Source organism: Hymenobacter profundi, from assembly GCF_019334315.1.
Lineage (GTDB): Bacteria > Bacteroidota > Bacteroidia > Cytophagales > Hymenobacteraceae > Hymenobacter > Hymenobacter profundi.
In genome coordinates, this window is record NZ_JAHWGL010000024.1 from 1 (window position 1) to 52139 (window position 52139).

Annotated in this window: 40 protein-coding genes and 1 pseudogene; 26 read left to right on the forward strand and 15 right to left on the reverse strand. The window is 54.2% G+C overall.

Features of this window, described 5'->3' with window-relative positions:
* The first annotated feature begins 1628 nt into the window (after window positions 1–1628).
* The 5 genes and pseudogenes from KYK14_RS08260 to KYK14_RS08280 all read left to right on the forward strand — a co-directional run bounded on the left by KYK14_RS08260 (window position 1629) and on the right by KYK14_RS08280 (window position 5978).
* Window positions 1629–2090, forward strand: a complete 462-nt coding sequence (locus tag KYK14_RS08260) for a lipocalin family protein (protein ID WP_208307247.1) — start codon at window positions 1629–1631, stop codon at window positions 2088–2090.
* 88 nt (window positions 2091–2178) lie between these two features.
* Window positions 2179–2646 (forward strand): hypothetical protein, encoded by a 468-nt coding sequence (locus tag KYK14_RS08265; RefSeq protein ID WP_219158384.1) that lies wholly within the window; start codon window positions 2179–2181, stop codon window positions 2644–2646.
* Between the two features lie 84 nt (window positions 2647–2730).
* Window positions 2731–3588: a hypothetical protein gene (locus KYK14_RS08270; RefSeq protein ID WP_219158386.1), complete on the forward strand. Its 858-nt coding sequence runs from the start codon at window positions 2731–2733 to the stop codon at window positions 3586–3588.
* Window positions 3589–3984: 396 nt separating this feature from the next.
* Window positions 3985–4518: pseudogene (locus KYK14_RS08275) on the forward strand (DUF2806 domain-containing protein); the annotation flags it as partial.
* 65 nt (window positions 4519–4583) lie between these two features.
* Complete coding sequence (locus tag KYK14_RS08280) at window positions 4584–5978, forward strand: CBS domain-containing protein (protein ID WP_219158391.1); 1395 nt, start codon at window positions 4584–4586, stop codon at window positions 5976–5978.
* Window positions 5979–6226: 248 nt separating this feature from the next.
* Here KYK14_RS08280 and KYK14_RS08285 read toward each other — a convergent pair whose 3' ends face one another.
* On the reverse strand, window positions 6227–6637 hold the full coding sequence (locus tag KYK14_RS08285; protein WP_219158393.1) for a response regulator: 411 nt from the start codon (window positions 6635–6637) through the stop codon (window positions 6227–6229).
* Window positions 6638–6655: 18 nt separating this feature from the next.
* Window positions 6656–8761, reverse strand: coding sequence for a PAS domain-containing sensor histidine kinase (locus KYK14_RS08290; protein ID WP_219158395.1), 2106 nt, complete (start codon window positions 8759–8761; stop codon window positions 6656–6658).
* A gap of 145 nt (window positions 8762–8906) precedes the next feature.
* Here KYK14_RS08290 and KYK14_RS22655 point away from each other — a divergent pair, with 145 nt between their 5' ends.
* The 3 genes from KYK14_RS22655 to KYK14_RS08300 all read left to right on the forward strand — a co-directional run bounded on the left by KYK14_RS22655 (window position 8907) and on the right by KYK14_RS08300 (window position 10105).
* Window positions 8907–9167, forward strand: coding sequence for an Arm DNA-binding domain-containing protein (locus KYK14_RS22655; protein WP_484825366.1), 261 nt, complete (start codon window positions 8907–8909; stop codon window positions 9165–9167).
* Window positions 9168–9269: 102 nt separating this feature from the next.
* The gene (locus tag KYK14_RS08295) at window positions 9270–9812 is read left to right on the forward strand and encodes a phage integrase SAM-like domain-containing protein (protein ID WP_219158397.1); all 543 of its coding nucleotides are present in this window, start codon (window positions 9270–9272) and stop codon (window positions 9810–9812) included.
* Entirely contained in the window at window positions 9797–10105 is a 309-nt protein-coding gene (locus KYK14_RS08300) for a site-specific integrase (protein ID WP_219158398.1), read from the forward strand. The genes KYK14_RS08295 and KYK14_RS08300 overlap by 16 nt, the downstream gene beginning before the upstream one ends.
* 235 nt (window positions 10106–10340) lie before the next feature.
* Here the strand turns inward: KYK14_RS08300 and KYK14_RS08305 are convergent, their stop codons facing one another.
* Window positions 10341–12530, reverse strand: coding sequence for a glutamine synthetase III family protein (locus KYK14_RS08305; RefSeq protein WP_219158399.1), 2190 nt, complete (start codon window positions 12528–12530; stop codon window positions 10341–10343).
* Between the two features lie 390 nt (window positions 12531–12920).
* Between KYK14_RS08305 and KYK14_RS22445 the strand changes: the two genes are divergently transcribed.
* The 3 genes from KYK14_RS22445 (at window position 12921) to KYK14_RS08320 (ending at window position 17423) form a co-directional block, all read left to right on the forward strand.
* On the forward strand, window positions 12921–14777 hold the full coding sequence (locus KYK14_RS22445) for an LTA synthase family protein (RefSeq protein ID WP_219158400.1): 1857 nt from the start codon (window positions 12921–12923) through the stop codon (window positions 14775–14777).
* A 73-nt stretch (window positions 14778–14850) separates the two neighbouring features.
* Window positions 14851–16188 (forward strand): tRNA (N(6)-L-threonylcarbamoyladenosine(37)-C(2))-methylthiotransferase MtaB, encoded by a 1338-nt coding sequence (mtaB, locus tag KYK14_RS08315; protein ID WP_219158402.1) that lies wholly within the window; start codon window positions 14851–14853, stop codon window positions 16186–16188.
* Window positions 16189–16373: 185 nt separating this feature from the next.
* Entirely contained in the window at window positions 16374–17423 is a 1050-nt protein-coding gene (locus tag KYK14_RS08320; protein WP_219158404.1) for an aldo/keto reductase, read from the forward strand.
* A 192-nt stretch (window positions 17424–17615) separates the two neighbouring features.
* On the opposite strand, the gene KYK14_RS08325 is transcribed toward KYK14_RS08320, so the two are convergent.
* The 4 genes from KYK14_RS08325 to KYK14_RS08340 form a co-directional block, all read right to left on the reverse strand.
* Window positions 17616–18533 carry a helix-turn-helix domain-containing protein gene (locus KYK14_RS08325; RefSeq protein ID WP_219158406.1) on the reverse strand — a complete coding sequence of 306 codons (918 nt, stop codon included), beginning with the start codon at window positions 18531–18533 and terminating at the stop codon, window positions 17616–17618.
* A 189-nt stretch (window positions 18534–18722) separates the two neighbouring features.
* On the reverse strand, window positions 18723–19718 hold the full coding sequence (locus KYK14_RS08330) for an aldo/keto reductase (protein WP_208307311.1): 996 nt from the start codon (window positions 19716–19718) through the stop codon (window positions 18723–18725).
* 177 nt (window positions 19719–19895) lie between these two features.
* Window positions 19896–20333 carry a hypothetical protein gene (locus KYK14_RS08335; protein ID WP_208307312.1) on the reverse strand — a complete coding sequence of 146 codons (438 nt, stop codon included), beginning with the start codon at window positions 20331–20333 and terminating at the stop codon, window positions 19896–19898.
* 414 nt (window positions 20334–20747) lie between these two features.
* Window positions 20748–21986, reverse strand: coding sequence for an ABC transporter permease (locus tag KYK14_RS08340; RefSeq protein ID WP_219158408.1), 1239 nt, complete (start codon window positions 21984–21986; stop codon window positions 20748–20750).
* A 223-nt stretch (window positions 21987–22209) separates the two neighbouring features.
* On the opposite strand from KYK14_RS08340, the gene KYK14_RS08345 reads away from it, so the two are divergent.
* The gene (locus KYK14_RS08345) at window positions 22210–23487 is read left to right on the forward strand and encodes an asparagine synthetase B (RefSeq protein WP_219158410.1); all 1278 of its coding nucleotides are present in this window, start codon (window positions 22210–22212) and stop codon (window positions 23485–23487) included.
* A 93-nt stretch (window positions 23488–23580) separates the two neighbouring features.
* Window positions 23581–24678 (forward strand): glycoside hydrolase family protein, encoded by a 1098-nt coding sequence (locus KYK14_RS08350; protein WP_219158412.1) that lies wholly within the window; start codon window positions 23581–23583, stop codon window positions 24676–24678.
* Between the two features lie 128 nt (window positions 24679–24806).
* Here KYK14_RS08350 and KYK14_RS08355 read toward each other — a convergent pair whose 3' ends face one another.
* The 4 genes from KYK14_RS08355 to lpxK form a co-directional block, all read right to left on the reverse strand.
* Window positions 24807–26768 (reverse strand): glycoside hydrolase family 2 protein, encoded by a 1962-nt coding sequence (locus tag KYK14_RS08355; RefSeq protein WP_246601743.1) that lies wholly within the window; start codon window positions 26766–26768, stop codon window positions 24807–24809.
* A gap of 208 nt (window positions 26769–26976) precedes the next feature.
* Complete coding sequence (locus KYK14_RS08360) at window positions 26977–27573, reverse strand: MiaE family protein (RefSeq protein WP_208307314.1); 597 nt, start codon at window positions 27571–27573, stop codon at window positions 26977–26979.
* A 78-nt stretch (window positions 27574–27651) separates the two neighbouring features.
* Complete coding sequence (locus tag KYK14_RS08365; RefSeq protein ID WP_219158414.1) at window positions 27652–29754, reverse strand: putative porin; 2103 nt, start codon at window positions 29752–29754, stop codon at window positions 27652–27654.
* Window positions 29747–30802 (reverse strand): tetraacyldisaccharide 4'-kinase, encoded by a 1056-nt coding sequence (gene lpxK / locus KYK14_RS08370; RefSeq protein ID WP_219158416.1) that lies wholly within the window; start codon window positions 30800–30802, stop codon window positions 29747–29749. The genes KYK14_RS08365 and lpxK overlap by 8 nt, the downstream gene beginning before the upstream one ends.
* Before the next feature lie 105 nt (window positions 30803–30907).
* Between lpxK and KYK14_RS08375 the strand changes: the two genes are divergently transcribed.
* Window positions 30908–31588, forward strand: a complete 681-nt coding sequence (locus KYK14_RS08375; RefSeq protein ID WP_219158418.1) for a uracil-DNA glycosylase family protein — start codon at window positions 30908–30910, stop codon at window positions 31586–31588.
* Between the two features lie 63 nt (window positions 31589–31651).
* Here KYK14_RS08375 and KYK14_RS08380 read toward each other — a convergent pair whose 3' ends face one another.
* From KYK14_RS08380 to KYK14_RS08390, 3 genes are read right to left on the reverse strand one after another with little or no spacing between them, the layout of a single operon-like run.
* Window positions 31652–32338, reverse strand: coding sequence for a DUF3823 domain-containing protein (locus tag KYK14_RS08380; protein WP_219158420.1), 687 nt, complete (start codon window positions 32336–32338; stop codon window positions 31652–31654).
* Between the two features lie 9 nt (window positions 32339–32347).
* Window positions 32348–34210, reverse strand: coding sequence for a RagB/SusD family nutrient uptake outer membrane protein (locus tag KYK14_RS08385; protein ID WP_219158422.1), 1863 nt, complete (start codon window positions 34208–34210; stop codon window positions 32348–32350).
* A 15-nt stretch (window positions 34211–34225) separates the two neighbouring features.
* The gene (locus KYK14_RS08390; RefSeq protein ID WP_219158424.1) at window positions 34226–37453 is read right to left on the reverse strand and encodes a SusC/RagA family TonB-linked outer membrane protein; all 3228 of its coding nucleotides are present in this window, start codon (window positions 37451–37453) and stop codon (window positions 34226–34228) included.
* A 497-nt stretch (window positions 37454–37950) separates the two neighbouring features.
* Here KYK14_RS08390 and KYK14_RS08395 point away from each other — a divergent pair, with 497 nt between their 5' ends.
* The 4 genes from KYK14_RS08395 to KYK14_RS08410 are packed head-to-tail and all read left to right on the forward strand — an operon-like array spanning window position 37951 to window position 42673.
* Complete coding sequence (locus KYK14_RS08395) at window positions 37951–39051, forward strand: Nif3-like dinuclear metal center hexameric protein (protein WP_246601744.1); 1101 nt, start codon at window positions 37951–37953, stop codon at window positions 39049–39051.
* Window positions 39041–39790 carry a zinc ribbon domain-containing protein gene (locus KYK14_RS08400; protein WP_185283841.1) on the forward strand — a complete coding sequence of 250 codons (750 nt, stop codon included), beginning with the start codon at window positions 39041–39043 and terminating at the stop codon, window positions 39788–39790. Before KYK14_RS08395 ends, KYK14_RS08400 begins: the two co-directional genes overlap by 11 nt.
* 55 nt (window positions 39791–39845) lie before the next feature.
* Window positions 39846–41351 carry a tetratricopeptide repeat protein gene (locus KYK14_RS08405; RefSeq protein WP_219158426.1) on the forward strand — a complete coding sequence of 502 codons (1506 nt, stop codon included), beginning with the start codon at window positions 39846–39848 and terminating at the stop codon, window positions 41349–41351.
* Between the two features lie 44 nt (window positions 41352–41395).
* Complete coding sequence (locus KYK14_RS08410; protein WP_219158428.1) at window positions 41396–42673, forward strand: anthranilate synthase component I family protein; 1278 nt, start codon at window positions 41396–41398, stop codon at window positions 42671–42673.
* A 147-nt stretch (window positions 42674–42820) separates the two neighbouring features.
* On the opposite strand, the gene KYK14_RS08415 is transcribed toward KYK14_RS08410, so the two are convergent.
* Window positions 42821–43459, reverse strand: coding sequence for a chloramphenicol acetyltransferase (locus KYK14_RS08415; protein ID WP_219158430.1), 639 nt, complete (start codon window positions 43457–43459; stop codon window positions 42821–42823).
* 53 nt (window positions 43460–43512) lie between these two features.
* Here KYK14_RS08415 and KYK14_RS08420 point away from each other — a divergent pair, with 53 nt between their 5' ends.
* The 8 genes from KYK14_RS08420 to groL all read left to right on the forward strand — a co-directional run bounded on the left by KYK14_RS08420 (window position 43513) and on the right by groL (window position 51973).
* Window positions 43513–44208 carry an HAD family hydrolase gene (locus KYK14_RS08420; protein ID WP_219158432.1) on the forward strand — a complete coding sequence of 232 codons (696 nt, stop codon included), beginning with the start codon at window positions 43513–43515 and terminating at the stop codon, window positions 44206–44208.
* A gap of 238 nt (window positions 44209–44446) precedes the next feature.
* Entirely contained in the window at window positions 44447–45907 is a 1461-nt protein-coding gene (gene miaB, locus KYK14_RS08425) for a tRNA (N6-isopentenyl adenosine(37)-C2)-methylthiotransferase MiaB (RefSeq protein ID WP_219158434.1), read from the forward strand.
* 108 nt (window positions 45908–46015) lie between these two features.
* Entirely contained in the window at window positions 46016–47329 is a 1314-nt protein-coding gene (locus KYK14_RS08430; protein WP_185283846.1) for a sigma-54 interaction domain-containing protein, read from the forward strand.
* A gap of 94 nt (window positions 47330–47423) precedes the next feature.
* Window positions 47424–47909 (forward strand): LptE family protein, encoded by a 486-nt coding sequence (locus KYK14_RS08435; protein WP_208307325.1) that lies wholly within the window; start codon window positions 47424–47426, stop codon window positions 47907–47909.
* A 161-nt stretch (window positions 47910–48070) separates the two neighbouring features.
* Entirely contained in the window at window positions 48071–49309 is a 1239-nt protein-coding gene (locus KYK14_RS08440) for a hypothetical protein (protein WP_219158436.1), read from the forward strand.
* Between the two features lies 1 nt (window position 49310).
* On the forward strand, window positions 49311–49715 hold the full coding sequence (gene secG, locus KYK14_RS08445; RefSeq protein WP_185283849.1) for a preprotein translocase subunit SecG: 405 nt from the start codon (window positions 49311–49313) through the stop codon (window positions 49713–49715).
* A gap of 269 nt (window positions 49716–49984) precedes the next feature.
* The gene (gene groES, locus KYK14_RS08450) at window positions 49985–50275 is read left to right on the forward strand and encodes a co-chaperone GroES (protein WP_185283850.1); all 291 of its coding nucleotides are present in this window, start codon (window positions 49985–49987) and stop codon (window positions 50273–50275) included.
* 51 nt (window positions 50276–50326) lie between these two features.
* Window positions 50327–51973 (forward strand): chaperonin GroEL, encoded by a 1647-nt coding sequence (groL, locus tag KYK14_RS08455; RefSeq protein ID WP_185283851.1) that lies wholly within the window; start codon window positions 50327–50329, stop codon window positions 51971–51973.
* Window positions 51974–52139: the final 166 nt, after the last annotated feature.

Below are 52139 nucleotides of genomic sequence, written 5' to 3' on the forward strand. Positions count from 1 at the left end.
TCATGTCTCAGTTGTCAGGTAGTGAAAATACGCTTTTCTCTGCTCACAACTGGCTCCCTAAATGGGGAAGCCTACAATACAACATGCCTATTCTCGCTATTACAATACCGATGGCACCCTTGCCAATGAAGCACCCGTTTATCTGGGGAAACGCTGACGCTAATGAAGGATACTCTCACTCTATCAAAAAGTCTTTTCGGTCTGCTGCGTACCTATCATACTTTCATCGAAGTCACATCCGACACGGCCCCTTATACTCGCCACGATCAGAGACTTACTATTAATGTGCCCTACCACTTCTGACCGCTCACTATTGTGAAGTTGACCAGTGGCGCTCTGGGAATACAATAGGAAGAACTTCGTCCGGCACCTACTAGACCTTTTCGCTTGGTTACTGGAGGCGTGTACACTCGGTAACAAGTAGTCCCAAGAAGTCGCCGATACTTAGGCTACTATCTATGCAAGTTACCTAGCACTTATACATTTGATTCCTATTCTGCTTTCAACCTGATTTCCACCTTCTTCTATATATGGGCAATCATCATTATAGCGAAAGACCTGTTGACACAAACGCCTCCTTCACAGGACGATACCGTGCAGCGGGCATAACCAACTGAACTAATGAAGCAACTACTCCTACTTACAGTTTGGCTAGTACCAACAACTGTCTGGGCTCAAGACAGCCTACGGCTGCCACCTCAACCAGTCAGTGTCGAACAAGCCTTAAAGAATAGTGTAAAGCCGCGTGGGTTACAGCTTGCTATTGAAACCGTGCTATACCGTGAACTACGAGATACGTTAACCGGCCGCTCAGCTATGCGCTTACGCCCAGGCGACGCAGTAATTATTTTAAAAGAGTATCCACACTGGATCAAGGTAGTACGTGGTACAAGAGACTGTATCAACTTTTCCTCTGATCCTACGACCTACTACATGCCAAAAGCTGGGGCACTTAAAGCTAAAACATTCATTCTCATTTGAACCTACCTACTAACTATTTGCCCAAGAAGCAGCCGATGCTAGTGCTTCTGCGCGGCGGGCATAATCGACCAAATTAATCTACTCATCTGCTTGATCTTATTCCTATGCTACGTCTTCTCTCTGCTTTTCTGTTTAGCCTTGCGCTATTCACTACCGCTTGCTCCGATTCCAAGAACAAAGAAGAGGATCCAGCACCCGCACCCACGCTGCAAGGCCGGTGGCTATTAAGAAGCCAGACCTACGCTATGTATGACAGCATTGGCACGCTAGCTTACCCTATTGAATTACATAACATACAGGATAAGGATACGCTCACCACTCGATATCTGGCTGTTAAGGGCAACACGCTTCAATTCTTCTACAAAACGGGCTGGCCTATATATGGCAGGAGCCCCTTTCAATTTACACAGCAGGATAGTTTGCTCGTAGCTACGCCTACCATAGAATTCTATACCCGCATTACGGTGGTAGAGCTGACTGCTACCTCTCTGAAAATCCGCTATAGAAGAAAGGAGATGTTTTCGCCCTATATATATAACCCTAAAGGCGTTACCTATTCAATTTCGACGGAGCGTTACGCGCGTATCCAATAAGCACACGTCACAGAGTCAAAAACCAGCCTGCATCACTTACTCAACCTTATCTCTATGCTGCGCATTCTCTCCCTCCTACTCCTGAGCCTCGTACTGCTCACCACCGCCTGCTCCAAGGATGACCCACAACCCGAGCCTACCCTCGAAGGCACTTGGAAGCTGCAACGTGCTTACTATCGTTACTATAATGCGGATGGCACAATTGCCAAAGATTTCGACATTCCGCCCACCTTTACCGACGAAACGCTCACGCTGAAGCGTGACAGTATCGGATTTTCCAGAAGCCTGTTCGGCCAAGAAAGAGCATGGGCCAATCCTCTCAAAACTATATCCTACACGGCACCATATACTCGGCAAGACCAAACGCTTACTATTGATTTATCAACGAGCAACATCTACTTCACCATTCTAGAGCTAGATGGCAATAGCCTAGAGATAGAACAGTCCTCACCAATAGTTACATCTTATGTTGGAGGGCCTACACGCTTTGCCACCGGGGGTATATACACGCGCTAACGCGTAGCCCCAAGAAGCCGCCGATGCTGGTGTTGCTGCGCGGCGGGCATAACCGACCGAATTAATTTACTCACTTAATCTTATTACTATGTTGCGCATTCTCTCCCTGCTACTGCTGAGCATCGTGCTGCTCACCACCGCCTGCTCCAGAGACAACCCAGAGCCCGAGCCTACCCTGGAAGGCACCTGGAAGCTGCAACGGGCTTACTCCCGCACTTATAATACGAATGGCACACTTACCAACGAATCAACTATTCCTCCTGCCGTAGCTGACGAAACGCTGACGCTGACGAAGGACAGTCTCACTCTATCAAAAAGCCTTTTCGGTTTACTACGCTTCTCTACTACTTCCATTGAAGCTACACCCTACACGGCACATTATACTCGCCAGGATCAGACGCTTACGATTGATCTTCCGCTAACAAGCAGCTACCGCTTCTGGCCTTTCACTATCGTGAAGCTAACAAGCAATACCCTGCAAATAGAACAGGAAGAAATTCGCTCGTCGTCCACGGGCCCTTTTCGCTTAGTTACTGGAGGCGAGTATACACGCTAACGTGTAGCCTTAAGAATCCCCCGATGCGGGAGTTGCTGCGCGGCGGGCATAACTGACCGAACTAAAACCTAAAAAGTATACACTATGGCAGACGCTACTAATTCTGAGCAAACTACCAAACAGCCGAAAGAAAAGCCTGAATTACCTCATTGTGGGGTTATTATGCCTATCAGCGGTACAACAGATTACCCTGCCAATCATTGGAGCGAGATGCTACAACTCGTCCGCGAAGCCGCTCAGGATGCAAAATTCACTTGTGAGCTTGTTAGTGCTACTGGCCGTGATGATATCATCCATTCAAGTATTGTAACTAATATCTACGAGAATGAGATTGTAGTCTGTGATGTAAGTAGCCGCAACCCCAATGTGATGCTTGAGCTTGGTTTACGCCTTGCTTCAAAACTACCTGTTGTCGTAATATTCGATGAGCAAGGAAATTATCCTTTTGATATCAATGCTATTCGTTATATAGACTATAGGAAGGATATGCGCTATTATGATACTCAAACCTTTAAAAAGAAACTCAGCACTAAATTATCGGATGTATACAAAACATACAAAGATGGGAAATATAAAACTTTTTTAAGTCAGTTTAAAAATATTGATTTTAATTTAGATAATATCTCTACAGAAACACAGACATTAAAACAATTTATGAAAAGCATTAATAATCGACTAGATAAAATTGAAAGAAACGGCAATAAACAAATAGATATTGATTACAAAGAAAAGTTGAGTAGTAAGGAAGAAAACGAAATATATAAAGCTATACATGATTTAGAACGTTTAGGAGTTTTCAAAATAAAAGGTCAATATCCAGACAAAAGTGAAATAGATACAATAATACTTCATCTTGTAAATAAAATACCAGATTTAAGAGCAAAAACAACTATAAATTATTTAATAAATATTGTGTCGAAGTATGATAGTATGCCCTTCTAGTTTGATATATATTATTACAGCATACATAAACCATACACCCAAAATATTAGATTTACCATTATGATCCTGGGGACAGCTCCAATTCTGAGCACAGCAGCTCTTAGTTCTAACAAGACCAGAATTACTCTTATAGAAAAATGCTCAGAAGCATTATGAGGAGCATTTAAGCCTTGGCAAATACGACGTGAGGCACAAGCCAAAGCTGATGCACGTGTTATTGATGCGAAAGCTGACCAGGAGATAGCAAGTTTAGCGCAACGTGCTGAAGACCGGCTTTTAGGACAAGCAATGCGTGAGCAGCGCAATATCGATTCTATAGTAGCTGGAGCATTACCAAATCTCAGAGAAGACGCTACTCCGGAAAATATTGAGGAAGATTAGCTAGCAAATTTCTTCAAAAAAAATCGTCTCATCTCTAATGAACAAATGCAGCAATTATGGTCACAAATTCTAGCTGGTGAAGTCAATAAACAAGGCTCTTTTTCTATCAGAACGATAAATTTATTATCTTCTTTGTCTATAAAAGATGCATTATTATTTCGAAAATTATGCACTTTTATATTATCCATCACTATAATTGACAATAATAGCACTGATTCATACGTATTATTAGATATTAGAGATATAAATAAACCGCCATTTAATATAAGTTTTTCCGAAATCATTCATTTAGAAAGTATTTATTTTATTTCACTAAATATTTCAACCGGATATATTCTAAGAAAGCATGAAATAAAAATAAACTATAATGGACAAGTACTAAATATTAGAACGAGGCTTAACAATGAGCCAAGTATTAGCATTGGAGATGTTGCATTAACTTCGATAGGTAAAGAATTATCATTAATAGTTAAACCCGAAATTGATTATAATATTCTTAATTATTGGGAGAAATATTATATAGATAAAGATTATGATGTGAGCAAATAACACTAAATATCTCTTAAACAAACTAGCTAACAATATTATCAACACAAATATCTGAAAATTTAAAAATGTCGATTCAGGCAGGTCATTTAGTTCACGATCAAATAATAGTTTCTACTAATCTCAACAAAAGCTTAGCAGAAACACTTGCGCTGATGATCGAACACGACTTCAGTCAATTACCGGTTGTGGATGATCAACATAAGCCATTGGGCATGGTAACTAGCGATTCTATCGCGCGTGCCTTACTGCATTTTGGTGCTAAGCTTCAGGAGTTGCGCGTACAGGATGCACTTGTAAAGGTGCATGCCTTTCAGTCAGACGAAAATCTACTGTACGTACTCAACTATCTACTCACGGCTTCCGCAGCCTTCATTATCAATACTGATAACAAACTTATTGGTATCATTACTAACTACGATACCACGCAATATTTTCGGCAGCGTACAGAGGACTTAGTACTGATTGGTGATATAGAGAGTACACTCAGAGCACATTTGCTCCGAGCGTATAACGTCACAGAGGAGGAAAGTCCAGAGATACGAGAGGCCATTGATAGTCTGAGTAATTCTTGGGATGGGGTCCGAAAAAAAGCACAAGCTTCTCTGAAAGCTTTTTGTCAAACTAATAATTACCCTATTGTACAGGCCGATATCGAAACTAATGTCGACCGTCATTTCGCCTTAAAAACCGACCCAAAAGGGTTTCAAGATTTAACCCTCAGCGAATTCATTCAGTTAGCGCAGAAAGCCTGGGATAAATTAGAACCCACTTTCTGTATAGCTAGTACCGCTTGGTGCAAGATGATGAATGATGTACGAGAACTACGCAATAAGCTAGTACACCTACGGGGTGACTTAACCCCAGTCGAACGCCATCGACTTCGCTTCTGTGCCGAATGGTTTGAGATGCATCAGGTTTCGACTGAAAACAATTCTTTACCTGTACCAACTGTGGACGTTGTAGACAACTCTACTTCCGTAGCGATTGACACACAAGAGACGCCTGAAGTAGCTGTTATTGTAGCTACTACACCTCTAGAATCCAAAAGCCCTCTAGCTACCAAGTATGCTCCTCTTCTTGAGTATTTGAAGGTGGTACCTGGCTCTATAGAATCCTTTGGTATTTCCATTACGAAAATCATGGATATACTCCAGCAACCTCTACCTAGCGCAGCTCTTGATCACAACAGCTGGTGGATTGAGGATTCAGAGCAAGTACAGCTCTGGTTGAATATCGGCTGGCGAGTACAAGTAGCCAATGTTACTTCGCGGCATATAGTATTTCTCCGATGGAGGCCGACAAAAGTTTCGCTACGAGAGAAGTGGAAGATAACCTACTGGTGTAACAAACTAGGCTGCGATGAAAACCAGCTTAGAGCAGCCACACGTATCGTAGGATTTATTCCTGAGGATATCCGCTCTATCATCGAGACATTTAACGGCTTACCTTATTCAGCTTGAGAAGCTATACTTTCGTAGTTAGATTTACTTAAAGATACGAGAGGAAGATATAGAACTAGTTATCGTAAATGCGCCTCTTACTCAGGAGCTACCAAGTGTTTACGCTGCTCGCCTAGCTACTGAATACGCAGCAGCCAGCGAAACCCACAAAAATAGTACGGGCAGTTCTTCACTCCTGCCGAGATAGGAACATACCTAGCAAGCCTTACTACTTTCACAGGGAAAGGGATTCAACTACTAGAACCCACCTATTCCACTGGCAGCTGCCGCTGAAAATGGAGCCGCAGCAACGTATCAATCTTCTCGCGATTAAGCGGTTTGCTAGCGAGTCCGGCAATCGGTAGCTCATCGATGCGCTCTAAATCGCGCGAATCCATCGACGTGGTGAGCACGATAACTTTGGTGGCGTCCTGTTGCGCTTGCGGCAGGCGCTGGTAGGCTTCCAAAAACGCAATGCCCCCCATCCCCGGCATTGCCAAGTCGAGCAGCAGCAAGGTGGGCACGTAGGGCAGTGGCTGAGTAAGTAGCTCAAGAGCCTGCTCCCCGCTCGTGGCCACGCGGATATCGTGGCTTACCTGCAACTTGGTAAGCAGCGTCTCGTGAATGAAATTGGTGGTATCGTCGTCATCAACGAGCAGAATATGCGGAAGTTTTTCCATAAGTACAGAGTGGCAACGTTACGCGCGGCGCGGCAACGTCACCGTAAAGGTTGAGCCAACGCCGAGCTGGCTGTGCACCGTGATGGTACCGCCTGCGTTTTCGACTGTTCGCTTAATTAAATAAAGGCCTACGCCCGAGCCCTCCACGTGCGTGTGCAGGCGCCTGAACATGGTAAACAATTGGGCTTGCTGCGCTTCGCTTAGGCCCAACCCATTGTCTTGCACTTCGACTACCAGGCGCGTCGGCAGGCACTGGGCGCGCACCTGCACGCGTAGCTCGCGGTCGGGAGCACGGTACTTCACGGCATTGCTCAGCAGGTTGAAGAACACACTGCGCATACTCTTCACCGGGAAATGAATGCTGGGGCAGTCTTCTACCGCAATGTGAAGGTCGGCGTGGCTGCTTTCCAGTAGCGGCAGCAAGTCCAGACGAACCTCTTCCAGAATACTAGCCAAGTGCAGCGTCTCCGGCGTCTGTAGCTGCCGAGTAGCTTGCAGCCGCGACACCTCCGTTAGGTGCTCTACGGTCTTTTGAAAGCGCGCGATGGAATTGTCTATCATGCCAACCAGGCGCGGCACCATGGGCTCCTGCGCTTCGGTGGGCAAGTACTCCCGCAGAGCGTCAATCAGCCCCTCAATGTTGGCAATGGGCGATTTCAAATCGTGCGAGGCCGCGTAGACAAACGTGTCCAGGTCCGTGTTGATGTGCTGCAGCTGCGTATTCGACCCGAGCAGTTCTTCATTCGTCGCCTGCAGTTCCTCATTGATGGCCGCTAGCTCCTCGTTGAGTTGCTGTACCCGCACCTGCGCTGCTTCCGTTTGCTGGCGCGCGAGCATCTGCTCCGTCACATCCACGGCAAATACCAAGATGCTTACCGTACTCCCCTGCTTGTCCGTGAGCGGTTCGTAGACAAAGTTCAGATACTGCAACTCTTGCTGCCCAGTAGCTGCGTTATAGAGATAGATGGGCACTTCCTGCCCAATGTAGGGCATACCAGTGGCGTATACTTGATCCAGTATGCTGATAAACCCCTGCTTTACTGCTTCGGGCAACACCTCCTCCACAGGCAAATTCAGCTCGACGCGGCCGGCGGAAAGCTGGTGGAATAGCTCGTTGAAGAACGTGAAGCGGTGCTCCGGGCCCGTGAGGGTCGCGATGTAGGCCGGTACATTGCTCAGAATCTGGCTTAGGAGCGCCTGTTGCTCAGTCAGCTGACGCGTGCGCTCCCCCACGCGGGCTTCCAACTCGTAGTTGAGCTGTTCGACCTGCTGACGCGCGCGCACCTGCTGCGTCACTTCATTAGCTACCACCATCGCCCCATTGATGCTACCATCGGCGGCGTACATGGGTACGTACACAAAGTCCCAGTACACAGTCTCCCGTTGACCGTTCCGATCGTGCTGCGCTTCCATGGCGCGGGCCACGTGGGGCACGCCGGTCGCCATCACGCCGTCGAGTAGCTCTTCATAACCCATACCGGCTACCTCCGGCAGGGCTTCAAATAAGCCCTTGCCGAGGAGCTGGTCCTGAGTGCGCCCCCAGAGCCGGGCCACCGTGGAATTGGCCAGCTCAATGATATAATTCGGTCCCCGGTACACGGCAATGGCTATTGGGGCTTGTTCAAACACGCGCTCCAGCTCGCCGCGTTGACGCTCCGCCTCGGCACGGGCGGCCTTTTCCCGAGTCTGACTTTCACGCAGGGCATCTTCTATGGCCGTGCGGGGCCGGTCATTGTTATCGGTAAAGTTGACGACCAACACCTGCTCGTAGCGCTGTGCAGCAAGCATGAAATAGCCATCCAGCCCGTCGTGCTGGTATATATGTTGCCAACGCATGACCTCGCCCGAGAGAAAGGCCTCGCAGTAGAACTTAAACACGCCCTCCTCTTTAGTCGCAGGAAAAAGCGTCAGCAATGACTCACGCGGGTGCTCAGGTAGGCGTAACTGCTGTCGCGCCAACGAATTGAGTGCTACATAGGCAAAGTCAACAATGGTGTCGCTGTCTGCAGCGTAGCAGGGGCGCAGCAGCATAACACCGGTTTGTGCTGTTTCCATCAGCACCCGTGATAAGCCTTCTAGGTGAGCACTATCGTTTGGCAGAGCCGACGCAGATAAATCAGACATAGTAGGGGGAGCATACACGACGAGGCGTACGAAGGTAACATATGCTTCTTTTTGTATGTGCAGAATTGCGCACAATCTGTTGCCCACTGCTATGGGAAGGCTCGTGTTTTATAAGTAGAGGCCGCTTCTGCTTATACTTGCCCCCATGGAAGTTACCCGCGAGTTACGGAAGGACAAACTCAACAAAAAGGGCCTCGCTTCTATTCAGCTTACCTTTTACTGGGAAGGCAAGCGCCTGCGCCTGGCCTCGGGCGAAAGCCCGGCGCCTACGCCGAGCAGCGCAACCTCGTGCTCCAGCACTGGACTGAGGCCGCCCACAACGCCCACCGCGACGCGGCCGTGCGTGGCCAGCGCCTCACCGCCCCGCAGATGGAGGCCGAGATTCGCCGGCGCTACCTACTGCTAGCCGGCGACACCGACAAGCAACCCGACGCCCCCGGCCTACCCCTACTCGATCCACCGGCTCCCCCGCTACTCGACACCATGCAGCAGTGGATTCAGCCAGCAGGTGCGCTACCCGCTCACCTTCGCGGGCATGAACCACGAGTTCTACGCCAAATTTCAGCGCTACGTGTTCACCACGCGCGGGCACAGCATCAACACCCTGAGCGCGCACGTGAAGCGCCTGAAGGCGTTTCTGCACTGGAGCGAGCGGCAGGACATTCCCGTCAACCGCCGCTACCAGGACTTCGAGGCGCCCGAGCGCTACCGCGGCGTGGATGCCCTCACCGAGAACGAGCTGCTACGCCTGGCCGCCGTGGACCTCTCGACGCCCCAGGTGCGCGCCTACGTGGCCGAGCACTTTGAGCAGGCCGAGCGCGAGCTGCCCGGCGGCCGCCCCATCGTCACCCTCGACGAGCACCACCAGCGCCTGCAGCACGTGCGCGACAAGGTGCTGCTCTGCTGCTCTGCTGCTACCTGGGCCTGCGCCTGGGCGACGCCAACCGCCTGGACCCCGAGCACCTGGCCGGCGAAGTGGTCCGCATTCACGCCAACAAGACCGGCGTGCTCTGCGTCATCCCCTACTTCGACGACGTGTTCCGACCTGTAGCCCTCATCGAGCAGTACGCCCCGCTGGGTCTGGCCACCTGCCTACCCTATGTGCGCGAGATCTACGACTATCTGCCCCACGTGCAGCACCTGGCGAGCCTCAACCGCATTCCGCTCTCCACGCGCCTGGGCCGCAAGACCTTCGCCACGCTGAAGATTTACCAGGGCATTCCCAAGGCGCAGGTGATGCTGGCCACCGGCCACACCACCGAGAAGAGCTTCAACCGCTACCTGGGCATCGACGAGCAGGAGCTGGTGCAGACTGCTCGCAAGACTGCCCGCAGAGTCGCCTAGGGATTCCCAATAGGGGGCAGATTACCCCAAAAAAAGGGGGCAAAGTGTTGTTATCGATTATTGTCTGCAGTTATACAGAACACACAAAAACGCCTCATACGAAACGTATGAGGCGATTCGGTATAACCTCTTGTAGCAGGGTCAAAAAAAAGGCGCCCCACCCGGAACGCCCTTTTCGAAACCAAAACCGAAGAAAATTCCCACCCAACTTCGGTTTGGTTCTGTGCTGCTGATGTTAGTGCCGGAACAAAAGTTCGCGGTACTTTACCAGCGGCCAGTCCTCATCGGCCACCATCAGCTCCAGCTTGTCGGTGGAGCGGCGGATGGTGTCGAAATGTGCTTTCACTGTATCGCAGTAGGCAATAGCCCGTGCGTGCGTGTCTTCAAGCTTGTTGGCTACTTTGCGGCTGTTGGTCATGGCATCCACCTCGGTTTTGATGGTGCTGATGTGGCGCGAAATAGCTTTAATGGTGTCTACCGTCACCTGCGAGTGCTCGTCGTCGAGGCCCAGTTCGCGCAGGCCGCGTACATTCTCGATCAGTTTAGTTTGGTAGGCTACGGCCGTTGGGATGATGTGGTTGATGGCTAGGTCACCCATCGTGCGGCCTTCAATCTGAATCTTCTTGATGTACTCCTCCAGCAGAATCTCGTGGCGGGCGTGCAGCTCTACCGTCGAGAAGATACCGTGGCGGGCAAACAGGGCTTCGGCGTCAGCGGTTACCAGGGCGTCCAGCGCCTGGGGCGTGGTGCGCACGTTGGGCAGACCGCGGCGAGCGGCTTCTTCTTCCCACTCCTGCGAGTAACCGTTGCCCTCGAAGCGAATGGCTTTAGAAGAAATCACGTATTCGCGCAGTACGTCTACAATAGCAACTTCTTTCTTTTTGCCTTGCTCAATCAGCTCGTCCACTGATTTCTTGAACTCAATCAACTGATCGGCTACTACGGCGTTTAGGGTAGTCATGGCCGACGAGCAGTTGGCCGAAGACCCCACCGCCCGCAGCTCAAACTTGTTGCCGGTGAAGGCGAAGGGCGACGTACGGTTCCGGTCGGTGTTATCGAGTAGGATAGCCGGAATCTTATCGATGCCTAGCTTTAGGTAGATGTTGTCGCCTTTATCGAGTGGCACTTTGGCCGTACGCTCTAATTCGTCGAGCACCGAGTCCAGCATCGAGCCTACGAATACCGACATGATGGCCGGCGGGGCTTCGTTGGCACCCAGGCGGTGGTCGTTGCTGGCCGAGGCAATGCTGGCGCGCAGCAGTGCACCGTGGGTGTGTACAGCCTTAATTACGTTGACGAAGAACGTCAGGAATTGCAGGTTTTCTTTGGGCTTGCGACCAGGTGCGAGCAGGTTAACGCCCGTATCGGTGCTCATTGCCCAGTTGTTGTGCTTGCCCGAGCCGTTTACACCAGCAAATGGCTTCTCGTGTAGGAGCACTTTCAGATCGTGCTTCTCGGCCACCCGATCCATGATGTCCATCAGGAGCTGGTTGTGGTCGACGGCGAGGTTGGCATCTTCGAAGGTAGGCGCGCACTCAAACTGGTTGGGGGCTACCTCGTTGTGACGGGTACGCAACGGAATGCCCAGCTTGTTGGCTTCCTCCTCAAAGTCCAGCATGAAGGCGTGCACCCGGCTCGGGATAGAGCCAAAGTAGTGGTCTTCGAGCTGCTGGCCTTTAGCCGGCGCGTGGCCGAACAGCGTACGGCCGGTCAGCACCAAGTCGGGGCGGGCGTTGAACAGCGCCTTGTCTACTAGGAAGTACTCCTGCTCGATGCCCAGCGTGGTGTTTACGCGCTGTACGTCTTTGTCGAAGTACTGGCAAACGTCAACGGCGGCTTTTTCCAGGGCAGCCAGCGACTTCAGCAGCGGAGCTTTGTAGTCGAGTGCTTCACCGGTGTAGGCCACGAAAATCGTGGGGATGCAGAGCGTTTTGGCACCAGCTGTTTCGATAATGAAGGCAGGCGAGGTAGGGTCCCAAGCGGTATAGCCGCGGGCCTCGAAGGTATTGCGGATGCCGCCGTTGGGGAACGACGAAGCATCGGGCTCCTGCTGTACCAGCGCCGAGCCTTTGAAATTCTCAATTGGCCGCCCGTCGGAGTTCAGATCGAAAAACGAGTCGTGCTTCTCGGCAGTGGAACCTGTAAGTGGCTGAAACCAGTGCGTGTAGTGCGTAGCACCCTTAGCCATAGCCCAGGTCTTCATAGCTGCTGCTACGGCATCGGCTACGGAGCGCTCTACGGCAGCACCCTGTTTGATGGCATTCTGAAGCTTCTTGAAATACTCGCCGGGCATGTTTGCCCGCATTGCATCCAGATTAAAGACGTTTTTACCGAAGTTATCGGAACGGCGCTCGGCGGAAGTGAAGACCGGCAGCGGCTGACGCGTGTCAGCTAATTCAAGAGCTTTGAAACGAAGAATGGCCATGTAAGAAGTTAAACAGGATACGTTTGGCTGATGACGGGTGGTGTTAGCAAAGGTAAAGCAGCATTTTTCTAAATACCAAACCTATACCCCCTTATTTTTTCACCCCTTTTTCAGAAAAATCCTCACTTATTTCCACAGGCACCATAAAAAATACCCCACCTACCAACTAAAACGTTTGAAATATAAATCGGTACCCAACATATGCTTTCTCTTATATATATCCGGAAACGTTTGCGGTTATTTCACTGGGCAAAATATTTTCTAAAGGCTCCCATTATTTTTCCTTCAAGCCATTGCCAGCAAATACAATAGCTCGCTTTTGAGGCTTAGCACAGCCCATACTTTTCTATTGTAGTAAGCATCCAACGCTCGGCGCGCTACTTTTGCGCTGTGAATACTACCCGTTTTGCATTTCAGCCCCGTTACTTTCTGTTCTGGCTACTTTTTTTCGTTGTTGCCAAGGTTCTTTTTCTGCTTTATCAGTGGAGTGACACTACTTCGCTATCGCTAAGCACTATTGCCCAGGTTTTTGGCTATGGCTTGCGGCTGGATGCCTCAGCCACGGCGTATGTATGTCTCCTACCCTTTGCGCTGCTCATGCTGGGTAGCCTATTAGGACCTGCCTTTCCGCAGGAACGCCTTGTACGGGGCTTCTCGGCGGTGGCGGGCGTGGTCGTATCGTTCTTATCGGTCGCCGATCTGGCTTTGTATAAAGCCTGGGGATTTCGGCTTGATGCCACGCCGCTACAGTATATAGATACCCCCGGCGAGATGGCGGCCTCTGCCGCTTCGGCTCCCTTGCTGCTGCTGACGACCTTATTCGCAGTCCTACTCGTGGTGGGCTGGCTCTTATATAAAGGAGTGGTAGGCCGACTGGCTCCCCTACCCCCGCACGTTGGCCGGGGTAGGGCCGGGCTGATTGGCCTGTTATACATGCTGCTGCTGATCGTGCCGCTGCGGGGCGGCCTGCAACAGATTCCGATCAACCAAAGCGACGTATACTTCGCGCCGCAGCTGTTTGCCAATCACGCGGCCGTGAATGTGCCCTGGAACGTGATGAACTCGCTGTTCCTCCAAAATGCTGGGCCCAATCCGTATCACTTCATGCCTGATACCACGGCTGCTCGCCGGGTTGCGGCGCTGTACCGGCCAGACGTTACCATGTTGCCGCCGCCTACCCTGCTGCGCACGCAACGGCCCAACCTGCTGTTTATTATTCTGGAAAGTTTCACGGCCAAGCTGGTAGGCAGCATGGGTGGCGAGGCCGGCGTGACGCCTACCCTGGACAGCCTGAGCCGCACGGGCGTACGGTTTAGCCACATCTATGCGGCCGGCGACCGGAGCCAGAAGGGTTTGGTGGCGCTGCTCTCGGGCTACCCCAACCAGCCTACCACTAGCATTATTAAGTATCCGCGCAAAACCGAGCGGCTGCCCCAGCTGGTAGGCTCCTTGCAGGCGGCCGGGTATTCCTCGCACTATTATTATGGTGGCGAGCTGGCTTTTGCCAATATGAAGAGCTACCTGGTCGCTGGCGGCTACGATGCGCTGACGGAACGTGCCGACTTCCAGCCCGATGAGCAGAATTCGAAGTGGGGCGCCCACGACCACGTGCTGTTCCAGCGCATCCTCACCGATTTGGAGCACCAGCGGCAGCCCTTCTTCGTGACGGCCTTCACGCTCAGCAGCCACGAGCCGTTTGATGTGCCCATGCGCCCGCGCTTTCCCGGCACCAATGAGGCCAACCTGTTCCGCAACTCCGTGTACTACACCGACCACGTGCTAGGCCAATTTCTGCACACGGCCCGCCAGCAGCCGTGGTGGGACAATACGCTGGTGGTACTGGTAGCCGACCACGGCCACCCGCAGCCCGGCAACACCCCTAATTACGCCCCGGAGAAGTTTCATATTCCGTTGGTGTTAACGGGCGGCGCCCTGCTTCCCGCCGCGCAGGGAAAAACCATTGATGTAATGGGCTCGCAGACAGACGTAGCGGCCACGCTGCTGGGACAACTGGGACTACCAGCAGCCCCCTACTCTTTCAGCCGCGACCTGCTACGCCTGGCGGCGCGCTCCTTTGCGTTCTACTGCTTCACCGACGGCTTCGGCCTGCTCACTCCACAGGACACCGTGCTATATGACAACGTGGGCCGTCGTGTGATTTACAAAACGCCCGGCACCGCAGCTTCGCAGGTACAGTTGGGGCAGGCCTATGAGCAGGTGTCGTTCGAGAATTTTTTGCGCAAATAGCAGGTCCTATAACGCTTCCTTCTTACCTCCATTATTCCATTCAGCGCCTGCGTCGTATCTTTGCGGCTTGCTTATGGAAACCAGGAAAGTTGCCTTTTACACGCTGGGCTGCAAGCTCAATTTCTCCGAGACTTCCGCCATTGGGCGACAGTTTGAAGAGTATGGCTTCGAGAAAGTAGCCTTTGAGGACGCGGCCGATATTTACGTTATCAATACCTGCTCGGTCACGGACCATGCCGACCGCAAATGCCGCAAGGTGGTGAAAGAAGCCCTCAAGCACAATCCCGAGGCTTTCGTGACCATTGTAGGCTGCTACGCGCAGCTCAAGCCGCAGGAAATTGCCGAGATTCCCGGCGTGCACGCCGTGTTGGGCGCCGCCGAAAAATTTCGGCTGGTGGAAACGCTCGCCGGTTTTGAGAAGCCTACCACCGGGCCGGGGCGCGTGTACGCTTCGCCCATCAGCGAGGCCACCGAGTTTCACGCGGCCCACAGCTACGGCGACCGGACGCGCACGTTCCTGAAGGTGCAGGACGGCTGCGACTACTCCTGCTCGTTCTGCACCATCCCGCTGGCGCGGGGCCACAGCCGCTCCGATTCGGTGCAGAGCGTAGTGGAACGCGTGGAAAAGCTGGCCGCTACCGGCGTGAAGGAAATCGTGCTGACGGGCGTGAACCTGGGCGACTTTGGCCTGCAAGGTCCGGAACGCGAGCGGCGGGAAAACTTCTACGACTTAGTGCAGGCCCTGGACGAGGTAGAGGGCATCAACCGCTTCCGCATCAGCTCCTGCGAGCCCAACCTGCTATCCGACGAGATTATCCGTTTTGTAGCGCAGTCGAAGCGGTTTGCGCCGCACTTTCATATTCCGCTGCAATCGGGCTCCAATAAGGTTCTGGGCCTGATGCGCCGCCGCTACCGCCGCGAGTTGTACCAGGAGCGCGTGCGCCTAATCAAGGAAGTGATGCCCCACGCCTGTATTGGGGTAGACGTGATTGTGGGCTTTCCTGGCGAAACGGAGGCTGACTTCCTCGACACGTACCAGTTTCTGAATGAGCTGGATGTGAGCTACCTGCACGTGTTTCCCTACTCAGAGCGGGCGAATACGCTGGCACCTACCCTACCCGGCCGGGTGCAGGACCGCACCCGCCACGAGCGTACCACGCAGCTGCGTAGCCTGTCGGAGAAGAAGAAGCGCTTCTTCTACGAGCAGCACGCGGGCCAGGAAGCCGAAGTGCTGTTTGAGGACGACGTAACAAACGGCCAAATGGAGGGCTTCACGCCCAACTACATCCGCGTGACGGCCAAGTACGACCCGTTGCTGGTGGGCGAGCTGAAGCGCCTGCGCCTCACGGCCGTCACTTCCCAAAACTTAATGGAAGCAGAGGAATTGGGGATAGAAGTTTTTCAGCACTAGCCCATCCAACCTGCTAAAACGCGGCAAGGCGCGGGGTCACTGGCATTTACTGCCGTGGCTCCGCGCCTTGCCGCGTTTTGTGTAGCAGAAGCAACGGTTTGTGTTGTATCAGCGCCGGGCCACACCCCGACCTTTGTCGCACATCGACCGTTAGAGGTCAGTACCCTACCCTATTTATTGTCTTTATGAACCTTACTGATTTCCGCACCTTGGGCCGCTCCGGCCTGCTGGTTAGTCCGCTTACCTTGGGCACCATGACGTTTCGCACGCCGCGCTGGGGCTCCTCTGATGAGGTATCGCGGGCTATTTTTGATGCGTATGTTGATGCCGGCGGCAACTCCATTGACACGGCTAATGTGTACGCCAAAGGCCGCAGCGAGGAGTTGGTAGGCAGCTACATAGCCGAACGCGGCCTGCGCGACCAGCTGGTAGTGGCCACCAAGTTCGCCTTCAACACCGCGCCCGGCAACCCACACGCCGGCGGCAACGGCCGCAAAAACATCTATCAGGCGCTGGAAGCCTCGCTGCGCCGCCTCCAAACCGACTATATTGATCTGTATTGGCTGCACGTATGGGATATGGTGACGCCCGTGGAGGAAGTGTTGCAAACGCTGGGCGACCTAGTGCGCGCCGGTAAAATCCGCTATTTCGGCTTTTCTGATGTTCCGGCGTGGTATGCCGCCAAAGCCGCCACGCTGGCGCAGACGCACGCCGTGCCCAGCCCCATCGCCATGCAACTGGAGTATTCACTCGTGGAGCGGCATATCGAACAGGAGCACATGCCCGCCGCCCACGAGTGTGGCTTGGGCGTTCTACCCTGGAGCCCGCTGGCAGCTGGCTTTCTGGCCGGCAAATACCAGCGCAACGACGCCGGCACGACCGGCGAAGGCCGACTAAGCGGCAGCAATCCGTTCGGCGATTCCAAGTTCACGGACCACAACTGGCGCGTGCTCGACGCTCTGCGGGCAGTGGCGGCGCAAGTTGGCCGGCCGCTGGCCCAGGTAGCGCTGGCTTGGGCCACGGCGCAACCCGGCATTACGTCGCTGATTCTGGGTGCCAGCAGGCAAGAACAGCTACACGACAACCTGGCTTCACTGGACATCATACTCACCCCCGACCAGCTCCGGCAGTTAAACGAAGCCAGCGCCCTACCCCCGGCCTTTCCCTACGGCATCTTCACGCCGACCGTAAACAAGAGCATTTTCGGCGGTAATTCTGTGCAGGGTTGGCAGTAGCTTTACCCTAATGTGTCACTGTTGCCATCATTAAGAAGCACGATGTAGAGACGCATACTTGCGTCTCATTGTTGAACGTCAGCCGCTTGAATCGTTCAATGACGAGACGCAAGTATGCGTCTCGTCATCGTGCAGTAGTTAACTCAAACAGCCTCTTAGCCTCTGCACCACCTGAACTGAATACTATCTACCCTACTGCACTGAAAACCGAAATTCAGCCGGCGTCAGGCCGGTTTTGCTTTTGAATAACCGACTGAAATACTGCGGATATTCGAAGCCCAACTGAAAAGCTGTTTCGTTGATAGTAAGGGAAGTGGATAGCAGCAGGCGCTTGGCTTTTTCGATCAGGGCCTGATGAATGTGCTGTTGGGTGCTCTGCCCCGTGAGGGTACGGAGCATGTCGCTAAGGTAGGCCGGCGACACGTGCAGCGCATCGGCGAAGTACTGCACGGTAGGCAACGGCTGTTCGCCGTCGTCTTGGGCAAAGTAGGCGGTCAGCAACTCCTCGAAGCGGCTGAGCAGGTCGTGCTCGGCGGTGCGGCGGGTAAGGAACTGCCGGTGGTAGAAGCGGTTGGCGTAGCTCAGCAGCACATCAAGCTGCGACACCAGCACATCCTGACTAAAGGCGTCGATGGGCTGTTCGCATTCTCGCCGTATCCCGTCAATCAACCCGGCCAACGCGCTTTCCTCGTGGGCCGCAAGGTGCAGGGCCTCATGCACCTGGTAGGAAAAAAAGCCGTAGCCGGTGATTTTCTTTCCCAATGGATACTTCGCCAACAAATCAGGGTGAAAAACCAGCATCCAGCCGCTCAGCGCCGAAATATCCAAACCGTCGTTGCCTTCGCAGAGCTGGCCGGGCGCATAGAACCCCAGCACCCCGTTGCTGAAATCGTAGCTCTGCCGGCCGTATTGCATCTGACCACGCAGGTCTTTCTTTAGGGCAATGATGTAGAGCTGCCGCAACGCCGGCGTAGTAGGCGGCGTGAGGTGGCGCGTTTTCTCCAAGTCGATTACCGTCAATAACGGGTGCACCGGCTCGGGAAACCCAAAGTGTCGCGTAAAGTCGGATACGGACGCCAGCAACTGAAATTCTCTAGCGGTAGGTTTCATGGGGCAGATAAATGTAGAATCTGTGGACTGAGTTACCCAGCACTGCTCACCGAGAAAGAATGCTGGAGTCAGGCAACGTAGAAAGGCACTCGTTGGCATCTCTACCAAACTGGAAGCTGCGTTGGCACTACTAAAATGCCAACGCAGCTGCAATGTTTTCCAGGCTGGGCGTACTGCCCATTGTTTCACTTATAGCCCTTCGGGGTAGGCCGCGCCGGCTGCACTACCCACCGGCATAATGGCTTCTATCTCGGCTAATTCATGCTGGGTTAGCTCGATGCTGGCGGCGGCCACGTTTTGTTCCAAGTACTTGCGGCGCTTGGTGCCCGGAATCACTACTACATCTTGGGCCAGCACCCAAGCCAAGGCGAGTTGCGCAGCCGTGACGCCTTTTGCCTGAGCCAAAGCTTGCAGCTTCTCTACCAACTCCAGGTTTTTGTAGAAGTTTTCACCCTGATAGCGCGGGAAGAAACGGCGCGAGTCGTTGGGCTCGAAGTCGTCGGGCGTTTTGATATCGCCGGACAAAAAGCCCCTACCCAATGGCGAGTAGGCCACAAAGCCAATGCCCAGTTCGCGCGCCGCCTGCAACGTGCCCTTTTCTTCTACTCCACGGTCGAAGAGCGAATATTCCGTTTCCAGCGCCGAAATAGGGTGCACTTGGTGCGCTCGGCGCAGAATGTCGGCGTCTACCTCGCTTAGCCCCAGGTAGCGCACCTTGCCTTCCTCTACCAGCCGGCTCATAGCGCCTACGGTATCCTCAATGGGCGTATTCGGGTCGAGGCGGTGCAAGTAGTAGAGGTCCACGTAGTCGGTGCCCAAGTTGCGCAAGGAGCGTTCAATGGACTTGCGCACGTATTCGGGGCGGCCGTTATAGCCGCCAGTCCAGTTCTCCTGATCGTCTACCTCGAAACCGAACTTCGTGGCGACGATATACTTATCGCGCTGGCCAGCCAGGACTTTGCTGATCAGCCGTTCGTTGAGCATGGGACCGTATAAGTCGGCGGTGTCTAGCATGTTTACGCCCAGCTCCAGGGCGCGGTGCAGGGTTGCCAGGCTTTCCTGCTCATCGGCTTCGCCGTATACGCTCATGCCGTTGATGCCACCCGTCATGCCCATGCAGCCCAACCCTTCGACGGGCACTTCCAACCCCTGGCTACCCAGGGCTACTCGTTTGATACTGCTCATGATGTTATACCTAAATGTTGAACTATCTTTTTGCTCTACAAAGGTCTGGCATCTACTAAGCGTTGAGTGTATACAAACTGCGGAGAATGCTACACAAAACGCAGCAGCATAGTACAGTTCATAAAAAAAGCACCGGTAGGTACCGGTGCTTCTTAGTTGATTAAGTGGGTAGCAATCCTAGCTGAGCTGCCGCTGCATCAGTTCCATCATTTGTTGCATCATGCGCTGCTGCTCCTGTAAATGCTGATTGCGCATCTCGGCCATAGCCAACTGATGCGCCATTTGCTGCGTGTAAAGGGCCGTTTGCCAGCTTGCATCGGAAGCGGCAGGAGCAGCCGGCATAGCAGCCGGAGCAGCTACAACGGGCGCTGGCGCTGGGGGTAAAGAAGCAATTGGCGGCGTCGGGGCGGGCGCTACTGGCTCAGGCGCTGCTGGTGCTGGAGCAGGCGCTTGCACTATCGGCTCGGGGGCCACTGGGGCAGGCGCCGGTGTTGGTGTGGCCGCTACGGGTGTTGGCGCGGGTAATTCTTCTACGGGTGCCGGTGCGGTAGCAGCTACCGGAGGAGTAGCCACAAGCTGCGCTGCTTCGGCGGGAGCCACAGTGGTGGCAAACATAGTCCCTTCTCCTTGCATCAACCAATCTTTCGATACCGCTGGGTACGTCTCAAATATTTTACACAAAAGGTCAAATCCCGGCTTATTTCGCTCGTCTACAAGGTGTTGAATCACCGTTGCCGTTTTATCCAAAGACATAGCAAAGGCATTTTTGGAAATACCCAATTGTCCTATCAACTGGCTAATTCGTTGTCCTACCGTGCTATTTGTGGCCATATACGCTACATTCTGTGAAAGCACAAATATATACATGTTTTTACATATCCATAATAACAACATTTGTATAATAGTATTTCACACGAAGATAGAGAAGCTGAAAAAGGGAGGTGAAAGAGTATCGCCGAACGATTGAACTCCTTTCACCTCCCTTTTCAGCTCCTCTATCTTCGTGTGAAATCGGAATAGAGTAAGAACCTACTCGTAGCGAAGCGACTCGATGGGGTCGAGCTTGGCGGCTTTGCTGGCGGGATAGTAGCCCGAGGCCAGCCCGACACTCACGCAGATAAGCAGGCCTAGCATAATCCAGACCCAGGGCACCAGGAAACCGCCACCACCCACAAACAGCATTACGCCGTTGCCCATGGCCACGCCCAGCGCTACGCCCAAGGCACCTCCCAGCAGGCAAATCACAATGGCTTCCATTAGAAACTGTTGCCGAATCTGGCGGGAGGTAGCGCCCAAGGCCTTACGGATACCAATTTCACGAGTGCGCTCCGTCACAGATACCATCATGATATTCATGAGGGCAATGCTGGCGCCGAGCAGCGTGATGAATCCTACCAGAAAGCCCCCGATACGGATATTACCCGACAGCTCATCCAGCTTGGCAGCCAGCGAGTCGCTGCGCTCTATCTCAAAGGAATCGGGCTGGCCCAGGGCGTCGTGGCGCACGGCGCGCATGGAGCCGGTAGCCAGGCCGGTGAGGTAGGTGAGGTTATTGGGGTCAGGGGTAGCGGTTTTGATTTCGTAGTTCAGGGCCTGCTGACGGGGCATCTGGTTGCCGGTTTCTAGCGGAATCAGCACGGTGCGGTCGGCGCCACCGCCGCCCATGGTGCTGCCGCTTTTTTCCAGCTGGCCTACCACCAGAAAGCGGCGCCCCATCAGGTACACATACTCCCCTATCGGGCTCTGGCTTGGGAACAGCTTATCCTTGATTTCCTGGCCTACAATGGCCACGTTGGCGCCGCTTTCCAGTTCAGATGCCGAGAAGCTGCGGCCTGCCAGTAGGTTGTAGCTCTGAATCAACAGGTAGTTATCGTCGCCGGCCACTACGCGCATGTTGGGGTTGGTTTTCTCGCTACCCGCCTTCACCTCTACTGCTCCCGAAATAAAGGCCGAGATGCCCACCCGGCCTTCGTCGCCGATCTGCTGCTTGTACTGCCGGGCCTGCAAATAGGTGATAACCGGGTAGACTTTTTCCTGCACACCCCCACGTCGGGAGCGATTATTATATCCTTTAGCACTGATTTCGAATGAGTTGGCTCCCAGACTAGCAAACGTCTGGCTCAGCGAGAACTTCATGGCGTCAATAGCCGTCAGAATACCAACCAGCGCCATAATGCCGATGCTCACGATGAGGGCCGTGAGGATGGTACGCAGCAGATTGCTCCGGATGGAACGGAACGCCTCCTTTATGTTTTCTAAAAAGTCCATGGCAAAACGTGGTGCACCTACCCGGCAACGAGCCGGGTAGTGGGTAGTGCAAGGTAGGCGCTTTCGGCACAACTCCCGCCCCGTTTCGCTACATTTGTTTAGATGCGATATGAGTTGTTGACGAGGCCAATAAGCCGGGCAACCGGCATAGTACACGGGCTTTTATCTCGTTTTCCGGACTGAGCACGTTGTTCTTCTTTCGCGGTTTTTAGTTGCTTATTCTATGTTGTCGAAGCGTTTACTTTCTCTCCTGCTGCTGGCTGTCCTCTGGGTAGGCGCACCCGTTGCGGCTTGGGCCAACCACATTCTCATTCCGATGGATGAGGCGCAGAAAGAGCACCTGAAGGCCTACGGCATTGCCTATTGGCTGCTGGGCAAGCAGGTGGAAGTGGACTGGCTCCTGAACTACCGGGGCGGGGCCTTTGCCTTCGACGCGGTGGCCGGCGCCGAAAACGAGCTGGCCGTGCGGGGCGTCACGTACCAGGTGATTTCGGAGGCGCAGTACACCGGCGTACTCAGCCAGATTGCCGACCCCAACGCCAACATGGACATCATGAAGCTGGAGAAGGTGCCCAAAATTGCGGTGTATACGCCCAAAGGCAAGCAGCCCTGGGACGACGCCGTGACGCTGGTGCTGGCTTACGCCGAGATTCCCTACACCCAGATTTACGACGACGAAGTGCTGCGCGGCGACCTGCCTAAGTACGACTGGCTACACATCCACCACGAAGACTTTACGGGCGAGTACGGCAAATTCTACCGCAACTACCGCTTCCGGCCCTGGTATCAGCAGCAGCAGCGCGACTCCGAAGCCGCGGCCAAGCGCAACGGCTTTGCCAAGGTGAGCGAGATGAAGGGCGCCGTGGTAACCAAAATGCAGGCCTTTATTGCGGGCGGCGGCTTCATGTTTGCCATGTGCGGCGCCACCGACACCTACGATATTGCCCTGGCCGGTCTGGGGGTAGACATGGTAGACGCTATGTACGACGGCGACCCACCCGATCCGCAGGCCCAAAGCAAGCTCAACTTCAACCGCACGCTGGCCTTCCAGAATTTCCAGATTGTGCGCGACCCGTACGAGTACGAATTCTCCACCATCGACATGCAGCCCGCCGAGCGGGGCGTGTACGAGGGCAACGACTACTTCCAGCTGTTCACGTTCTCGGCCAAGTACGACCCCGTGCCCACCATGCTCACCCAGGACCATGAGAAGGTGATAAAAGGCTTTATGGGCCAGACCACGGCTTTCCGCAAGTCGCTCATCAAGCCCGATGTAGTAGTAATGGGCGAAAACAAGGCTTCCGGCGAAGTGCGCTACATGCACGGCACCCTGGGCAAAGGCACCTGGACGTTCTACGGCGGCCACGACCCCGAAGACTACCAGCACATGGTAGAAGAAGAACCCACCGACCTCGCATTACATCCCAATTCCCCCGGCTACCGCCTAATTCTCAACAACGTGCTGTTCCCGGCCGCAAAGAAAAAGAAGCAGAAGACCTAATAACAGTACTGTCATCCTTCGCAAGCTTAGGATGACAGTACTGTTATATTCGCCTTGACTTTCTTTGCCCTACCTCCAAAACCCTTCAACCCTATGACCAGCCGGCGAAATTTCGTTAAAAACAGCGTAGTAGCGGGCCTTTCAGCCACCTTATTGCCCAGCGTGGCCACCGCTGCCGTGCCCGCAGTCGCTCCCAAAACCCGTTGGAAACATTGGGTATGGACCAATCCCGACGCCAAAGACACCGAGCAGCAACTGGCTGAGCGCTACCGCAAGTATTACGAAGCAGGCGTACGCGGCATCTTTTTCGAGGCCGACAGCGAAAAGCACTGCCGCGCCGCTAAAGCCCAGAAGCTGGAGGCCCATCGCTGGATTTGGACCATGAACCGCGGCGAAAAGTCCTTGCTGCAAGCCCACCCCGAGTGGTACGCCGTGAGCCGCACGGGCAAGTCCTGCGCTACCCACCCGCCCTATGTAGACTACTACCGCTGGCTGTGCCCCTCGCGCGAGGAGGTGAAAAAGTACCTCGAAGACGACTACGCTGCCGCTCTCAAAAAGGACTACGTGGACGGCGTGCACCTCGATTACGTACGGTTCTGCGACGTAATCCTCCCCGTGAATCTGTGGGACAAGTACAACATTGTGCAGACCAGCGAGTTGCCGGAGTACGATTTCTGCTACTGCTCGGTCTGCAAAGCCGCCTATAAGGCCGAGCACGGCATTGATATCGACACGGTGCAGTACCCGGAGGCTAGCCCCTCGTGGCGCCTGTTTCGCTACCAGCGTGTGAACCGGGTGGTAGAGCGACTGATGAAGGTGGCCCAGCAATACAAGAAGCCCATGACGGCCGCCGTGTTCCCTACCCCCGATATTGCTCACCGCAACGTGAAGCAGGACTGGGTGAACTGGAACATCAGCGGCGTGTGCCCCATGATCTACCACGGTTTCTACAAGGAAAACGTGGCCTGGATTGGGCAGGCCGTGGCTGAAGGCGTGCAGGCCCTAAACGGAAAATTTCCACTGTACGCCGGCCTATTTCTACCCGATTTCAAAAATAATCAGGAAGTACAGCAAGGCATTACCAACGCGCTTCGCAACGGCGCGGCCGGCGTATCGTTGTTCGGCGACGTGTCGGATGGGGCGTTGCTGGCGCTGAAAACAGCTTCGGCGCAGGTAAACACAGCGCAGTAGCGTTTTCTTTGCTTTATAGACAAGAAAAAGCCGTCATGCTGAGCGGAGTCGAAGCATCTCTACCGTGAGTGATTACTACCAGTAGAGATGCTTCGACTCCGCTCAGCATGACGGCCTTTCAAAGTAGCTTATTTCACCTCCTTGAATAGCGGCGCGTGAATTTTGCGCAGCGTTTTCACCGGAATTTTGATGACCTCCCGGTCATACGTCAGCAGGCCGTTTACCTCGCCTTCTACGTCGGTGGTTTGAGTGTAGACGGCGGCAGAAAGTGCCCGATTTTGATAGTAATCGATGATTTTGGCGTATTTCTTCCGGTAGGCTTCTTCCACGGTTTTAGCGTCGTGGTAGGTCTGGTAGCCCCAGTTGCGCATCTCGGGGTTCCAGAGGTGCCCTTCGATAGGCCAGCCAATGCCCCCAAATTCACCAATCACTATCGCTCGATTCGGCTTGGCTTCGGGCGCGCGGGGCTCCTCCTCGTAGGTGTGAATATCGAAAAAGTCGCCGGCGCCCCGGTCGTTCCAGCCGCTCACGGCATTTACCAGGCGGCTCGGGTCGAGCTTCTGCGTTTGGGCAGCCAGGCGCTGGTTGTCGTACTCGCCCCAGCCCTCGTTGTGCACTACCCACGTCACGATGCTGGGGTGGTTGTAGAGGCGGTCTATCATGCGGTGCAGCTCCAGTTCAAATTGCTCTTTGGCCAGCGAGCGACGCAGCGGTTCCTGCTTCACGCCGTTGTGGTCGTTTTGCGAGGTATGATCCAGGAAGCCGGAGGGCATGTCCTGCCAAATCAAGATTCCCAACCGGTCGGCCTGGTAATAGTAGCGGTCGGGCTCTACTTTGATGTGCTTGCGCAACATGTTGAAGCCGGATTGTTTCAGAAAGTCCAGCTCAAAAATCATGGCCTCATCCGAAGGCGGCGTGAGCAGCCCGGCTGGCCACCAACCCTGGTCGAGCGGACCATTCTGAAACACAAACTTGTCGTTGAGCAGCAATACGGGCTGCCCCTGTACCGGCCCCGGCCCCAGCGAAATCTTGCGCATGGCAAAGTAGCCCGTCACTACATCTGTAGGCGTGCCTACCACAGAGGCCTTGGCGTAGGCGTCGGCTAAGGCCCGGCCGCCGCGGGGGCGCTGGTTGCGGGCCATGTCGCCGAAGGGGTCTTCCACGGTCACTAGCTCCGTCTTCACATCATACAGAAACGGTTTGTCGGGCGACCAGAGCTTGGGTTTGGCGATGGTGAGGTAGGCCACCTGCCCTACCTTAACCACTGTGCTAGCCACCGTTTTCTTCCCATCCATGGCCGTGACGCGGATGGCGCTGGTGTAATTTCTTTCGCTAACCGGGCGGTGCAGGAGCGCCTCCACGCGCAGGCGGCTGGAGTCTACCTCGGGCGTCAGGCGCACCTCTTCGAGGTAGCCGGCGGTGGGCACTGGCTCCATCCACACCGTTTGCCAGATACCCGACACGGGTGTGTACCAAATGCCTTCGGGGTTGGTGACCTGCTTGCCGCGGGGCTGCTCGCCGGTGGAGCTGGGGTCCGTCACGCCCAGCACCAACTCATTGTCGCCTTCAGTCTTTAGAAAATCTGTAATGTCGAAGCTAAATGGGTCAGAACCACCAGTGTGGCTGCCCACCAGTCCACCGTTCAGCCAGAGGCTGCATTCATAGTCTACGGCCCCAAAGTGCAGCAGTATTCGCTGCCCCTGCCACTGCGTGGGCACTTGCAGGAAGCGGCGGTACCAAAGGCGCTGCTCGGGGCGCAGAGGTTTAGTTACGCCCGAAAGGGTTGATTCCACGCAGAAGGGCACCAGAATCTTCCCTTCGAACGAGGTAGGCGCAGGCACCGTTTGGGTGGTAATGGCGTAGTCCCACTGTCCGTTCAGGTTCTGCCACTGCGGGCGCACCAGTTGGGGGCGCGGGTACTCGCGCCAGGCGTTGTCGGGGGTTACTTTCTTCTCCCATCGGCTCATAATGGGCGCCTTGCGCACCTCGGGGGTGGTAGTGGCTGGCGCCTGCGCCCGAGCGTTGGGCGCCGCGCCGAGCAAGGCCGCGCCGAGGCTGGCGAGTAAACTAATGCGTTTTAAGTGCATCATGCAGGTAGGGTTTTGGTGAGTGGAAGCGCGGAATGGCCGGTGAGCCGTAAGCCGTAGTATAGCATATCCGTTTGAAACTACACGATATACCCGGCTTGCCTAAGGACTGCCTTCTACCCTAAAGGCTGCTTACTTCCTCCGTACTGCGTACCTACTCTTTCCCCTACCCTATCTAACTCTACAGTAGCCTGCTACCTACTCTTGCCAGTTAGTGCATTCGGTCGTCGCGCACGGGCAAGTTGGTCACAATATCGCCTTCAATTTTCAGCAGCTCCTGCAAGCGGATGTCTACGTCTTTGGGGTCGCAGTATTCTTTGGCCAAGTCCACGTAGCTCACAAAGTGGCCGGCTTCCGACACCATCAACTCGTAATAGAACTGGCTCAGGTCGGGGTCTGGAATGTGTTTCCAGAGCAGCTTGAACCGCTCGCAGCTGCGGGCTTCAATGAGGGCCGATACCAAGAGCTGGTCCATGAGCTGCCGCTCGCGGGCGCCGCCCTTGCGTACGTGCGTCATCAGCTGCACCACGTACTCGTCGCGGCGGGGGCGGCCCAGTTGGTGGCCACGCTTGCGCAACTCTTCCAGCACCCGCTCGAAGTGGCTCCACTCTTCAGCCACCAGCAGCGTCAGTTCGTCCACCAACCGCGTTTTCTCGGGATACTTCACAATCAGTGAAATGCCGGTGCTGGCCGCCTTCTGCTCGCAATAGGCGTGGTCGACGAGAATATCTTCGATGTTTTTGCTGGCAATATCCACCCACCGCGGGTCGGTATTCAGCTTGAGCTTGAGGATGGTTTTTTCTTTCATGAGGTCTTGGGGTCTTGGATTTTGAAGGGCGTAGTCGATGGTTAACAAGTAAAGAATATCAACTAAGACCCCAAGACCCTAATTAAAGAACTGCCAGCGGATGCCGAACTGGATGCGGCGCTGCTGGGCCGTGTAGTACGGCGTGGTGAAGTAGCCGTTGCCAGCCAGGCCCTGATTGAGGTAGGCCACTTTCACAAACACACCTACCGTTTTCACATCGGCGGCCAGAAACACGTTGATGACCGGGTAGTTGCGAATCTCGAAGCTGTTTTGCAGATAAAACTGCTGGGTGCTGGGGCTGTACTGATACGCCCGGTAGCTCGACTGGTAGTACATCTCGGCCCCAATCTGCCCAAACAGCGCCTTACGGAAAATCTCGTTCTGATAATACACCCGCGACAGCGACACCAGCTCCGGGATACGAATCGGGTCGTCGTCACTAGTTCCCTGGCCACTATACGTGAAGGTTCCCTGGTTATCGAAATAGAACTTGCCGTAGTTGAAGCGGTGCCGGGCCGTGAGGATGTAAAGCTGTTGAGCACTGGCGTTACGTGGCTTCCCATCGGTACCATAATATACTAAATCAAGGATACTTATAAATGAGCCAGAGGCATTGAATTGATGACGGCCAAGTTTCTGCGAAATATGGGCTGAGAACTGCTGAACATTTGTATTATCTAAAGTACTATCACTCTTGTTAGGCCGGTACTCCCATTGAAAGTGATTACCGCTAAATAACTGCTGAGTAAGGGTAGGCGAATAGCCAACAAGGAGTATCTCGCCCGTCAGAGGACCTAATCTGGCTTGACCACGCACCTTATATTCACCTCTTGGCAGCAAATATTCTCCTTCTGTTTGAATGGCAAATTGCTTGTAGTTGAATGCTGCATTGCCACCCAAGAATATTTGCCCAACAAAAGCATTACCTGCTCCTCGGTAGGTATCTATTGACTGAAGTCTATTAGTAGCTGGAATAGCAGGTCCTATCAATTTCGGCGCGCGGCCCGCTGAGTCGGTGCCGGTGATGGTAGAAAACAAGCTCTCCATGCGAAGGCTAATGTCGCGGCGACGGGCGTACACGCGATACTCCACTAATGACTCCTTCCAGACCGTAGTCCCCAGAAAGCCCAGCGTATTTTCCACCTGATGATAGGTAGCAATGTCGTTGGTTTTGGTGAGATTGAGGAAGGTATTGGGGTAGCCTGGATATTCCGGCCGGCCGCCTACGCGTACAATACCATTGTCGTAGAAGCGGTTGCGCTGGGAACTGTAATCCAGCACATGAAAGGCCGTGAGGCCCTGCCCCAGCAGCCGGTAGGTGTGCGCTAGGTGCACGTTGTTACGCTCCTCCTCGTTGGCGGCGGTGGCACCACCAGCAGCTGTCTGCAACCATACTGTTTGCGTACTGGGTTGTAGGAACAATAACCCATTTCTAACCAAGGAATCGGCTGCTGCCGAATCACTATTACGCCGGATGCCGCCCTGCTCAATGGCGCGGTGCCGGGCCGTTGTCACGTTGAACAGGCCGTGGTACCTGTCGTTGGGCGACTGATAGCGCATAAATACCAGCACGTTGGTGTGGCGCACCAAGTCGTTGCGGCCCGTTACGTCGGCCAGGGTTTTGGTCGACGTAAATCGTTCGTATACCGCGCCTACGTTGAAGTACTTCTTCACGCTGCGTGCGTACGAAAGCCGGAACGTCGACTCGCCGGTACTACCCAGATTGAACTGAAAATACGAGTAGGGCGAGCGGGTATCGTAGTAGGGAATGGTAGCCGGATTGATGGCGTACTTATCGAATACGTTGCGCCCCAGGCGGTTGCCCAGCTGCGTATTGGTCTGCCACAACAGCGGCCGGGTAGCAGTGCCCAGGTTGCCCAGATCCTGCTGAAACGTGCTGTCGTGCAGCCAGTAGCGCTGCTGGGGTAGGCGTGTGAGAGTGGTATCCACCATCACTGGCGTGATGGTATCGCGCAGCACATCGGCCTCCCGGATGATGAACGTGGTTTTAGGCCCGTAGAGCACCTTGGTAGAGTCGTCTACAATCTGGGCGCTGGCGGCCAAGGGTAACAGCAATACCAGCGTAGTCAGTAGGCCCAACCAGCTCCCCCGATTCGGCGGCAACGATAACCACCGGCGCAGCAGCCGGCTCACAAGCAGGAAACGAAACAAATCAGACAACAGCGTGGGGCTGAAAAATAGGTGTCAGCAGCGCCAGCAAACGGTTTTCGCCATCAGCCAAGAACTGCACGTCAATCGGAATATAAAATAAAGGCCAGCTGGCTACTACCGCCCGCAACGCGGGCACTTGTAGACGGGCTGCATCTTTCTGCGTGGTGAAAACGCTAACACCCGGCCGTAATTGCGCAGCTACCTGCCGAAGCTCCGTTTCGCTGAACAAATGGTGGTCGGCAAAAGCCGCATGGCTTACAATCTGGTACCCTGCCGTCTCCAAATACGCACGTAACGGCACAGGATTGGCAATGCCCGTCAGCAGCACTATATACTGGCTTTCAATTTCTTGCGGTTGATTTACAGCCACCGGAGCGCCGTATTGATACGCTGAGAACAAGACCGGTACCTGGGGCCGGGCATAGCGTCGCACGCGCCGCGCAATATCCTGCTGCTGGTCGGCGCTGAGGTGAGGGTCGCACTTCGTTACAATCACGGCGTCAGCCCGTTGGGCACCAGCGCGGCTTTCGCGCAAGCGCCCGGCAGGCAGCACGTAGTCCTCGTAAAACGGGCGCTGCTGCTCGGTGAGCAACAGGTTGAGGGTAGGACGTACGCGGCGGTGCTGGTAGGCATCATCGAGGACCACGGCGGTAGGTGGCTGGGGTAGCCCCAGTAGTTGCCGAATGCCGGCGCATCGGTCTTCACTCACGGCCACGGGTACTTGTCCCGCGAAATCTTGCTCATACTGCCGGGGCTCATCGCCAATGGTTTGGGCGGTGTCGGAGGGGGTTGCGAGGCGGTAGCCGCGGGTCTGGCGGCCATAGCCCCGGCTCAGAATAGCGGGGTGCTGACCGTGCCGAAGCAGCTGGCGCGTCAGCCAGACCACGTGGGGCGTTTTGCCGGTGCCGCCTACCCGCAGGTTGCCGACGTTTAACACAGATATCGGAAACTGCTCGCTTTTCTTGATTCCTTTGGTGTACAACCAGTTGCGCACGTGCATTACCCCGGCGTAGAGCCAGGCAACAGGCAGCAGCAAGAGGATCAGCAGCGTGGGCATCAACAACGGGGGATGAACGGGCCAGCAAAAGTAGCGGGAAAAGCGCAGCAAACCCGACCATCGGCGGTGAATAGGTCGTAGGAAAGCGTAACCCCTACCCTGCCCATGTCTAGTTTCGCCGACCGCCTGCTATCGTTTCTTACCACGTTTCCGCTACCCGCCGCACCATTACCCGACAATGTGGTAGCGGTGAGCCCCTACCAGCAGCCCGAGCCGCTGCGGCTGCTTACGCAGTTTGCCCAGCGCTATTACGCTAGCAACCGCCCGCGCGTAGCGCTGCTGGGCATCAACCCCGGCCGGCTGGGCAATGGCCGCACTGGCGTGGCTTTCACCGACCCTACTGCCCTCTCGGCCTGGGGCATAGCTAACGATCTGCCGCGCCGCCGCGAACCGAGTAGCGAGTTTGTGCAGGCTGTGATTGTAGCAATGGGCGGGCCGCAGGTGTTCTACGAACATTTTTTTCTTGGCTCACTCTACCCTTTAGTACTATTGAAAAACGACTTAAACTATAATTTCTACGACTCGCCGGCCGTGACGCAGGCTTTGTGGCCCAACATCCAGCACTCCCTGCAACAAATGACTACGGAAGTAGGGCTGGCCCGCCACGCCGCCGTGTGCCTGGGCCGCCGCAACGGGCAGTACTTTCAGCGACTCAATGATGAATTGCAGTTGTTCGACACCCTGCACATCCTCGACCACCCGCGCTACCTCATGCAGTATAAGCGCCGGGCACTGGCCGACAACGTAGCGCGGTACGTAGATGTATTAGGCCACCTCTTACTCTAATATACTAACCACAAAAAAGGCGGTCGTTGGACCGCCTTTTTTGTGGTTAGTATAGCTAACGTCTCACTCAAGCTTTTGAACTGGTGTGAAAATAAATTCTCCTGTTCCAGCAGCTCGCACCCCAATACGGGCGTATACGATTCCTTTATTCGAGGCTGGTACGGAAACCGAGAAGCTTAAATCTTGATTTAAATTAGCCAGAGCAGCACCACTCTTCGCGTTCTGCGCTGTATTGTTAACGTTATCTACAAACTGAGTCCGACTTATAAATAGCGTAACCTGGTCGATATTTCTCGTGGAAACCTCTTGTTTTACCCGGCATGTAGCCGTTACAGTGGATCCGCTTCTTTGAATAGATGGATTTTGAATAGTGAAGTATGGTTGTACAGGTACATCTAGTACTGTATTACCACGCACCTGCACCTCAATGGTATCCGTATTATCCACCCAAGGACCATTGCCGCGGGTACGTACCATCTGGTAGTCGCCATCAAAGAGCGTGGCAGTGAAAGTACCATCCTGATCGACGAAGATTGGGAACTTTTCGAAGAACTGATATCCTGGCTGCCACAACTCCAGCATAGTTGATCTGTTGCCTAAATCCTGCGAGGAATTGGATCTAACCCCTACAACTTGATCCTGATATACAATCCGACCACTTAGTATAGAACTTGGTGGGTCAACGTTGTCTTTGGCGCAGCTTGCCAGCAAAACAGCGCCAGCTAGTAGGCTATACAATAGTGCTTTCATGAGTAGGCCTTATTGGAAGGGGTTACGAACAAGTTTAGGATTATTATTGAGTACGCCCTGGTCAATAGCTGAATAATAATTGCCCAAGCGGAAGTTGCGCGGCGCACGGAAACGTGGTGCTTGCAACTTCAAAAACACATACTTACCATCACGGGAATCGCCAGGCCGCACAATGCGATAAGGGTACAACGCATACAGTACCGCATTGGGGTTGGCGCTGTTACCATTCCACAAAACGTGAGCCCGACGCCAACGTCTTAAATCCCACACCCGATGATCTTCGAACGCCAGTTCCACCCGACGCTCGTTTTCCAATCGTAGACGAGTAAGCGAGGTTAGGCTATTGGCAGGAAAGCCAGCTCGTTGTCGTACGCGGTTTACGTACGTTAGTGCCTCGGCCTCATTTCCCAATTCCAAAGCCGCTTCCGAAGCATTAAGTAATACTTCGCCCAAACGGAAACGCACCCACCATGTGTCACTCAGTACGCCGCGTGTACTGGCCTTTGGTGTTGCGTCAATATATTTACGCAGATAAAATCCTGTGTTCGTGACCTCTACCTCTGAGCGCTGCGGCCCCGAGCTACCCGTTAGCAATTTATTGTCGCCATTGGGATAGGTAGGCGGACCGTATGTACTTGCTAGACCACCTTCTAAGGTGTTATAGGAACTACCGTTCCAGGCCATTACCCCCGCCTGAATCTGCACTTCACGCCCGGCAAACGTAGTACCGGGATAAATAACCGTGCCGTAGAGCCGTGCGTCTTTATTGGCAAAGGGTGCGCTCAGATTATCGTAGTAAATGAAATCGGAATTATCCGCCGTACGAGTTTTTATTTCGCCGGATGTTCCATCCAGATATTCATATGCCTCTACCAGATTCAGTGCAGGAGTTATAATGGAAGAGGATAAGTTGTCTTCCCGAATACCGCGAGGAATGTTATCATAGGTAAACCCGTGCCGCCGGTCTCTGGCCACTAGAAAGTCTTTCGCCAGAATTACTTCCGGATTAGATGTTTTTCGGGTGATGGCATCGTAAAAGTTCTCGCCCAGATTCGGGTTCGTGGTATACAACTGGTAGGGACCGGCTAGTACTTCTTTGGATGCATCTAGCGATTTTTGATAATATTCTCTTGCCCGACTAGCAGGAATACCTACTTCTCCACCAGGTGTTTGAATATTCAGCCCCGACTCTGCATTGTATTTGGCAATAGAAGCGGCATACAGCATCGCACGGCTCTTGAGCGCCATAGCCGCGTACCGGTTAGCCCGTGTGTTACTACCGTCGTTGCCAATATCGTTTTTGATAGCATCCAGCTCACTGGCCACGAAATCGTATACAGCAGCCTCTGTATCGCGAGGTTTTTGCAGCGGTGAGGGGTCGCCACTGAAGTCGTAAATCAATTGCTGCGTAACCAGTGGAACACCGCCTTCGCGTTTCACCATCTCAAAGTACATGTAGGCTCGCAAAAAGCGAAACTCTGCTTTGAATTGGTTTTTCTGCGCCTCAGGTAGCGTCGTGCTATACTTATCAATGTTCTCTAGCGCTAAGTTGATATCGCGAATCAGGCCATAATCCCAGTTGAACCACCGGCCGTAGCCATAATCAACTAGGTTATTAGACCCATCGCCACCGCCCGACCACGTAGCTTCGTCGTACGCCGCAAATTGCTCCCAGCCAGCATCTATCTGGGAGTGAGCCGGTAGGCGGTCGTAGTTGTTAGCGAGCAGACTAGTAATCAGCGTAGCATCATTCCAGATCTGCTCATCCAGCACAATGTTAGGTGGGTCTCGCTCCAGAAAGTCCTTTTCACAGGCAGAAAGGCTTAGGAGTAGTCCGGCACTAAGTGCAAGTGTTTTATAGGTAAGTTGCATGATGAAATAGGAAGGTTAGAAGCCGATAGAGAAACCCGCGTTGTAGAGGCGCTGGGGCGGATATACCAAGCCACCGTTATTCGAAATTTCTGGGTCTAGATCAAACTCCTTTAGGTTGTCAAATGAGTAGAGATTGGTACCGTTGATGTACACGCGCAACGATCCTACCCCAAATCGCTCTAGGAAAGGTTTGCCAACTGTATAGGCCAGTTCTAGATTGCGCACGCGCAGATACCGCACGTTGGTGAGCCAGTAGTCGCTGCGGCGGTTGTAGTTCGGGTGGCCGCCATCATCGCGCCGGATAGCCGGAAACTTACCTGGAATCCAGGGGCTGTCGTTATTAAAGGGGTCTTCGCGGTGCCACCGATCCTCGAAGAGGTAGTTGGGCGACGTGCCGTTGTTCTGAAAAGGAATGCGCTGCTCTACCTCGCGGCGGTAGGTTTGCATGCCAGCTCCTACCAAATCGAAGTTGAGCGAGAAGCCTTTGTATCCTAGACTGGTGTTGAGCGCGTAAGTGAAATAGGGTGTTGCTCCTTCCGTATAGCCGATAGGCCGTTCGTCGAGATAATTAATGACCCCATCATTATTTACGTCCTTGTAAATCAGATCACCTGGCAACTGGTTGCGGTTGCCTTGCCCATCATTGTTGACTGCGTATTCAGCAATTTGCTGCTCCGATTGGAATTGACCAATTACCTGGTAGCCCCAGTTAAGATATGCCCACCGGTCGTTAATCGAGCTACGATATTCCTCCCAGGAATTACCAAAACGAGGTTTATACTGCTTCAAATCCCGGTTGCGGGCCATAGTAGCGTGCGCACTCACTGTATACGTAAAGTCATTTACAGCGCTGGAATACGTTATAATACCTTCCATTCCGCGCACGGCATCGGAATTAAGGTTCTCTGGGGGCAACGGATAGCCTACCTCGTTGGGCAGCAGTACGTCGTAGCGGCCAGCAAGCAACCCTTTACGACGACGCTCGAAGATATCGAACTGTCCTGTTAGCTTACCTTCCAGAAAACCAGCATCTATACCAATATTTGCCGTTTGGTTTGTCACCCACGACAGCGTAGTAATGGGAGGATTACGCGGGTCGATACCAATTACGTAGCTACCATTGAAGATGGAGCTACGATCAGGAAATTGATAGCCACCAACGTAGCTGAAGCGGTCTACAATAAAGTTGTTGTTGATAACATCGCTACCCGTACGGCCATAGCTACCGCGCAGCTTCAGTTCACTCAGCACATTTCCAACCCGTTCTTTGATGAAAGGCTCTTCGGTGATGCGCCAACCCAGCGAAGCGCCAGGGAAGAAACCATAGCGGCTACCTTCCCGAAACAGAAAGGAACCATCATAGCGACCTAATACTTCGACCAGATACTTCTGTTTGTAATTGTAGTTGACGCGACCAATATAACCTGCACGTGCCTGCTCCCGGATAGCATCATCCAGGTTGCGGGCGTTGGCGAATAATAGCAGCGGAATGGTGTTATTGGGAGGGACTGTGTTAAGACCAAACTCTCGGTCATCCGTGTCATAACGCTCATACGCCGCTACGGCCGCTACTCCATGGTCGCCAAACGTTTTATTATAATTTAATTGAAACTGCCCATATCGGTCAATAACGTTTCGGGTCCGTCTTTCACGATATGGGTTTTGGTTACCGAACGAAGGATTAGTTTCGTAGGTATCCGTGGCTGCATTGTACCGATAGGCATTGTAAGTGTATTCAAAACCGTTTGCAATGCGGTTGGCCAAGCTGTAAGACCCAATTACCTTCGCAGTTAAGCCAAAATCAAAGTCATACTGGGCTGTTACGTTAACCTTGCCAGCCCGCCAGTAGTCCTGAAAATACCCCGTAACGTCTTCCGTATACGTGGCTGGATTCACGTTAACGTTGTGCGTTTGATTGATGTAATTGGGGTTATCGTTGGCATAAGGCCGCTCGGTAGGCCACATACTGAACACGCTCAGCAACGGATTAAAATAGTCATCTCCCCCAGGTACTCCTAGTGTATAGCGGTCTTCAATACGCCCGGAAATCTGCGTACCAATGGTTAGCCGCTTCGTGATGTTTGCGTCTATATTGGCTTGTAGGTTGGTCCGCTTGAAGTGGAAATCTCGAATAAGAGCATCTTGACTTAAATGGGAGCCCGACACATAGAACCGAATATTGTCTGAGCCGCCTGATATACTACCATTGATATAAGTCTGCGGTACATTCGGTCGAAATATCATTTTATAGTAGTCGAAGCTTTCATAGCCAGGAGCACCCGTACGCCATTTCTCCAACACTTCCGGGGTAATATTTTCGCCTTTTACCGGCTCGTTAATTGCACCCCTATTTTGGTTCTGGCCTGCTTCGGCCAATGCCCGTACGTGCTGGTAAGCAGTGGCCGGATGCGGAAAGCGGGTAAAGTTTTGTAAACCGTAGTAGCCAGATATATTGACGGTTGGTTTACCTTTTGTACCCCGCTTCGTCGTCACCAACACGACACCATTAGCAGCACGAAGCCCATAAATAGCAGCCGAAGCATCTTTCAAAATTGAGATGTTCTCAATATCATTCTGCCCTAAGTTGTTGAATTGACCTTCGTCAGCTACTACGCCGTCAATAACAAACAACGGACTACCCATATTACGGATCTGAATATTGGTGCCTCCGCCAGGGCGCGCGTCGGGCTGGCGGGCCGAAATACCGGGCACCCTACCTACGAGGGCACTAGAGGTGGTGGTAGCTGGCGTGCGAGTTAGCTGAGTAGAGTTAGTAGTACTAATGGCCCCCGTTACCGTAGCCCTGGACTGCGTACCATACCCTACTACCACTACTTCGCCCAGTGACTTCTGGTCATTTCCCAGTTGAATGGTGAGTCGTGCGCCGCCAGTCGCAGACACTTCCTGTGTCTGATAACCAATAAAGGATACTACTAAGGTAGAGCCCTCGGGTACCACCAAGCTAAAATTTCCGTCTGCATCTGTTTGAGCACCATTACTGGTTCCTTTTTGCACGACGTTGACACCTGGGATGGCATCCCCCTTCGCATCTACTACCCGACCTTGCACTGTGATATCAGCCAGCGTAAGGGCGAAGGGAGCAGTGTTTGTGGCTGCTGTAGGCGAAGCATGAACGGGTGAGCCGGCTGATAACCCAAGTGCCGTACATAGCACAATTGGAACAACAACTCGCCTATGTTGCCTGACGCTACATTGCCGCTTATTGCGTATTCGATTATTCATACTGTATAAAGCGTTTTAGTGAAGGTGTATTTGTAAAAGAACTGTTGGAAAGAATGTGTAAGGCAAAGAATAATGTATAGCAGCTATGGGCTTCTACTTACTCTCTGCAAACGTTTGCAATTATTTGCACAAAAAAAGGCTATTGTTTGCATCAGCGGAGTATATGACAGTGAAAAGAGGGACATAACTTTAGCTTTACTCCAGGATGCGCGCCTCTATATTTAGTGTAATCTGGGCTAATTATATTGAATATCAGCACGAAAAAATAGCAATTGTGTCAAAAAAATCATCAGTCTTTCATTTATCTGTCCTAAGAACTATAAGAAAACGGCTTTTTACAATATTAGAGACAAACGTTTGCACACTGTTATAGAAAGAAAACGTTTGCGATAGACTACTTGAGTTAGCATTAGTTTAGATAGTTGGACTAGTTCATTAGCGCAACGGCATGCGGCTATTCTGTTGCGCTATTTTTGCACATTACTTTTCCTACTCCAATGCCTACCCTCGCCGACCTCATGCGCGTGCTGGAACAAGCCGCGCCCCTTGCCTATCAGGAATCTTACGACAACGCCGGGCTGCAATGCGGTAATCCGCAGTTGGAAGTTAAAGGCGTGTTGATTGCCCTCGACTGCACTCTGGCGGTAGTAGATGAAGCACTAGCGCGGGGCTGCAATGTGGTTGTAGCGCACCACCCGCTCATCTTTAAGCCACTGAAACGACTGACCGGCGCCAACGAAGTGGAGCAAACACTGTTGAAGGCTATTAAGCACGATGTAGCCCTCTACGCTGCCCACACCAACCTCGACAACGTGCGCCACGGCGTCAACCGCAAGCTGGCCGACAAGCTCGGCCTGCAAAACCTGCGCATTCTTGATCCTAAATTCGGCACACTGGGCAAGCTTGTCACCTACGTACCGCCTACTCACACCGACGCCGTTTTGCAGGCCCTATATGATGCTGGTGCCGGCCAGGTAGGCAACTACTCCCAGTGTAGCTTCCGCACGGATGGCACGGGCACCTACACGCCTGGTGCCGACACGAACCCATTTCAGGGTACGCCCGGCCAACCTGAAACGGCCCAGGAGCAACGTGTGGAAGTGCTCCTACCATTGCACTTGCAAGGCGCCGCCCTGCGGGCGCTACGGCAGGCACATCCTTATGAGGAAGTAGCCTACGAGCTGATAAAGCTGGAAAATGTGCACCAGGATGTAGGCAGCGGTATGGTAGGCGAACTGCCTGAGCCGCTGCCACCGCAGGAGTTCCGAGCACGGCTGCGGGCAGCACTGGGCGTGCCAGTGGTGAAATACACCGAGTTTGCGCAGCCTATTAAAACAGTAGCCTTGTGTGGCGGCGCGGGCAGCTTCCTTACCGGCAAAGCTAGGGCAGCCGGCGCACAGGCCTACGTAACCGGCGATTTGAAATATCACGAGTATTTTGCCGCCGAAGGCCAGTTGATGCTGTGCGATGTGGGCCACTACGAAAGTGAGCAGTTTACCAGCGAGATTTTCCGGGACTTGCTTACAAGCGCATTTACCCGTAAATTTGCGGTCTTAATTGCTGAGACCCTGACCAACCCCGTTCGATATGATTTCTAATACCTCCGCGGATACCCCCGTTGCTAGTAAGCTGGAAGCGTTGCTGAATTTGCAGCGTATTGACTCGCAACTCGATGAAATTCGGCGTGTGCGGGGCGATTTGCCCGAAGAAGTGCGGGATTTGGAGGACGAAATTGCTGGCTACGAAGTACGCGTAAGCAAGTTTGACGAAGAAATCTCGGGCCTGAACGACCAGATCAAACAGCGCAAGCAAAACGCCAAGGACGCCGATGGCCTTATTCGCAAGTATGAGGACCAGCAGCAAAACGTGCGCAACAACCGTGAGTACGAGGCTATTGCCAAAGAAATTGAGCTGCAAAAGCTGGAAATTCAGATTTCGGAAAAGAAAATTAAGGAAGCTCAGTATCAGATTGAGCAGAAAAACACCGAAATCAGCGGCACCAAGCAGCGCCTCGATGAGCGACGCAAGGATCTCGACAACAAGCAAGCTGAGTTGCAAACCATTGTAGGGGAAAGCGAAGCCGACGAGAAGAAGCTGATGGACGAGCGCGGTGAGGCTACCCAGCCCATCGAAGAGCGCCTGCTGACAGCCTACACCCGTATTCGCGGCAACGTGCGCAACGGCTTGGCCGTGGTGCCCGTGAAGCGCGATGCCTGTGGTGGCTGCTTCAACACGGTGCCCCCGCAGCGCCAAGCCGATATCATGTCGCATAAAAAAATCATTGTGTGCGAGCACTGCGGCCGGATTCTGGCTGATGTAGCGGCCCGCGCTGAATAAGTTTTCAGCTGTATTTTGAAAAGGAACGGCCCCTGGGTCGTTCCTTTTTTGCTATATGAGGTGTTGGTTTTTCGTCCTGCTTACTCAACGCATAGTCACGCATGTGCTGCTCGCGGCACTACTTCTTGCCGCGCACGTCGGCGTGGGTGCCTCTTCGCGGGAAGCGCCGCGTACCCTCACACCCACTGCTGCCCGCGCCTACGCTGAACTGCTGAAGCTGCGCCCCGCTACGGCCCGCGTCCTGCTACGCAACGAATCCGCCACGGCTGCCGGGACCCTACTGGTGCAGGACTGCATCGACTTTGCGGAACTATTGGTATCGCAGGATGCCGGGCGTTACGCGGCCACCGTGGCCGCGCAGGATCAGCGACTGGCTTTGTTGGAAAAGCAGGCCGGTGCCCTGCCCGACTACGCCCGTGCCGAAATTCGGCTGCACCAGGCGGCGGCGCAGGTCACGTTTGGGCACGAGATTCGGGGGGCGTGGAGTCTGCGGCAGGCTTATCAGCAGATGCAGGCCGTGGCCCAACGCTACCCCGCCTATCTGCCGGCCCGCAAAACGCTGGGGATGCTTCAGTTCTTTATTGGCTCACTACCCGAAAACTACCGCTGGTTTCTGAAGCTACTGGGCCTACCGGGTAGCGTGGAAACGGGCTTGCGTAACCTGACGGCCGCCGCCCGCTCGTCCCATGATTTTCAGTTTGAGTCGCGCCTGATTCTAGCGCTGCTCCGCGAAACGTATCTGAAAGACGGCGAAGCGACGGCCCAGCAGTTTGAGCAACTAGCCGCACAACAACCTGACAACTTACTGCTCAGCTATTTAACGATTAGTCAGCGCAAAAAACTGCACCACACGGCGGCGGCGCTGGTCGCCTACCGGAGCCGCCCTACCGGCGCGGCTTACCTCCCCCTGCCCTATCTGCACCACATGGCCGCCGACCTGCTGTTGTATCAGGGCCAATACGCGGCGTCAGAAACTGAAAATCAACAATTTCTGCGTGAATATCGTGGCCAGCACTACCGCAAGGATGCGTACTTTAAGCTTTATCTGGCCGCTTGGCTGGGCGGCAACCAAACGGCCGCCACGCAGTACCGTCGGCAGATTGACGCGCAGGGCCGCGACGTGCTGGAGGAAGACCACTATGCGCAGCGTTTCTACGACGACGCCCTACCCCTCCACCGCATCCTCACCCGCGCCCGCCTGCAAACCGACGGCGGCTACTACCCCGAGGCACTCGCCACGCTACGCACCTTTGTTCTCACGCCCACTACTCCTCTGCGCGACCGACTAGAATGGCCTTATCGTCAAGCCCGCGCTTGGCATTTACACGGTCAGCCTGACTCGGCCCGCCGTTATTATGCGCGCACGATTACCTTGGCAGGCACGGCCCCTTACTACTTCGCACCGCAATCGGCCCTTCAGCTAGGCTATCTGTATCAGACTGATGGGAAAGAAGATACGGCGCGTTCGTATTTTCAAAAGGCGCTCAGCTACCCTAAGCACGAGTATAAAAATAGCACCGATACCAAAGCAAAAGTGGCCCTGGCGGCGTTGGCTCAGTAAAGCATTCACACTATTCTACCCCGTTTTGCCTGCATCTTTGCTTTGTGCTGACTATCTCTTACTCTGAGCTACCACCCGATTTTCGGGCGCAAGCCTTGCAATGGGCGACGCAGTATCGCTATTGCGCTTATTACGAGCCCAACCACCACTTGTCCTACCCCAATGGGCCGTTTGAACGGCTGCTGGGCGTGGCTGATTCAGCTACGGGTTCTCCTACCTGTCTAGATGAATTGCGCCTTTGGATGCAGCAAAAGGCCCCTGCCGGGCCGCGCTTCGGCATTCTGACCTATGAGCTAAAAAATGAGATAGAGGCTCTGCACAGCCACAATTTTACTGGCCTGGAGTGGCCCACGCTGCATTTCTTCACGCCCCAAACCTGGCTGCATTGGCGCAAAGATGCGCTGGAGATTCATGGTGATACCGACGAGGTACTGGCGGCTATTCTGGACACCGTTCCGCCTACCCCGGCTGCGCCCCGCGTGGCCACCATGCGCCCGCGCCTACCCAAAGCCGACTATACAGCAGCCGTAGAGGCCGTGCGCGAAGACATTTTGAATGGGGAAGTGTACGAGCTGAACCTGTGCATGGAGTTTTTCGCGGAGGACGTTGTGCTCGACCCCGTGGCTACGTATCTGCGCCTGAACGAAGCCTCGCCAATGCCATTTGCGGGCTTCTATAAGTTAGCCGACCACTACCTGCTCTGCGCCTCGCCCGAGCGATTTTTGTCTCAGCATGAGTCGGTCATCCTTTCTCAACCCATTAAAGGTACCATTCGGCGCGGTACTACCCCAGCCGAGGACGAGCAGCAACGCTACCAGCTATTGCACAACGAAAAAGAGCGCGCCGAGAACCTCATGATTGTGGACTTGGTGCGCAACGATCTGGCCCGCGTAGCACAAACCGGCTCGGTGCGGGTGCCGGAACTGTTCGGCCTCTACCCCTTCCGCCATGTGTGGCAGATGATTTCGACCATAGAAGCCGAGTTGCGCCCCGACGCAGACTTGGTAGACATCTTGCGCGCTACCTTCCCTATGGGCTCTATGACCGGCGCCCCCAAGATACGGGCCATGCAGCTCATCGAGCAGTACGAGCGCACCCGCCGCGGCCTCTACAGCGGCTGCCTCGGCTACGCTTGGCCCAATGGCTCGTTCGAGTTCAACGTGGTCATCCGCTCCATGCAATACCGCGCCGACACGGGCTACCTCTCGTTTCAAGTTGGCTCGGCTATTACGTATGACTCGGTGCCCGAGCAGGAATACGCCGAGTGTCTGCTGAAAGCCAAGGCCATGCTGGAAGTACTAGGCGCGGAAGTGAGTGAGTGAGTGAGTGAGTGAGTGAGTGAGTAAAAAAACGTGTGTCATCCTGAGCGTAGCGAAGGACCTTATCACGTTAGCACGATACTCGTAACAACGACTTGTTCAGGCGTGATAAGGTCCTTCGCTCTGCTCAGGATGACAGACTTCCTATCCTCAAGCCTCTTCCCCATTCAGCCCCTGCTGAAACTTCTCTAAAAACTGACCCACGTGGTAGCCATCAGCAAGACCGTGGTGGACGTTGACGGCCACGGGCAGCCAGATGCGGCCGTTTTCCTCGTACGTTTGGCCGTATGAAATCTTGGGGCAGCTGTCGGGGTGGCGGAAGTTGCGGGCGTGGGTAAGGCTGCTGAAACGCACCCACGGAATGGCCGAGCAGTGCAGTACGTCGGGGCGGCCGGTGGTGTCGTTGAGCCGAAGGCCGGTACTGGCCTGCACGGCCGCTATTTCGGCGGTAGCGGCGGTTACAAAATCGGGTAGCGCGTCGTGCGCTTCCATAAAGGAGAAGCCAAATGTATGGTCGGCCCGGCCGATGGTGGCGGAGGCGTGCACCCGGTCGTATTGGTACACTTGCCCGTCTTCAATACGCGTTCTGAACTCCGGTACCTGATTGGCAGCCTGTAAGGAGTGGTAGAGGTAATACAGGAAAAACGACACGCCCAGCCGTTTCGCTTCAGCCCGCGCCTGGGTACAGTCAACCGGTGCTACCAAGCCAAAAAAGGGCTCATCGAAAGTGGAAAAGAAGGCAAAATGCTCCCGGCGGTTCCAGGAAGCCAGATCAACGAGATGTTTCATGGGCGGCAAGTTCGGTAACTTCGCGGCTTTTCTAGCCTCTCTACTGCTCCCTTATGTCTGCTTCCTATTTGGTTGCTTTTGATGCCGACGACACCCTTTGGCCCAATCAGCCGCATTTCGACCGGGTAGAGACCCGTTTGTTTGAGATTATGGCGCACTGCGGCGACGTAGCCTACATCAGCACCCACCTCAACGCCGTGCAGCGCCGCAACATGCAGTTGTTTGGCTATGGCGCCAAGTCGTTCATGCTTTCCATGATCGAAACGGCCATTCAACTAACCAACGGCGCCGTCACGGGCAACGACATCCAACAGATTCTAGAAATGGGCAAAGACTTGCTGCGCTTTCCCATTGAGCCCCTACCCGGCGTAGTGGAAGTTCTCACGGAGCTACGCCGGCGCGGCCACCGCCTACTCCTGCTCACCAAAGGCGACCTGTTCGATCAAGAAAGCAAAATTGCTCGCTCTGGCCTGGGCGAGCTATTCGACCATGTGGAGGTAGTCAGCGAGAAAGACGAGGCCACGTACCGCCGCCTCCTGACGCGCTATAACGCAACGGTTGAGGAGTTTGTGATGATTGGTAATTCGCTGAAGTCGGATATTCTGCCTGTGGCGCGGCTGGGTTTCCAGGCCGTACACGTCCCCTACCACACCAACTGGATTTTTGAGCATGTTGACCCAGCTCTGCTGGAAGGTATTGCTTTCAAGCAGGTTGAAGATATTCGCGCCGTGTTGGAATTGGTGAGATAGTGAATGGAAAACAGTTGTCATCCTGAGCAGAGCGGAGGACCTTATCACGTGAGAACGAGTCGTTGTTACGAGCATCATTCTCACGTAATAAGGTCCTTCGCTCTACTTAGGATGACAATAGTCTACACATCAACACGTCATCAATCACCACATCATCCCCTCTGCCATTCTGTCATTTCTGCGGTAAAAACCTTACCTTTGACACTCCCAAAATGTGAAGCTGAAGCTGCGCGCCTCCATGTCTCAACCGCTGATTACCCTCGATTTTCTTGATACGCCTACCCTCGATACGCCGTCGGTAGACGCCACCACGCATGCCCACGAGCCCACGGAGGCCGTGCGCGTGAGCCCGGCCACCCGCACCGGCCGGCAACGCAAGCTCTACATCGAGAGCTACGGCTGCCAGATGAACTTCTCCGACTCCGAAATCGTGTCGAGCATTCTGTTCAACGAGGGCTTCGACACCACCGACGATCTGGCCGGCGCCGACCTAGTGCTGCTTAATACCTGCTCCATCCGCGAGAAGGCTGAGCAAACGGTACGTATGCGCCTCAAGCAAATCAACTCGCACAAAAAGCGCCGTCCAGGCATGTTAGTAGGCGTGTTAGGCTGCATGGCCGAGCGCCTGAAAACCAAATTTTTAGAGGAGGAGAAAATTGTAGACCTAGTAGTCGGCCCCGACGCCTACCGCGACCTACCCCAACTGATTTCACAGGTCGACGGGGGCCAGAAGGCCGTGAACGTGTTGCTGAGCCGTGAGGAAACCTACGCCGATATCACGCCCGTGCGCTTGAACAGCAACGGCGTCACGGCCTTCATCAGCATCATGCGCGGCTGCGACAACATGTGCTCGTTCTGCGTAGTGCCCTTCACCCGCGGCCGCGAGCGCAGCCGTGATACGCACAGCATTGTACAAGAGGCCCGTGACTTGGTAGCAGCTGGCTACAAAGAAGTTACGCTGCTCGGCCAGAATGTAGATTCCTATAAGTGGGCCAGCGAAGATGGCGCCGAGCGCGTCAACTTTGCCCAACTGTTGGAGCGTGTGGCGCTGGTAAGCCCCGAGCTGCGCGTGCGCTTCTCCACCTCCCACCCCAAAGACATCACCGACGAGGTGCTGCACACGATGGCGCGGCACGAGAACATCTGCAAGTATATTCACCTACCTGCCCAGAGCGGCAACTCGCGGGTGCTAGCGCTAATGAACCGCACCTACGACCGGCCCTGGTACGAGGAACGCGTGCAGGCCATCCGCCGCATCCTTGGCGACGACTGTGCCATCTCCACTGATATGATTGCTGGCTTCTGCTCCGAAACCGAGGAAGAGCACCAGGATACCCTGACGCTCATCGACTTCGCGCAGTACGACATGGGCTACAACTTCTTCTACTCGGAGCGCCCCGGCACGCTAGCCGCCCGCAAGCTGGCAGACGACATTCCGTTGGAAACCAAGAAGCGCCGCTTGCAGGAAATCATCGACCGGCAGCAGCTACACGCCCGCGCCCGCTACGCCCGCATGGTAGGCCGCGTGCATAAAGTATTGGTAGAGAACACCTCCAAGCGCTCCAAAGAGCACCTGAGCGGCCGCAACAGCCAGAACCAGGTGGTTATCTTCCCAAAAGGCAGCTTCCAGAAAGGCGATTACGTGAACGTATTCGTGAGCAGCACGACCGGCGGGGCGCTATTGGGAGAAGCGGTATAGAGTAATGGGTGTATCAGCAAGCGTCATGCTACGCTTGCTGATACACCCATTTACACGCCAAATAGAACACTCCGCTTTTCGTCTACTCTACGAAAACCTACCACGACCTTGACACCATCTGAGATTCAAAGTATAAAGTTGCGCTTCGGTATTATCGGTAATGCGCCGGCGCTGAACTACGCCATTCAGGTGGCGGCGCAGGTAGCGCCTACCGATATGACGGTGCTGATAACGGGCGAGAGCGGCTCCGGTAAGGAGTCGTTTTCTAAGATTATTCACGCGCTGTCGCCCCGCAAGCATGGGCAGTTTATTGCCATCAACTGCGGCGCCATACCCGAGGGCACCATCGATTCGGAGCTGTTTGGGCACGAAAAGGGCTCTTTCACGGGTGCCAATGAGGCTCGCAAGGGCTATTTTGAGGTGACCAACGGCGGCACCATCTTTCTCGACGAAATTGGGGAAATGCCGCTGGGTACGCAGGCCCGTCTGTTGCGCGTCCTGGAAAACGGCGATTTTATTCGGGTAGGCTCTTCCAAAGTGCAGAAAACCGATGTACGCGTGGTGGCTGCTACCAACGTAAACCTACTGGAAGCCGTGCGCAACGGCCGTTTCCGCGAAGACCTCTACTACCGCCTCAATACGGTGCCCATCACCGTACCGCCCCTACGAGAGCGGGGCGATGATATCTACCTGCTGTTCCGCAAGTTCGCCACCGATTTTGCCGACCGTTACCGCGTGAAGCCCATTTCGCTGTCGCCGGAGGCTGTGCGGGAATTGCAACGCTACCGCTTTCCCGGCAACATTCGCCAGCTTAAGAACGTGGCCGAGCAGATGTCGGTGCTGGAAATGGAGCGCGAGGTGGATGCTACCCACCTGCGCCAGTACCTGCCCCAGGAGCAGAGCAGCAACTTGCCCATGCTGCTGAGCGCGGCGGGTCCGGCCACCGACGGCGCGGGTAACGCCTACTCCGAGCGCGACTTATTATATAAGGTGCTCTTCGACATGCGCCGCGACATGACCGACCTGAAGAAGTTGGTGCTGGATCTGGCTGCCGGTCAGCGGCCTCAGGAAGCGCAGGAACTGTTGCGCCAAAACAGCCACCTGTTTACGAACCTCAACGTGGCACCCTACGAGGGAGGCCGCTTGAACGCCCGCCCCGATACGGCCGGCGCTTCGTCGGATTACTTCATGCACCCTGAGGTAGAAGACGCCACCGAATACGAAGAAGAGGAGCAGCGCGTTGAAGATATTCCGCACGAGACGGAAGAGGAAACCCTTTCCCTAGAAGCCAAGGAAAAGGAGATGATTATCAAAGCGTTAAAAAAGCACAACAACAAGCGTAAGTACGCCGCCCACGACCTGGGCATCTCCGAGCGCACGTTGTACCGCAAGCTCAAACAGTATGATTTGGAACAAGCATAGGTTTTCTGAGCTGTTAGCTGTTAGCCATTGGCTGTTAGCCTTTAATTTCCTGAATAGGAAGTACAAAAAAGCTATCAGCTATCAGCTACTAGCTATGAGCGTAATCTTAAGTGGTTGCTCGGTTTATTCCTTCACCGGGACCAACATTGATCCGTCGGTGAAGACTATGTCCATTGCTACCTTCCAAAACAACTCCAGTAATGGCCCTTCGGCGCTGTCGCAGCAGTTTACGGAAGATTTCAAGGATTACTTTCAGCGCAACACGCCGCTCAAGATGCAGCAGCGCGATGGCGACTTACAGATTGAAGGTCAGATTATTGCCTACGATTTTGCCCCGGCCGCTATTCAGCGTGAGGGCAACGTGGACCAAGCCGGCGTGAACCGCCTTACCATCCAGGTACGGGTGAAATTCATCAATACCAAGGACGATACCCAGAGCTTCGAGCAAACCTTCCAGAGCAACGGCGACTTTCCCGCATCGCAGTCCATTGTCGCAATCAATAGCGACCCATCCTCTATCCGCAGAATTACCACCAACATCATCACCGACGTATTCAATAAGTCGGTGGCCAACTGGTGATATAGGACTGTTGCAGAACGTCATTTCTCCCTACGGTCGAAATGACGTTCTGCAACAGTAATTTCTGACGATTGAGTTAGCATCCATCGCACGTGAGATTTTTTCTTATAGTCGAAATGACGTTCTGCGATAGTTACTCTTAACACTTAACGCTTTAAAAGATGACTCGCGCGTCGCTGCTGCATATTCTGGACCATGTCGGCTCTATATCGGAAGCCGAAAATCAGGAGCTGGTGCAGCTGGCTACGGCCTTTCCTTATTGCCAGACCGCTCACTTACTGCTCGCCAAAGCCGCGCACGACAAGGGTAGTATGCTGGCCAGCCAGCGCTTGCGTCGGGCGGCTACCTACGCCGCCGACCGTCAGTTGCTGCGCTTGCTCATTGAGCAACCCGACGTGCTGCTACCTACTGCTACTTCAGCACTTGCTTCTGTGCAATCAGTTCAGCTAGCCGTTCCTGAGCTACCCCTGGCCGAAATGCCAACGACGGAAGAACAGCCGGTAGCTTCCGTACTTGTTGAGGTACCCGCTGAGCCAGTTGAGGAGGAAGTTTTGGTTGCTGCCGAGACTGATGTCCCCGCTTCGGACTCAAATGAAGTATTTGCTACTTCATTACCAGCGCTTGGCGATTCTCCGCCAGCCTTAGATATTGCAGCCGAGCCGGAAGCTGAGCTAGTGGAGCAAACGGATGAGGTAGTGCCTACTGCCGAGGAAATAACAGAAGCTGAAGCCGTTACGAAAACTGCGGAGGAAGTTACCCATGAAGCCGCCGTTCCTGTTGTAGTAGAAGACTTACTGCCCGCCACGGCACCGCCCATTCGGCCGCCGGCCGACGCGGGGTCCTCGCGCTTTGAGTTTGGCTTGGCCGATTCAAGGCTACCAGCCCCAGCCGTTTATGAGCTATTCGACGACACGCCCGCTACTGAGACTCCTACCCCACCTACGCGTACCGCAGCCAGTCCGCCATTCTACGCCGACCCTAGCATTGGCTACGGCTTAGACCTGGGTAGCCGCTTGGGCACCAGCCTGCAACCGCACGACACCTACACCACCGACTTACCGCACACTGGCTTCTTCCTCCCCGATGCGCTGCTCTTAGATCATGTGGCAGCACAACAGCCGGCCCCGCGTAAAACCCTGGCTATCATCGACCAATTCCTCAAAAACCAGCCTCGTTTAAAAGCGCCAGCCGTGGTACCACCCGCTGAGGAACAAACCGATTTATCGGTACCCAGCACCAGCGCTACCCCCGCGCTGGCCTCAGAGAGTCTGGCAAAAATTATGGTGAAGCAGGGCAAAACCGCCAAGGCCATTGAAATATATGAGCGCCTGATGGTGCGGCAGCCGGAAAAAAAGGCGTACTTTGCCGACCAAATTGCACAACTGAAATCTTCGGAATAGTATGTATTACGCACTGCTTGTTCTTGTCTTTATCGTTTGCTTGCTGCTGGCGCTGGTGGTTCTGGCCCAGAATCCGAAAGGCGGCGGACTTTCCAGCCAGTTTGGTGCGGGCGGTACGGCCCAGCTTATGGGCGTGAAACGCACCGGCGACCTGCTGGAAAAACTAACCTGGGGCTTTGCTATTGCCCTGATGGTTTTGTCGCTGGGTAGCCACATGCTGGCTAGCGGTGGCGGCAATGGTCCCGTTCGCAGCATCAACCAGCAGCGCGCCCTCGAAACGCCTACCCTACCCTCAGCGCCCGCCATCCCTGGCACGGGCGCCACACCGGCCCCGGCCGGCGCACCAGCTCAGCAACCAGCTGCGCCGGCCCCGGTTACTCCCGCCCCCGCTCCAGCCGCAGAGTAATCACTCCACACGTATCGAACCTGACTATAAAACCAGCCGCTTTTCTGAAAAGCGGCTGGTTTTTTTATGGCATTCGTGCATCTCGCCGAGAAGACACAGTGCCATCACAACCACCGCCACCCTGCCACGTATGGCAGTCCTGACAGGCTAAAAAGCCCGAAAATCAAGTTTGGGCGTTCATTCTGTCAGGTTTTGGTGGGCTGGCATAAGAAGTGTTCCTCTACCAGCACCCCTTAGTTTTACATTCACTTTCACCCAAAACAACCAATATGTCACTAAGCATTAAACCGCTGGCTGACCGCGTTATCATCGCGCCGGCCGCTGCCGAGGAAAAGACCAAATCTGGCATCATCATCCCCGACACGGCCAAGGAGAAGCCCCAGCGCGGCGAAGTAGTAGCCGTAGGCGAAGGCAAAGTGGCCGACAATGGCACTGCCATTAAGCCCCAGGTAAGCGTGGGCGACCAGGTGCTGTATGGCAAATATGCCGGCACTGAAATCACTGTAGAAGGCAAAGACTACCTCATTATGAAGGAGTCGGACATTTTTGCCGTTCTGTAAGTCGACACCCCTTTCCTTTCTTTTTTGCAGTAATTCCCCCTCAATACCAAGATGGCTAAGAACATCCAATTTGATACCGAAGGCCGCGACCGTCTGAAGCGCGGCGTGGATAAACTGGCGAATGCCGTGAAAGTAACCCTGGGCCCCAAAGGCCGCAACGTGGTTATTGACAAGAAATTTGGCGCCCCCACCATCACCAAAGATGGTGTAACCGTAGCCAAAGAAATTGAGTTGAAAGATCCCATCGAAAACATGGGCGCTCAACTGGTGAAAGAAGTAGCCAGCAAAACTGCCGACCAGGCTGGTGATGGCACGACCACTGCTACCGTTCTGGCCCAGGCTATCTACACGGCTGGCTCGAAGAACGTAGCTGCCGGTGCTAACCCGATGGACCTGAAGCGTGGTATCGACAAGGCGGTGAAAGCCGTTGTGGAGAACCTGAAGTCGCAGTCGAAGAAAATTGAGAATTCGTCGGAAATCGCGCAGGTTGGCACTATTTCGGCCAACAACGACGCGGAAATCGGTAAGATGATTGCCGACGCGATGGACAAAGTAGGCAAGGAAGGCGTTATTACGGTAGAAGAAGCGCGTGGCACTGAAACCGAAGTGAAAACGGTGGAAGGCATGCAGTTTGACCGTGGTTACCTGTCGCCCTACTTCGTAACCAACCCGGAGAAGATGGAAGCGGAGTTTGAAAACCCCTTCGTTCTGATCTACGACAAGAAAGTGAGCACCATGAAAGAGCTGCTGCCCGTACTGGAGCAGGTAGTTCAGACGGGTAAGCCGCTGGTTATCATCTCGGAAGACGTAGACGGTGAGGCGCTGGCTACGCTGGTAGTAAACAAGCTGCGCGGCTCGCTGAAAATTGCTGCCGTGAAAGCTCCTGGCTTCGGCGACCGTCGTAAGGCGATGCTGGAAGACATTGCTGTTCTGACGGGCGGTACGGTTATCAGCGAAGAGCGTGGCTACAAGCTCGACAGCGCTACGCTAGAGTACTTGGGTCAGGCTGAGAAGATCATCATCGACAAAGACAACACGACGATTGTCAATGGCCGCGGTGATAAGGAGACCATTACGGCTCGCGTAAACGAAATCAAAGCCCAAATCGGCACCACTACGTCCGACTACGACAAGGAGAAGCTGCAAGAGCGCTTGGCCAAGCTGTCGGGTGGTGTGGCTATCCTCTACATCGGTGCTTCTACGGAGGTAGAGATGAAGGAGAAGAAAGACCGCGTAGACGATGCCCTGCACGCTACTCGCGCCGCCGTTGAGGAAGGCGTGGTACCCGGCGGTGGTGTAGCATTGGTACGTGCTTTGGATGCTCTGGAAGCAGTTGACACCGTTAACAGCGACGAGCGTACCGGCGTGAACATTATCCGCACGGCCCTCGAAGCTCCCCTGCGCACCATTGTGGCTAACGCCGGTGGCGAAGGCTCGGTAGTAGTACAGAAAGTGCGCGACGGCAAAGGTGACTACGGTTACAACGCCCGCGAAGACCGGTACGAGAACCTGGTAGCCGCTGGTATCCTAGACCCCACCAAAGTAACGCGTCTGGCCCTGGAAAACGCAGCCAGCATTGCTGGCCTGCTGTTGACCACGGAAGCAGTTATCACCGACGAGCCTGAGGAAGACAAAGGCGGTGCTGGCGGCGGTGCCGCTGGTATGGGCGGCATGGGTGGCATGGGCGGCATGATGTAATCATCGCAGATTGTCGCTGATTCGGCAGATTTCGCTGAATCGGATGCTTATAGAAACGGCCCCGCAACGTTGGTTGCGGGGCCGTTTTTTGTTGAATTAACGCTCGTGTGTCATCCTGAGCGGAGCGAAGGACCTTCTCACGGTAGAACGACTATCGCACCAATGA

What these genes read in the sequence shown, in the direction of transcription:
- KYK14_RS08260 (WP_208307247.1), top strand. Translation starts at nt 1,629, where the DNA reads ATGCTGCGCATTCTCTCCCTCCTACTCCTGAGCCTCGTACTGCTCACC.
- KYK14_RS08265 (WP_219158384.1), top strand. Translation starts at nt 2,179, where the DNA reads ATGTTGCGCATTCTCTCCCTGCTACTGCTGAGCATCGTGCTGCTCACC.
- KYK14_RS08270 (WP_219158386.1), top strand. Translation starts at nt 2,731, where the DNA reads ATGGCAGACGCTACTAATTCTGAGCAAACTACCAAACAGCCGAAAGAA.
- KYK14_RS08280 (WP_219158391.1), top strand. Translation starts at nt 4,584, where the DNA reads ATGTCGATTCAGGCAGGTCATTTAGTTCACGATCAAATAATAGTTTCT.
- KYK14_RS08285 (WP_219158393.1), bottom strand. Translation starts at nt 6,637, where the DNA reads ATGGAAAAACTTCCGCATATTCTGCTCGTTGATGACGACGATACCACC.
- KYK14_RS08290 (WP_219158395.1), bottom strand. Translation starts at nt 8,761, where the DNA reads ATGTCTGATTTATCTGCGTCGGCTCTGCCAAACGATAGTGCTCACCTA.
- KYK14_RS22655 (WP_484825366.1), top strand. Translation starts at nt 8,907, where the DNA reads ATGGAAGTTACCCGCGAGTTACGGAAGGACAAACTCAACAAAAAGGGC.
- KYK14_RS08305 (WP_219158399.1), bottom strand. Translation starts at nt 12,530, where the DNA reads ATGGCCATTCTTCGTTTCAAAGCTCTTGAATTAGCTGACACGCGTCAG.
- mtaB (WP_219158402.1), top strand. Translation starts at nt 14,851, where the DNA reads ATGGAAACCAGGAAAGTTGCCTTTTACACGCTGGGCTGCAAGCTCAAT.
- KYK14_RS08320 (WP_219158404.1), top strand. Translation starts at nt 16,374, where the DNA reads ATGAACCTTACTGATTTCCGCACCTTGGGCCGCTCCGGCCTGCTGGTT.
- KYK14_RS08325 (WP_219158406.1), bottom strand. Translation starts at nt 18,533, where the DNA reads ATGAAACCTACCGCTAGAGAATTTCAGTTGCTGGCGTCCGTATCCGAC.
- KYK14_RS08330 (WP_208307311.1), bottom strand. Translation starts at nt 19,718, where the DNA reads ATGAGCAGTATCAAACGAGTAGCCCTGGGTAGCCAGGGGTTGGAAGTG.
- KYK14_RS08335 (WP_208307312.1), bottom strand. Translation starts at nt 20,333, where the DNA reads ATGTTTGCCACCACTGTGGCTCCCGCCGAAGCAGCGCAGCTTGTGGCT.
- KYK14_RS08340 (WP_219158408.1), bottom strand. Translation starts at nt 21,986, where the DNA reads ATGGACTTTTTAGAAAACATAAAGGAGGCGTTCCGTTCCATCCGGAGC.
- KYK14_RS08345 (WP_219158410.1), top strand. Translation starts at nt 22,210, where the DNA reads ATGTTGTCGAAGCGTTTACTTTCTCTCCTGCTGCTGGCTGTCCTCTGG.
- KYK14_RS08350 (WP_219158412.1), top strand. Translation starts at nt 23,581, where the DNA reads ATGACCAGCCGGCGAAATTTCGTTAAAAACAGCGTAGTAGCGGGCCTT.
- KYK14_RS08355 (WP_246601743.1), bottom strand. Translation starts at nt 26,768, where the DNA reads ATGATGCACTTAAAACGCATTAGTTTACTCGCCAGCCTCGGCGCGGCC.
- KYK14_RS08360 (WP_208307314.1), bottom strand. Translation starts at nt 27,573, where the DNA reads ATGAAAGAAAAAACCATCCTCAAGCTCAAGCTGAATACCGACCCGCGG.
- lpxK (WP_219158416.1), bottom strand. Translation starts at nt 30,802, where the DNA reads ATGCCCACGCTGCTGATCCTCTTGCTGCTGCCTGTTGCCTGGCTCTAC.
- KYK14_RS08375 (WP_219158418.1), top strand. Translation starts at nt 30,908, where the DNA reads ATGTCTAGTTTCGCCGACCGCCTGCTATCGTTTCTTACCACGTTTCCG.
- KYK14_RS08380 (WP_219158420.1), bottom strand. Translation starts at nt 32,338, where the DNA reads ATGAAAGCACTATTGTATAGCCTACTAGCTGGCGCTGTTTTGCTGGCA.
- KYK14_RS08385 (WP_219158422.1), bottom strand. Translation starts at nt 34,210, where the DNA reads ATGCAACTTACCTATAAAACACTTGCACTTAGTGCCGGACTACTCCTA.
- KYK14_RS08390 (WP_219158424.1), bottom strand. Translation starts at nt 37,453, where the DNA reads ATGAATAATCGAATACGCAATAAGCGGCAATGTAGCGTCAGGCAACAT.
- KYK14_RS08395 (WP_246601744.1), top strand. Translation starts at nt 37,951, where the DNA reads ATGCCTACCCTCGCCGACCTCATGCGCGTGCTGGAACAAGCCGCGCCC.
- KYK14_RS08400 (WP_185283841.1), top strand. Translation starts at nt 39,041, where the DNA reads ATGATTTCTAATACCTCCGCGGATACCCCCGTTGCTAGTAAGCTGGAA.
- KYK14_RS08405 (WP_219158426.1), top strand. Translation starts at nt 39,846, where the DNA reads ATGAGGTGTTGGTTTTTCGTCCTGCTTACTCAACGCATAGTCACGCAT.
- KYK14_RS08415 (WP_219158430.1), bottom strand. Translation starts at nt 43,459, where the DNA reads ATGAAACATCTCGTTGATCTGGCTTCCTGGAACCGCCGGGAGCATTTT.
- KYK14_RS08420 (WP_219158432.1), top strand. Translation starts at nt 43,513, where the DNA reads ATGTCTGCTTCCTATTTGGTTGCTTTTGATGCCGACGACACCCTTTGG.
- miaB (WP_219158434.1), top strand. Translation starts at nt 44,447, where the DNA reads ATGTCTCAACCGCTGATTACCCTCGATTTTCTTGATACGCCTACCCTC.
- KYK14_RS08435 (WP_208307325.1), top strand. Translation starts at nt 47,424, where the DNA reads ATGAGCGTAATCTTAAGTGGTTGCTCGGTTTATTCCTTCACCGGGACC.
- KYK14_RS08440 (WP_219158436.1), top strand. Translation starts at nt 48,071, where the DNA reads ATGACTCGCGCGTCGCTGCTGCATATTCTGGACCATGTCGGCTCTATA.
- secG (WP_185283849.1), top strand. Translation starts at nt 49,311, where the DNA reads ATGTATTACGCACTGCTTGTTCTTGTCTTTATCGTTTGCTTGCTGCTG.
- groES (WP_185283850.1), top strand. Translation starts at nt 49,985, where the DNA reads ATGTCACTAAGCATTAAACCGCTGGCTGACCGCGTTATCATCGCGCCG.
- groL (WP_185283851.1), top strand. Translation starts at nt 50,327, where the DNA reads ATGGCTAAGAACATCCAATTTGATACCGAAGGCCGCGACCGTCTGAAG.